This window comes from Ferrimonas gelatinilytica (assembly GCF_039544205.1).
Classification (GTDB): domain Bacteria; phylum Pseudomonadota; class Gammaproteobacteria; order Enterobacterales; family Shewanellaceae; genus Ferrimonas; species Ferrimonas gelatinilytica.
In genome coordinates, this window is record NZ_BAABLF010000008.1 from 228603 (window position 1) to 269574 (window position 40972).

Sequence of the window (40972 nt, forward strand, 5' to 3'; positions counted from 1 at the left end):
CCTCACGGGCGGAGCCCACATGGTAGGTAACATCGACGTGCACCAGGGGGTCTGAGCTGTCCGGGTGCAGGATCACCGTCAGGCCGTTGGCCAGCTGGTATTTCTGATAGGGGATCACCAGTTCCCCTCGTTTCGCCTCGACCGTTTCGATCAGGCGTACGCCCTCAGGCAGTGCCGTTTCCTGACTGGCACAGCCCAACAGGCTGCCCGCCAGCAGGGCCCCGGCCAGAATCCCTTTCCATTGCATGATTGCCTCTCCCCAGTGCATCAGGCGCCCCCCAGCACCCCCATAGTTATCAGGGCCACTAACAGGTAGCGCAAAAACTTACCAATAAAGATCAACAGAGTACTAGATAGCAACGGGAAGCGAAACCAACCCGCCAGCAGGGGTATCGCATCGCCGACCACCGGGAGCCACGCCAGCAGCAGCGACCAGATCCCGTAGCGCTGCAGCCAGTCGATCACCCGGCGCTCCCGCCCGGAGACCATCTCCTGGGGAGTTTTACGACGGTGGAGGTAGCGACCGATAAGATAGCTGGTTAATGAACCGAGGGTATTTCCCACGGTCGCCACCAGCAACAGGGTAAGAAGGGGGATCTCCCCCTGCCCAACCAGGTAGGCCAATATGGCTTCCGAGCCGCCGGGGGCCAGGGTGGCGGCAATGAACGCGGAGCTGAACAGACCCCAGAGGGCAAGGGTCACGGAGTGATCTCGATCGGTTCTGCCGTAGCAGTGCTTTTAAACAGCTTCTGAAGGGCGGCGTTATCGCTCAGCATGTCGGCCAGAACGTAGTGATCCAGGGTCGCCAAAAACGCTTCGGTGGCCTCCTGCAGCACCGGCTTCAGACGGCAGGCGGGCAGGATGCTGCACATCGGGCTGCGACAATCCACCAACTGCATGGGTTCCAGGGCACGCACCACCGCCCCCAGGCGGATCGTCTCCGGCGACCGTGCCAGACGGATGCCGCCATTTTTGCCCCGAACCGTGGTGACGAAACCGGCGTGGCCCAATTTATTGATCACCTTAACCATGTGGTTACGTGAGACGCCGTAGAGTTCCGTTACCTTGGAGATGCTGGTCAACTCGCCCTCGGGCAGGGTGCCGAGGTAGATCAGAGCCCGGAAGGCGAAATCGCTAAAGCTGGTCAGTTGCACTCTGTGATCCTCCAGGCGCTCCGCTGCCGTTAACCGGACAGGGGATACGATCGCAAACTGAGTTTGCCCAGCTTAAAGGGAGCAAACTCAAAAACGGTAATAAAGAGAAGTGCGGCGCTCAAGGCTCAGTCGCCGCTTCCGCAGACACCTCTCAAGACGATAGGGTAATCGAATCGGACATGACACACTGTGATCTCACGACGGCTTCCGCACAGTGGCGCCTGAAAATTCATCAGGCTAATCTTAAAATAATGAGAATTAAGGATATTAAGTTATGATCGCGAGGCTGTTTTTGCTGCCCCTGATACTGTGCTTGCTCTGGTATCTCTACCTGCGGTCGAACGGCTATAGCCTCAAGCAGGGACAGCAGGGATTTATCTATATCCTGAGCCTCTCCGGTTTGGTTCTTGGCGTCATGCTGTTGATGAGTTGGCTGACCCGGCTTTAACGTTCTCCAGCCCCTCCAATGGAAAGCCAGAGTCCGGAGATTGCCCCCTGCACTGAGCTGATGGACAGGGGGTATCCGTCGGGGTGGCGCAGACTCTTTCTCTAACCGACCATGGCCAGCAGCACTCCCGCGGCCACCGCGCTGCCCAACACCCCAGCCACATTGGGTCCCATAGCGTGCATCAGCAAGAAGTTTTGCTGGTTGGCTTCCAGCCCCACCTTATTGACCACTCGAGCCGCCATCGGCACCGCCGACACCCCAGCCGCTCCGATCAGGGGGTTCACCGGCTCGGCACTGATGCGGTTGAGTAGCTTAGCCATTAGGACGCCAGCAGCGGTTCCGATACTGAACGCCACAGCTCCTAGCAACAGGATCCCGAGGGTCTCCACCTGCAGAAACTGATCCGCCGACAGCTTAGAACCTACTGCCAAGCCCAGGAATATGGTGACAATGTTGATCAACTCGTTTTGGGCAGTGTTGGAGAGTCGGTCGACCACCCCGGCTTCACGCATCAGGTTGCCCAAACAGAACATCCCCACCAGCGGGGTTGCCGCAGGAAGAAACAGGATGGTGGCCCCGAGGACCAGCAGCGGAAACAGCACCTTCTCCCGACGGCTGACCTCCCTGAGCTGGGCCATCTCGATCTGGCGCTCTTCCGGCCGGGTGAGCGCCTTCATGATCGGCGGCTGGATCAGCGGCACCAGCGCCATGTAGGAGTACGCTGCCACAGCGATCGCCCCTAGCAGATCCGGTGCCAGTCGCGATGCCAGGAAGATGGCCGTTGGCCCATCTGCCCCGCCGATAATGGCGATGGCCGCCGCATCCTCCAAGGTGAAGGAGAAACCGGGAACGGCGTTCAGCGCGATGGCGCCAAGCAGCGTCGCGAAGATCCCAAACTGCGCTGCAGCCCCTAGAAACAGTGTCTTGGGATTGGCGATCAGGGCACTGAAATCGGTCATCGCCCCCACCCCCATGAAGATCAGCAGGGGAAATACGCCACTTTCAATGCCGATGTAGTAGACGTAGTAGAGCAGCCCGCCAGGCTCGGTAAAGCCCGCTTCCGGAATGTTCGCCAGGATGGCACCAAAGCCAATAGGCAACAGCAGCAGCGGTTCAAACTTCTTGCTGATGGCGAGGAACAGCAACAGTCCCCCGACGGCCATCATCACCAGTTGTCCCAGCTCGAAATTGGCGATCCCCGTAGAGTGCCAAAAATCGGTAAACCCTTGCATCCGGCCCCCTAGGACAAGCTCATCAAATCGGCGCCGACGGTGACGCTGTCGCCCTCTTTGACGTGCAGATCCGCCACGGTACCGGCCTGGCTGGCGCGGATCTCCGTTTCCATCTTCATCGCCTCGAGGACCAGCACCACCTCCCCTTCTGAGACCCGTTGGCCCGCCTGGACCGGGATCTTGAAGATGTTGCCCGCCAAGGGCGCCGTCACTTTATGGGCCAGCGTCGCAGGGCCGGGAGCAGCGGGGGTCGAAGGGCTTGGTTTAAGAACCGGCTCCACCTTCTCCAGGCTGCCGGCGGCGCCGACCTCCACGTTGAAGAGCTCCCCATCCACCCGCACCTGGTAGCTCGCGGGCTCGGAGGCCCCTTTTGCCTGCGCCACTTCACGGGTCGCCGGCACACCGGTGGGCATAGGCTCGAACGCGGAAGCGTCACCGCGGTGGGTCAGGAACTTCTTTCCGACCTGCGGAAACAGGGCGTAGATCAGCACATCCTCCTCCGGCTCCTCGGAGAGAGGGATCCCGGCCTGCTCGGCCAGGGCAAACCACTCCTTGGTCAACTGCGCCATCTCCGGTGCCAGTCGATCGGCGGGCCGTTCGGTGATCACCTTGGCACCCTCGAGCACCCGCTGCTGCAGCGCCTCATCAACCGGGGCCGGCGTCGCCCCGTACTCCCCCTTGAGCACCCCCGCCGTCTCTTTCGTAATGCTCTTGTAACGCTCGCCGGTCAGGACATTGAGCACCGCCTGGGTACCGACAATCTGTGAGGTCGGGGTCACCAGCGGGATAAAGCCAAGATCTTGCCGAACCCGGGGGATCTCCTGGAGCACCTCGTCCAAGCGATCCGCGGCGTTCTGCTCCTTGAGCTGGTTTTCCATGTTGGTAAGCATGCCGCCGGGCACCTGTGCCGTCAGGATGCGCGCATCCACACCCTTGAGGGCGCCTTCGAACTGGGCATACTTCTGCCTTACCTGACGGAAGTGTGCCGCGATGGGAGCAAGACGGGCGGGATCCAACCCGGTATCCCGCGTTGTCCCCGCCACCATCGCCATCACCGTTTCCGTGGCGGTATGACCATAGGTCATGCTCATGGAGGAGACGGCAGTATCGAGTACGTCGATCCCTGCATCGATCGCCTTCTGATAGGTCGCGGTGGACAGCCCGGTGGTGGCATGGCAATGCAGGGCGATGGGCAACGAGGTTTGCGCCTTGAGTGCCCCAATCAGCTCTTCGGCCTGATAGGGGCCCAGCAAGCCGGCCATGTCCTTAATACAGAGGGACTGGCAGCCCAGCAGTTCAAGTTGCTTGGCCATAACCAGCCAGGTGTCCAGGTTATGCACCTCGGAGGTGGTGTAGGAGAGCGTCCCCTGGGCATGGCCACCGTGTTGATTCACCGCCCGGATGGCCGTCTTAAGGTTACGCACGTCATTCATGGCATCGAAGATCCGAAACACTTCAACACCACTTTGGGCCGCGCGCTTTACGAAGGCCTCGACCACATCGTCGGCGTAGTGACGATAGCCAAGCAGGTTCTGACCACGCAGCAGCATCTGCTGGGGCGTCTTTGGCATCGCTTCCTTGAGGGCGCGGATCCGGTACCAGGGGTCTTCGCCCAAGTAGCGGATGCAGGCGTCGAAGGTGGCGCCGCCCCAACTTTCCAGAGACCAGTAGCCGACCTGATCCAGCTGCTCCGCCACCGGTAACATATCTTCCAATCGCATGCGTGTGGCAAACAGCGACTGATGGGCATCCCGTAATACAACGTCAGTCAGGGCAAGTGCTTTTGTCATTTTGAGTTCCCTTCGTTAGCACGGTGTTGGTGAATTGCCGCCGTAATGGCGGCCAGATGTCGGCGGGATAGATGGCCAGGGGGCGGAGCAGGAAGCGAGCCGGTTCGGGCCTCTTTCGGTGGAGCGCAAAAGTGAGCCAGCAGCTTAAGGCCCAGCACCAGGAGCGACAGAAAGAGAAAAACCAGAACCATTCCGGTCAGCATCACCGAAGCGGCAGTGAGCAGTTGGGGCAGCAGGGTATCCATACTCGAGCACGACGACTGTTATCACAATGGCCGTCGATATTCACACAACGAGAATAAAAATGTCAAAGCTGCAACACAGCAAAAATGGACTGACCAATATAATCCCAACGGATAGGCAAAGCTCCGCATGCACTGGTGAATTTAAAATTGGACAGACCAATAATATGCAGAATCTTCTCTCTATCACACCGGGCTAGGAGATCACGCTAAATCTCCACAAGTAGGCAGGACAGAACCCTGATACCACGCTGCAGAGCAAGGCGTAGCTGGGACGTAGTGAATCCGGGGAAAGCAGGGATGGGGATACAAAAAAACCGGCCAAGGCCGGTTTTTTGTATATGGCGCGTCCGGGAGGGCGAAAGCGGATCCAGCAAGCCAAAAGTTTGGCTTGTGCCGCTTGAGCGCCGAAGCGTTCCGCGCGAAGGCCGGAAATCCGACCTTTCATAATATGGCGCGTCCGGGAGGATTCGAACCTCCGACCGCCTGGTTCGTAGCCAGGTACTCTATCCAGCTGAGCTACGGACGCGCAGGCTTAACAGTTTAGCTCTGTTAACCGAGCCGCTGATTCACAGCGATACCTCTTTTCAGAGAGAAGATGGCGCGTCCGGGAGGGCGAAAGCGGATCCTGCAAGCCAAAAGTTTGGCTTGTACCGCTTGAGCGCCGAAGCGTTCCGCGCGAAGGCCGGAAATCCAACCTTTCATAATATGGCGCGTCCGGGAGGATTCGAACCTCCGACCGCCTGGTTCGTAGCCAGGTACTCTATCCAGCTGAGCTACGGACGCGCAGGCTTAACAGTTTAGCTCCGTTAACCGAGCCGCTGATGCACAGCGATACCTCTTTTCAGAGAGAAGATGGCGCGTCCGGGAGGGCGAAAGCGGATCCAGCAAACCAAAAGTTTGGTTTGTGCCGCTTGAGCGCCGAAGCGCTCCGCGCGAAGGCCGGAAATCCGACCTTTCATAATATGGCGCGTCCGGGAGGATTCGAACCTCCGACCGCCTGGTTCGTAGCCAGGTACTCTATCCAGCTGAGCTACGGACGCGCAGGCTTAACAGTTTAGCTCTGTTAACCGAGCCGCTGATGCACAGCGATACCTCTTTTCAGAGAGAAGATGGCGCGTCCGGGAGGATTCGAACCTCCGACCGCCTGGTTCGTAGCCAGGTACTCTATCCAGCTGAGCTACGGACGCGCAGGCTTAACAGTTTAGCTCCGTTAACCGAGCCGCTGATGCACAGCGATCACTCTTTTCAGAGAAAAGATGGCGCGTCCGGTAGGGCGAAAGCGGATCCAGCAAGCCAAAAGTTTGGCTTGTACCGCTTGAGCGCCGAAGCGCTCCGCGCGAAGGCCGGAAATCCGACCTTTCATAATATGGCGCGTCCGGGAGGATTCGAACCTCCGACCGCCTGGTTCGTAGCCAGGTACTCTATCCAGCTGAGCTACGGACGCGCAAAACGGGTTTTACTTCACCGAAGTGAAAACCAAGAGGCCGCGCTAGGCGCGGCCTCTTGAGAATATGGCGCGTCCGGGAGGATTCGAACCTCCGACCGCCTGGTTCGTAGCCAGGTACTCTATCCAGCTGAGCTACGGACGCGCAATGGCGGTGAGGGAGGGATTCGAACCCTCGATAGGGATTAACCTATACGCCCTTAGCAGGGGCGCGCCTTCAGCCACTCGGCCACCTCACCGTTGTTTCGGGGCGTATATTACGTTCTAAGGCAGATAAGTCAAACCCTTTTTCCAGGCTGTCCGGCCCGTTCGCTGAGTTTTTCGTCAGGTTGATTTTAATGTCGACAGAATGGGGAGTTCTTGGTGCCACTGGGAGGATGAGAGAGGGGAAACAGGCCCGGTGGACACAAAAAAGCCGGCTCACATGGCCGGCTCAACGCAGATCAGAAATTGCCGCTCGGGGCACTGCCCCCATCTTTCTCGGCCTGAATGCGCATGTAGATCTCTTCACGGTGCACAGACACCTCTTTCGGTGCATTAACACCGATGCGTACCTGGTTGCCTTTCACACCCAAAACGGTCACGGTGACTTCGTCACCGATCATCAAAGTTTCGCCCACACGGCGAGTCAAAATCAGCATTCGTTTGCTCCTCTCTCTCTAACTCATTCCGCTGCGGCGGTAGAATCTTTTAGCGGTATTATAAAGTTAGACCAGATTAAATCTATAGCCACCTAGACGTATTTACTCATCTGCGGCTAAATCGAAGGTTTTATGGAGGCTGCGCACCGCAAGCTCCAGATATTTCTGTTCCATGGCAACCGAGATCTTGATCTCCGATGTGGCGATCAACTGTACGCTGATCCCCTCGCGCCCCAAAGTTTGGAACATACGACTGGCTACCCCAGTATGGTTCTTCATTCCGACACCGACAACCGACACCTTGCAAAGATCTTGATTGATCTTGAGGTTGTCGATCCCGAACTGGGCCAGCACCGGCTGAAGCAGGCGACATGCCTGGTTACAGTCGGTTCGACTGACGGTAAAGGTAAAGTCGGCTTTGCCGTCCCCGGTGTTGGTATGGACGATCATATCAACATCGATACCACCCTCCTCGATCGGGGTCAGGATCTGCGCCGCCACATTCGCCTCATCCGGAACGCCCACCAGCGTCAGACTGGCTTCATCACGAGTAAAGGCGATGCCGGAAACCTGGGGCGCGTCCATAAGAGAGTCCTCATAAGTGATTAAAGTTCCGCTGCCTTCCTGAAAGCTCGACAGGACTCGCAAAGGCACATTGTAACGTCCGGCATACTCCACCGACCGGATCTGTAACACTTTGGCACCCAGACTGGAAAGCTCCAGCATCTCCTCGAAGCTGATGGTGTCCATTTTACGCGCCCGAGGCTCGATACGTGGATCCGTTGTGTATACCCCGTCAACGTCGGTAAAGATCTGACACTCGTCGGCCTTGAGGGCCGCAGCGATGGCCACCGCCGTGGTATCCGACCCACCCCGGCCAAGGGTGGTCACGCCGTTGGCCGGGCAGCGCCCCTGGAACCCAGCCACCACGGGGACCACCCCCTGGGCCAATAAGGTTCGAAGGGGTTCCGGCTCAACGCTCGTGATCCTGGCCCGGCCATGACGAGAGTCGGTGAGTACACCCGCCTGATCACCCAGCAGTGCCCGGGCGGGGATCCCCCGCTTTTGCAGCGCCATCGCCATCAGGCTGATCGCGACCTGCTCCCCGGTGCTGACCAAAAGATCCAGCTCGCGGGGATCAGGATCCGCAGCGACGGACTTTGCCAGCCCCAGCAGGCGGTTGGTCTCACCGGCCATGGCAGAGAGCACCACCACAAGCTGCTCGCCCGCGCGGTAGGCGCGGGCGAGCTTGTCTGCGACTACCTCGATGCGTTCGAACGAACCCACCGAGGTGCCACCAAATTTTTGAACCAATAGTGCCACAAAGGCTCCGATTACAGCTGTTCAGTCAACCAGGTCTTGGCCCCTTCCAGAGCGGCAGGCAGGGCTGCGGCATCACTGCCACCGGCCATCGCCATATCCGGACGACCGCCTCCCTTACCTCCAACCTGCTGAGCAACCACGTTCACCAGCTCACCGGCTTTTACCTTGGCAGTCAGATCTTTGGTTACCCCGGCAACCAGGCCGACCTTGCCATCCGCCACGTTACCCAACAGCACGATCCCGCTGCCCAGCTGGTTTTTCAGGTCATCCACCATACCGCGCAACGCCTTGCTGTCGGCGTTTTCCAGCTGGCTGATCAGCACCTTGGCACCGCCGATCTCCACTGCCTGATCCACCAGGTTGGCCGAGGCGGCGGAAGCGAGCTTCTGCTTAAGCTGTTCCAGCTCTTTCTCCAGCGAACGGTTACGATCCAGCAGCCCTTTCACCTTACTGGCCACGGAAGCACTGTCTGCTTTGACCAGGCTCGCCGCCTGGCTTAGCTGGGCTTCCTGGTCGCGGATATGGGCCAGGGCGCCGGCGCCGGTCACCGCTTCGATGCGGCGCACGCCGGCGGCAATTCCGCTCTCGGAGACGATCTTAAGGAAGCCGATGTCGCCGGTACGCTTGGCGTGGGTACCACCACACAGCTCGATGGAGTAGTCCCCCATGGCGAGCACCCGTACCTGATCATCGTACTTCTCACCAAACAGCGCCATGGCACCGCGCTCTTTGGCCGCTTCAATATCCATCAGTTCGGTATCGATACTGTGGTTCGCCCGGATCTGTTCATTCACCTGGGCCTCCACCTCGGCGATCTCATCGCGGCTCATCGCTTCGAGGTGCGCAAAGTCGAAACGCAGGCGATCCGCCATCACCAGTGACCCCTTCTGGGCCACGTGATCGCCAAGCACGTTGCGCAAGGCGGAATGCAGCAGGTGAGTGGCGGAGTGATTGAGGCGGATCGCGGCACGACGAACACGGTCCACCTTGGCCTCCACCGCGTCACCACAAGCCAGGGCACCGCTGACCAGGCGACCCTTATGGGTGATGGCATTGCCCACCTTCTGGGTATCGGTCACGCGGAAAAGACCGCTGTCGGTCAGGATCTCACCGCAGTCTCCCACTTGGCCACCAGACTCGGCGTAGAAGGGGGTACGATCCAGTACCAGCAGGGCTTCGCAATCTTCCGCCAGCTGTTCGGTGGCTTCGCCATCAACGTAGATCCTCTGGATCACGGCGCTGTCCTGATCCCGGTCATAACCGGTGAAGATGGTGCTGCCCTCGATGGTCAACACCTTGGAGTAATCCGCACTAAACTGGCCAGCTTCACGGGCGCGCTGACGCTGGGCTTCCATCGCGGCTTCGAAACCCGCTTCGTCAATGGTAAAGCCACGCTCACGGGCGACATCATTGGTCAGGTCGGCCGGAAAACCGAAGGTGTCATAGAGTTTGAAGACGGTTTCGCCATCGAGCTCCTTGCCCGCCAGGCTATCCAGTGCGTCTGTAAGCAGGGCGATGCCGCGGTCCAGCGTGCGGGCAAAGTTCTCCTCCTCGATCTTGAGCACCTTCTCAACCATCGCCTGCTGCTGTTTCAGCTCAACGGCGGCACTGCCCATTACGTCGGCCAGTTCACCCACCAGCTTGTAGAAGAAGGTGTCGGTGGCGCCCAGCTTGCGGCCATGGCGGATAGCCCGACGGATGATGCGACGCAGAACATAGCCGCGCCCTTCGTTGGAGGGCATCACCCCATCGACGATCAGATAAGCACAGGAGCGGATGTGATCCGCCACCACCCGCAGGGACTTGTTATCCAGATCGGTGGCACCGGTCACCTCGGCGGCGGCCTTGATCAGGCGCTGGAAGACATCGATGTCATAGTTGGAGTGGCCACCCTGCATGATCGCCGCCACCCGCTCGATCCCCATGCCGGTGTCCACGGAGGGCTTGGGCAGCGGCTCCATGGTGCCATCGGCATGACGGTTAAACTGCATGAAGACGATGTTCCAGATCTCGATGAAACGATCGCCATCCTCCTCCGGCGTGCCGGGGCGGCCGCCCCAGATCCCTTCGCCGTGATCGTAGAAGATCTCGGTGCAGGGGCCGCAGGGACCGGTATCGCCCATCTGCCAGAAGTTGTCGGAGGTGTACGCCGGTTTACCCGGCTTATCGCCGATACGGATGATGTTCTCCGGTGCTACGCCGATCTCCTTGGCCCAGATATCGTAGGCTTCATCATCGCTCTGGTAGACGGTCACGCAGAGCTTTTCCTTCGGCAGCTGCAGTACCTCGGTGAGGAAGGTCCAGGCGTAGCGGATGGCGTCGTGCTTGAAGTAGTCACCGAAGCTGAAGTTACCCAGCATCTCGAAGAAGGTATGGTGCCGCGCGGTAAAGCCGACGTTTTCCAGGTCGTTATGCTTGCCGCCGGCCCGTACACAACGCTGAGCACTGGTCGCTCTGACGTAGCTGCGCTGCTCGGCGCCGAGGAAACAATCCTTAAACTGGTTCATCCCCGCATTGGTGAACAGCAGGGTGGGATCGTTGTGGGGTACCAGGGAGCTGGAGGGAACCACTTCATGGCCCTCTTTACGGAAGTACTCCAGAAACGCTTCCCGGATCTCGGCGGTTGTCATGTGCATACGGTCATCCTGAAAAAACTGGCTCAAGCCGGACGCAATGCTGCGCGGCGATATAAACGGCCAATTATATCCAGAACCTCTCGCGGCAAACCAGAGCCCTGGCGCATTTGCCACCATTTGGACCCGGCGGTCGGCCACTTTTCAGTCGTTGTCAGAGAGGGCGTAGCGGATCTGCTCCATCTCAAAGCCCCGGTAAGCCAGATAGCGTTGCACTTTCTGGCGCAGCTTGAACTCCTTGGGCGGGGCTTCGCCAAACTTACGCAGCCGGGTTTCCCGGCACAGCTCAAACCAGTCGATCTCCTCCTGGGAGAGCGCAGCCTTGATCAGGGCATCGTCAACCTGGCGCTCTTTAAGCTCCGCCCTCAATCGCCGCGGCCCCTTACCGGACTGGCTTCGGTAACGTACAAAAGCCAGGGCAAAGCGGCCGTCGTCCTGGTATCTGAGCTCAATCACCCGCTCGATAGCGGCGGTGATCTCCTCAACAGAAAAGCCGCGAAGCTGAAGCTTACGCTTCAATTCTCCGCGGCTGTGATCGCGGCGGGACAGCAGTCCCACCGCAGCGGCCAGCGCACTCTGGCCGCCCGACTCCTTGCTCGCCATGGAACCTTAAGAGAGTTCCTGCGCCTCAGTCAGCGCCTCTTCCTCTTCGGCTGCCGGCTTAGCGGCAACCAGCAGTTGATCCCGCAGCAGCCCCTCGATCTCATTGGCGATGCCCACGTTCTCTTTCAGGAAGCGGATGGAGTTGGCCTTACCCTGACCAATCTTCTCCCCTTTGTAGCTGTACCAGGCACCGGACTTCTCGACCAGCTTCTGCTTCACACCCCAGTCGATCAGTTCCCCATGCTTGGAGGTACCTTCGCCGTAAAGGATCTGGAACTCGGCCTGCTTGAACGGCGGTGCCACCTTGTTCTTCACCACCTTGACGCGGGTTTCGTTACCCACCACTTCGTCACCATCCTTGATGGCACCAATGCGGCGGATATCCAGACGCACAGAGGCGTAGAACTTGAGTGCGTTACCACCGGTGGTGGTTTCCGGGCTGCCGAACATCACGCCGATCTTCATCCGGATCTGGTTAATGAAGATGCACAGGGTGTTGGAGCGCTTGATGTTGGCGGTAAGCTTACGCAGCGCCTGGGACATCAGGCGGGCCTGGAGGCCGACGTGGGAGTCCCCCATCTCGCCCTCGATCTCCGCCTTGGGGGTCAAGGCTGCCACGGAGTCGACGATCACCACATCCACGGCACCGGAGCGTACCAGCATGTCGCAGATCTCCAGCGCCTGCTCCCCGGTATCCGGCTGGGACACCAGCAACTCGTCCACGTTAACGCCCAGCTTCTCGGCGTAAACCGGATCCAGGGCATGCTCGGCATCCACAAAGGCACAGGTCTTACCCTGCTTCTGTGCTTCCGCCACCACCTGCAGAGTCAGCGTGGTCTTACCGGAGGACTCTGGCCCGTAGATCTCGACAATACGGCCGTAAGGTAAGCCGCCAATACCCAGGGCGATGTCCAGGCCCAGGGAGCCGGTGGAGACGGACTCGATATCCAGGGTGGTCGCATCGCCCAGGCGCATGATGGAACCTTTACCAAACTGCTTCTCAATCTGACCGAGCGCAGCACTGAGCGCGCGTTTTTTGTTCTCGTCCATTCCTTCAGCTCCAAAGTGGCGATACGAAATTAGGTTGATGCAGGCTAGTATACTGTACAGTCATACAGTATCAACCCTGTCAGGAAAATTCCTTCCCCACGGTGCAGTTCGGTGCCTTTGCGGTATGATAGTCGGCCGCAAAAAATCAACTTATGGGAGTCCCCGTGGCCAAGCAAGCGAGCGCAGAACCCGCCCAGCATACGCCGATGATGCGTCAGTACCTCTCCATCAAAGCCGAGCACCCGGACGTGCTGCTGTTCTACCGGATGGGCGACTTCTACGAACTCTTTTTCGACGACGCTAAGCGTGCCGCCGAACTGCTGGACATCTCCCTGACCGCGCGGGGCCACGCCGCGGGCGATCCCATCCCCATGGCGGGGGTTCCCTACCATGCCGTGGAGGGCTACCTGGCCCGCCTGGTGCACAGGGGCGTCTCCGTAGCGATCTGCGAGCAGATTGGCGACCCCGCCACCTCCAAGGGGCCGGTGGAGCGCAAAGTGGTGCGGATCGTCACCCCCGGTACCGTTACCGACGAGGCGCTGCTGGAGGAGCGGCGGGACAACCTGCTTGCCGCGGTGTATGAGCGCCGGGGCCAATACGGTTACGCAACCCTGGATATCGCCTCCGGCCGATTTACCGTCAATGAGCTGGAGGATGACGATGCCCTGGCTGCGGAGCTTCAACGCACCCGTCCGGCGGAGCTGCTCTACCCCGAACTCTTTCCCCGCCAGGAGCTGCTGGAAAGCCTCAAGGGGCTGCGACGCCGGCCCGAGTGGGAGTTTGAACTGGGCACCGCACGGCAACTGCTCAACAGCCAGTTTGGCACCCGAGACCTGACCGGCTTCGGTGTGGAGCAGGCGGAGCGTGCCCTCTGTGCCGCAGGCTGCCTGATGCAGTACGTCAAGGATACCCAGCGCACCGCCCTGCCCCATATTCGCACCCTGCTCAAGGAGCAGGATGGCCACCACATCGTGCTGGATGCCGCCACCCGTCGTAACCTGGAGCTGACCCACAACCTGGGCGGGGGGAGCGACAACACCCTGGCCGCAGTGCTGGATAACTGCACTACGGCCATGGGGTCAAGGCTGCTCAAGCGCTGGCTGCACCAGCCGCTGACCCAGCGAACCGTGTTGGAAGCCCGCCTGAATACGGTGGCCGCCATCAAGGAGAGTGGCCTCTACCTGGAGCTTGCCGATGCGCTCAAGCCCATCGGCGATCTGGAGCGGGTGGTCGCCCGTCTCGCGCTGCGCAGCGCCCGACCCCGGGATCTGAGCCGGCTGCGACAGGCGCTGGGGCAGTTGCCGGCGCTGCAGCTTTGCCTCGGCGATCTGGAGGGGCGCAAAGCAGAGCAGCTGCGCCAGAAGATCGGCACCTTCCCCGAGGCCCTGGCACTGCTGGAGCGCGCCATCTGCGATAATCCGCCGGTGGTTATCCGCGACGGTGGCGTGTTGGCCGAGGGCTACAACGCCGAACTGGATGAGCTGCGCGCCCTCTCCAAGGGGGCAACGGACTACCTCCAGGAGCTGGAGCTGAGAGAGAAGAGCCGCAGCGGGATCGCCACCCTCAAGGTGGGGTATAACAAGGTACACGGCTACTTCATCGAGGTTAGCCGGGCACAGGCGGCCCTGGTGCCCAGCGATTACATCCGGCGCCAGACCCTGAAAAACACCGAGCGCTTCATCATCCCCGAGCTCAAAGCCCACGAGGACAAGGTGCTCAATAGCCAGAGCCAGGCCCTGGCACTGGAGAAGCGGCTGTACGAAGAGCTGTTCGATCTGCTGCTGCCCTCCCTGGCGGCATTCCAGGAGTGCGCCTTCGCCTGCGCCGAGCTGGATGTGCTCCAGACCCTCGCCGAACGGGCCGAGACTCTGGACTACCACCGCCCGCAACTGACGGAGCAACCGGGGATCACCATCGATGGTGGCCGCCATCCAGTGGTAGAGCAGGTACTCAAGGAACCCTTTATCGCCAACCCGGTGCACCTGGATCCCCAGCGCCGCATGCTGATCGTCACCGGCCCCAACATGGGGGGCAAATCCACTTACATGCGTCAGACTGCGCTGATCACCCTGATGGCCCACATCGGTAGCTTCGTTCCTGCCCAACAGGCGGTGCTGGGCCCGGTGGATCGGATCTTCACCCGCATCGGTGCCTCGGATGACCTGGCCTCCGGCCGCTCCACCTTCATGGTCGAGATGACGGAGACCGCCAACATCCTCCATAACGCCACCGAGCACTCCCTGGTGCTGATGGATGAGATCGGCCGCGGTACCTCCACCTACGACGGCCTCTCTCTCGCCTGGGCTGCGGCGGAGCAGCTCGCCAGCCAGATCCGCGCCCTCACCCTGTTCGCCACCCACTATTTCGAGCTGACCCAGCTGCCGGAGCAGCTGGAAGGGGTGGTCAATGTCCACCTGGATGCAGTGGAGCACGGCGACAGCATCGCCTTTATGCACGCGGTGCAGGAGGGGCCGGCCAGCCGCAGCTACGGGCTGCAGGTCGCCGCACTGGCAGGGGTGCCAAAATCCGTAGTGCAGGCCGCGAAGCGCCGCCTCAGCCACCTGGAGCAGCAGCCAAACAACCAGCCCGGCAACGGCGCGGCACTGCAGCCGGCCGATGCCCAGCTCTCCCTGCTGGCGGAGCCGCACCCGGTGTTGGACACGCTGGCGTCGCTCCAGCCGGACAACCTGACGCCGCGCCAGGCCCTGGATCTGCTCTACCAGCTCAAGGCCCAGCTGGACTGATCCGGACTCACCTCTCCCAACGAAAAGGCGCCCTCCGAAGAGGGCGCCTTTTTGATGCGGGGCTTGCGGCCGGGACAGCGCGCTTAGCGCAGCTCCGCGGGGACGTGGAACACCACGTTCTCCTCGCGACCTTCGGCTTCCACCACCTCTACGGCCCCCTGGCCCTTGAGGGCCTCGATAACGCCGCGGACCAGCACATCCGGCGCCGAGGCTCCGGCGGTCACTCCCAGGGTCTTCACCCCCTCGAGCCATTCGCGGCGGATATCTTCGGCACCATCGATCAGGTAGGCGCGACTGCCGGACTTTTCCGCCAGTTCACGCAGGCGGTTGGAGTTGGAGGAGTTCTTCGACCCCACCACCAGCACCAGGTCGCTCTCGGCCGCCAGTTCCCGCACCGCATCCTGGCGATTCTGGGTGGCGTAACAGATGTCGTCCTTACGGGGCCCCTCCACCGACGGGAAGCGTTGCTTCAGCGCTTCGATCACCTCGGCGGTGTCATCCATCGACAGGGTGGTCTGGGTCACGAAGGTGAGGTTGGCCTCATCCTTCACCACCAGCCGGGCCACGTCGTCCGGCGACTCCACCAGGTAGATCCCCCCTTCCGGGTTGCTGTACTGCCCCATGGTGCCCTCCACCTCCGGGTGGCCGGCGTGGCCGATCAGGACACACTCGGTACCGCGACGGCTGGCCCGGGTAACCTGCATATGCACTTTGGTCACCAGGGGACAGGTGGCGTCAAACACCTTGAGGCCGCGGGACTTGGCTTCATCTCGCACCGACTGGGGCACCCCGTGGGCGGAGAAGATAACGATGCTGTCATCCGGCACCTGCTCCAGCTGCTCGACGAACACCGCGCCGCGCTGACGCAGCCCCTCCACCACGTAGCGGTTGTGTACCACTTCGTGACGCACATAGATCGGCTTTTCAAACAGCTCCAGAGCCCGCTCGACGATGCTGATCGCACGGTCAACGCCGGCACAGAACCCTCTCGGGTTGGCCATCAAGACTTTCATTACGCCTCCCTGAGGATCACATCCAGCACTTCGATGTCGAACAGCACCGTCTGGCCCGCCAACGGATGGTTGAAATCCACGGTGACAGAGTCGCCCTCGATGGCGCGGATCACCCCGGGGAACTGGTTCCCGTCCATGGCGGTAAACGCCATGATGGTGCCCTCGGTCAGCTCCGCATCAGCGGCAAACTGGGTACGATCCATATGCTGGATGTTATCCGGGTTGGGTTGACCGAACGCCTCCTCGGGCGGCAGGCTGAAGCGCTTCTTGTCGCCTTTGCTCAGCCCCAGAAGGGCCTTCTCCATACCGGCACTCAGGCTGCCATCCCCCAGGGTCAGGCGGGCAGGCTTGCCGTGGGCGCGGGTGCTGTCCGCCACGCTGCCATCGGTCAATTCAACGTTGAAGTGCAAAAACACCTGGGCGCCGGGGCCCACTACTGCATCACTCATTGGGACCTCCATTGGCGGGTTGCGCCGACTTGGATTGCAAAAAGGCATCCAGGATCATCAATCCGGCGCCGACGCAGATGGCGCTGTCGGCGATGTTAAACGCCGGCCAGTGCCAGTTACCCACGTAAAAATCGATAAAGTCGATGACGTAGCCGTAAGCCACGCGATCGATCAGGTTGCCTATCGCGCCACCGAGGATCAGGGCATAAGCGCAGCCCAGCAGGCGGTTCCCCGCCCTTTCAGCCCGAAGCATCGCCACCAGGCCGGCAGACACCAGCAGGGCAAAAAGGGCGAACCCCCAACGCTGCCAGCCACCGGCATCGGCGAGGAAGCTGAATGCTGCGCCCTCGTTGTGGACGTAGCGCAGGTTGAGGTTGGGGATCAGCGGGATCACCTGGGCGTACTCCATGTACGCCACGGTCAGCCACTTTGTGATCTGGTCGGCCACCAGTGCCACGACACTGATCCACAGCCACACCCAGCCACTGTCGCGCCAGTTACGGGGGCGTTCTGCCCAGGCCTGCTTAAGCATATTGACGCACCTCGCCATCACCATCGACGTTGGTGACACAGCGGCCACACAGGGTCGGGTGGTCGGCGAACTGACCCACATCTTCACGGTGGTGCCAGCAGCGCTCACACTTAACGGCGGCGGTCTTACTCAGGGAGACCAGCAGGCCATCGATCTCGGTGCTGACAGCGCCCTTGGCCTCGGTAAGGGGTTTCACCCTGGCGTTAGAGGTGATCAACGCGAAGCGCAGCTCATCACCGAGACGCTCCAGCAGGGCCTTGAGTTCGCCGTCAGCATAGAGCACCACGTCCGCCTCCAGACGGTTCTTGATCCCCTCCGCCTTGGCCTGCTCCAGCGCCTTGTTCAGCTCGCCGAGCACCGCCACCATCTGCTGCCACTCGTCGTTACTGAGGGCCGCGTCCTCCGCCATCGGCGCCAGGCCGTCATACCAGTACTGGGTAAAGACGAACTCGCCACGCTCACCCGGCATCTGCTGCCAAACCTCGTCGGCGGTAAAGCTCATGATCGGGGCCATCCAGCGCACCAGGGCCTCGGTGATCAGGAACAGGGCGCTCTGGCAGGAGCGGCGGGCCAGGCCATCGCCCTTGGCGGTGTACTGGCGATCCTTGATGATATCCAGGTAGAAGCTGCCCAGCTCCACGGAGCAGAACTGCATCAGTTTCTGGGTCACCTGGTGGAACTGGTAGCTCTCGTAGGCGGCGACGATCTCTGCCTGCATGGCGTGGGCACGGGCCACGATCCAGCGATCCAGCGCCACCATCTCCTCCAGCGCCACCATATCGGTGGCGGGGTTGAAGCCGTTCATGTTGGCCAGCAGGAAGCGTGCGGTGTTACGGATCCGGCGGTAGGCGTCGGCGCTGCGCTTGAGGATCTCATCGGAGACCGTCATCTCACCGGTGTAATCGGTAGAGGCCACCCAGAGACGCAGAATGTCGGCGCCGAGCTTGTTCACCACCTGCTGCGGGCTCATCACATTGCCCAGCGACTTGGACATCTTGCGACCCTTGCCGTCCACGGTGAAGCCGTGAGTCAGCACCTGCTTGTAAGGGGCCTGGTCCTTCATCGCCACGGAGGAGATGAGGGAGGACATGAACCAGCCGCGGTGCTGGTCTGACCCTTCCAGGTAGAGGTCGGCACCATGGCCGTGGAACTCCTCACGGGCATCCACCACCGAGGCGTGGGTAACACCGGAATCAAACCAGACGTCCAGGGTGTCACTCACCTTGCTGTAGTGCTCGGCGTCATCGCCCAGCAGCTCGGCGGCGTCCAGATCCCACCAGGCCTGGATCCCGGCCTTCTCGACCCGCTGGGCCACCTGCTCCATCAGCTCAACGCTGCGCGGGTGCAGGGCCTGGGTCTCGTTATGAACAAACAGGGCAATGGGCACACCCCAGGTACGCTGACGGGAGATGCACCAGTCCGGGCGGTTGGCCACCATGGTATCGATGCGGGCCTGGCCCCAGTCCGGGATCCACTGCACCTTTTCGATCTCCTCGCGGGAGCGAGCGCGCAGGCCAGCCTGATCCATGGAGATGAACCACTGCGGGGTGGCACGGAAGATGATAGGGGTCTTGTGGCGCCAGCAGTGCGGGTAGCTGTGGCGGAACGCTTCATGGTGCAGCAGCGCCCCCTTCTCCTTCAGCACCTCGACGATGGGGCCGTTGGCTTTGAAGACGTGCTGGCCCGCGAACAGCGGAGTATCCGGCAGGTAGACACCGTTGTTGCCCACCGGGTTGGCGACCTCCAGGTTGTAGCGGTTGCCCACCACAAAGTCATCCTGACCGTGGCCAGGCGCGGTGTGTACACAGCCGGTACCGGAGTCGGTGGTCACGTGATCACCCAGGATCGCCGGAACCCGCATATCGTAGAAGGGGTGCTTGAACTGCAGCAACTCCAGGCTGCTGCCGGTGCAGAAGCCCAGGTTGTGGTAGTGCTCGATGCCGGCACGATCCATCACCTCCTTGACCAGATCCGCAGCCAGGATCAAGCGCTCCTTCTGCTCCCCCTCGACCTGCACCAGGGCGTACTGCACGTCGGCGTGCAGCGCAATGGCGCGGTTGGCGGGCAGGGTCCAGGGGGTGGTGGTCCAGATCACAGCGGAGATCGGCCCTTCACCCTGATGGCCTTCGGCGCAGTCAAACTTGTCCGCCACCAGCTTGGCATCGTCCGCCTTGAAGCGCACATCGATGGCCGGCGAGGTTTTATCTTCGTACTCCACCTCGGCCTCAGCCAGGGCGGAACCACAATCAGTACACCAGTGCACCGGCTTGGCCCCTTTGTGCAGGTGGCCGTTGTCGATGATCTTGCTCAGGGCACGGATGATGTTGGCTTCGGTATCGAAGTCCATGGTCAGGTAGGGCTTATCCCACTCACCCAGGACACCCAGGCGGATGAAGTCGGCCTTCTGGCCCTCTACCTGGGTCTTGGCGTACTCCCGGCACTTCTGACGGAACTCGGCGGCGGATACCTTCTGGCCCGGCTTACCGACCTTCTGCTCCACCTTCAGCTCGATGGGCAGACCGTGACAGTCCCAACCCGGGATGTAGGGCGCATCGAAGCCAGACAGGGTCTTGGCCTTGACGATGATGTCTTTGAGGATCTTGTTGACGGAGTGACCGATGTGGATATCACCATTGGCGTACGGAGGGCCATCGTGCAGCACAAACGGCTTGGCGCCCTGACGGCTGGCGCGGATCGCTTTGTACAGCGCCTTCTCGTCCCAGTTCTGGAGCATTTCAGGTTCGCGCTTGGCCAGGTTCCCACGCATCGGGAACTCAGTCTCAGGCAGATTCAGAGTCGTCTTGTAATCAACCATTTAGGGTCACACCATCCGGTAAATCAAACAGGGAGTTGGGCGTCTGCAAGCCGGGCTCGGGCTTGTTGCGCATCCGCCTGGATCTGGGCTTTGAGCGCCTCTAAGGACGCAAAGCGTTGTTCATCCCGCAGCCAGCTAACCAGCGTAACCTGCAGGTGCTGACCATAAAGGTCAGCGTTAAAATCAAAAATGTGCACTTCCAATCGACACTGTAGACCCGCCACCGTCGGGCGGCGTCCCACGTTGGCGACCCCCAGGTGACATCTGCCATCCTGGGTTTTCACGCGTACCGCAAAGACCCCCCGAACCGGCACCACGGTGCGCTTGAGCAGCACGTTGGCCGTAGGGAAATCCAGGGTCCGCCCCAGTTTATCGCCGTGGGCTACCCGTCCGCTGATGTAGTAAGGGTGCCCCAGCATCCGCTCGGCGGCGGCCAGGTCTCCCTTCGCCAGGGCTTGGCGGATCAGGGTGCTGGAGATCCTGTCCCGGCCCAGTAGGCAGCTGGCGGTATCCTGCACGGCAAAGCCGTGGTGTTCCCCCGCCTGCTGAAGCAGGGCAAAATCGCCCCGGCGATTCTTCCCGAAACAGAAGTCATCGCCCACCACCAGGTAACGAACCCCCAGCTTGCGCACCAGCAACTGCTCCACAAAGGCATCCGGGTCCTGCTGTGACAGCGCGTAATTGAAACGCACGCACAGCACCCGGTCGACGCCCAGCTCTGCCAGTCGGGTCAACTTATCCCGCAGTCGACTGAGACGGGCAGCGGCCCGTTGACCGAGGAAGAACTCCTGGGGTTGGGGTTCAAACAGCATCACCGTGGCCGGTACGCCATGCTCACGCGCCACCGCCACCAGGCGATCGATCACTGCCGCATGACCACGGTGCACCCCATCGAAGTTACCGATGGTGAGCACGCAGCCCCGATGGCGCTCGGCCAGATTGTGAATACCTCGGATCAGCTCCATGGATCTACAGCACGTCTTTGCGTTGAAAATCGCCGGATTATACCTCAGAGGCCGGTGAACCTCACGCGCTCTTTAGCTGCGCTGGCCGCAATCCCAGCAACAGCAACGAGAGCAGGTAAACGATGGCCCCGATGCCGATATAGGCAAACAGCCACTGGATCCGCTCCATCAGGCTCCAGGCCAGCCACTGACTCTCCGGCGGCACCAGGTAGAGCAAGGTGCCAGCCATGGCGATGCCTGCCAGCAGCATGCGGCCGATCGTCCCCAGGCTCTTCGCGTTCAACTCATACACCCCCTGACGTTTCAGCCCTCTATATAGCAGGGCCGCATTAAGGGTGGCGGACGCGGAGGTGGCCAGCGCCAGCCCCACGTAACTGAAGGGGATCGCGAGCGCCAGGTTAAAGCCCATGTTCGCCACCATGGCGATGATGCCGTAACGTACCGGCGTCCGGGTATCCTGGCGAGCGTAGTAGCCCGGCGCCAGCACCTTAACCAGCATAAAACTGAGCAATCCGGAGGAATAGGCCAACAGGCTCACCGCCGCCATCTGGGTGTCGGCCGTGGTAAAGGCACCGCGCATGAAGAGCACCATCAGCATCGGCTGGGCCAAAACCATCAACCCTAGCATCGCCGGTATCCCTACCAGGAGCACCGAGCGGACGCCCCAGTCGAGGGTGCGGGCAAAGGCTTCCGGTTCCGTACCGGCGTGTTTGCGCGAGAGAGCGGGCAGGATCACCGTGGCGATGGCGATACCGAACAGGCCCAGGGGAAACTCTAGCAAGCGATCGGAGTAGTAGAGCCAGCTGATGGAGCCGGTCATCAGGAAGCTGGCGATCAGGGTATCGAACAGCAGGTTGATCTGGCTCACCGAGACCCCGAACATCGCGGGGATCATCAACTGGCGGATCTTAACCACCCCCGGGTGGTGCCAGCCCCAACGAGGGCGGACCAGGTTTCCGGTGCGCCAAAGGAAGGGCAGTTGGAAGCAAAACTGCACCAGGCCGCCGAAAAACACCCCCCAGGCCAGCGCCAGCTCAGGCCGGGTCAGCTGGGGAGCCAGCCAAAGGGCACAGGCAATAATGGTGACGTTCAGGAATACCGGGGTAAAAGCGGCAACCGCGAAACGCCCGAGCGTATTGAGGATCGCCCCGGAGAGGGCCGTCAGGGTGATAAACCAGAGATAAGGAAAGGTGATCTTCAGCATCAACGCGGTCAGCAGGAACTTCTCCCCCTCGGGCTCCCCCCCGAGCCAGGCCACGAACCAACCGGTTCCAAACAGCGCAGCCAGGATCGGCGAACCGATCACCCCCAGCAGGGTCACCAAAGTGACGATCCCGCCCAGGGTGCCACTGACCCGGGCGATCAACTCCCGCACCGCGTCAGGCCCCTCCTTATGCTGGTACTGGGCCAACACCGGCACGAAAGCCTGGGCGAAGGCTCCCTCTGCGAAGAGGCGACGGAGGAAGTTGGGGATCTTGTTGGCCAGGAAGAACACATCGGCAGCGGCACCGGCTCCCATCAGGTTGGCCACTACCACATCGCGGGCGAGGCCGAGAACCCTCGAGATCAAGGTCATGGCGCTCACGATCAAACCGGAGCGGACGAGTACTTTGCTCAAAAAAAAATATCCTGAAGGCGTGGGATTGCGAGCCGGATCCGGCCCCCTGTTTCCCGGTAAACAAAAAAAAACCGCACCCTCTGTCACCGGGGCGGGAATGCTGCTAGAATTTCGCCCCATCTTAAACCAGAAGGGTTGCGAAAGGCCAAATATGGCCGCTGGCTCGCAGAGCTGGCGCTTATTTGCTCATTGTCGTTGACAAAGCGGGCATAACTAAGTAAATTCGCGACCCTTGTAAGAATCCAGACTGCACCGTTTTTAGGAGTTTGCACTTGGCTAACATCAAGTCTGCTAAGAAGCGTGCCATCACCAGCGAAAAGCGTCGTCAGCACAACGCTTCCCGTCGCTCCATGATGCGCACCTACGTTAAGAAAGTTATCGCTGCTATCGCCGCTGGCGACAAAGCCGCTGCTACCGAAGCATTCAACGCTGCCCAGCCGATCCTGGATCGCATGGCCACCAAAGGCCTGATCCACAAGAACAAAGCTGCTCGTCATAAGAGCCGCTTGGCTGCGAAAATCAAAGCGCTGTAAGTTACGCTTTGTAAGCTATCTTAAAAACCGGCCTGATGGCCGGTTTTTTTATTGCCGTTTCGCCGCCGCTACACCCTTGCTCCCCGCTGATCTCCGTCCGGTTCCTTCCCGCCATCTCTTCCTGATAAAGTAACGCCCTACATCAAAGTATCATGATACAGGGACCGTCATGTTTCATCGTTTTCTCCCAGCCGTTATGGGAATGACCAGCCTTCTGCTGTCCACTGCGGCCTCCGCTACCCCCTACTCCCAAGCCACCCTGACCCACGCCGAGCGCCTGCATCAACATGCGCTGACCAGTGACAGCGCCCTGCAGACGGTGGAGAGCCTGACCACCGAGGTGGGCCCGCGCCTCGCCGGCAGCGAGGGGGACGCCCGGGCAGTCGCCTGGGCCCAGGCAAAACTGCAGCAGATGGGCTTCGACCGAGTCTACCTGGAGCCGGTGGAGATCCCCCACTGGGAGCGGGGCTACGCCGATGCCCGCGTTACCCTGCCCTTCCCCCAGCCTTTGGTGATCACCGCCCTGGGCAACTCCGTCGCCACCCCCGAGGGAGGGATAGAGGCATCGATCATCCGCTTCCCCACCCTGGCGGATCTCCAGGCGGCCGCACCGGAGCAGGTTTCAGGTAAGTTGGTGTTTATCGATCACAAGATGGAGCGGGATAAAGAGGGTCGCGGCTACGGTCCCGTAGTCAAAGCTCGTGGTGTCGGCGCTGTGGAGGCGGCCAAGAAGGGAGCGGTCGGTTTGCTGCTTCGCAGCGTCAGCACCAGCAGCCACCGCTTCGCCCATACCGGCGTGATGCGTTATATCGACGGTGTTGCCCGGATCCCGGCTGTGGCCATCTCGCCGCCGGATGCGGATCAACTGACCCGCATGCTGGCCCGGGACAGCGATATCCGGGTCAAACTCGACCTGGAGGCGATGGATCACGGCACCACCACCAGCTACAACGTCATCGGCGAGATCACCGGTGATCGCAAGGCGGAGGAGATCGTGTTGATCGGCGCCCACCTGGATACCTGGGATGAGGGCACCGGTGCCCTGGATGATGGCGCCGGCGTGGGGATTGTTACCGCCGCCGCTGGCCACATCCTGGCCCTGGAGCAGCGACCACAACGCACCCTGCGGGTGGTGCTCTACGCCGCCGAGGAGATTGGCCTGCTGGGTGCCAGGGCGTACCGTGATGCCCACAAAGGCGAGCTGGATAAACACTTTATCGCCGCCGAAGCAGACTTCGGTGCGGGCCCCATCTTCCGCCTCGACTCCCGTGTGAACGAACGCGCCCTACCCGCCTTCGATCAGATGCACGCCCTGCTTGCCCCCCTGGGCGTCGAGCGTGGCCACAACCACAGCTGGGGAGGGCCGGATGTGTCGGTGTTGCCGCCGCTTGGGGTCCCGGTTGCCGGGTTGTCGATGGACGGCACCGACTACTTCGACTACCACCATACCCCGGATGACACCTTCGATAAGATCGATCCCGACGCCATCCGGCAGAGCGCCGCGGTGTATACCCTGTTCGCCTGGCTAATGGCCAATGCCGAGGTGGATCTTCGCCCCATTCCACTGCCGGAAGAGAGATAAACAAAAAAGGCCCGGATTACTCCGGGCCTTTTTGTGCTAGGTGCTAGGTGCTAGGTGCTAGGTGCTAGGTGCTAGGTGCTAGGTGCTAGGTGCTAGGTGCTAGGTGCTAGGTGCTAGGTGCTAGGTGCTAGGTGCTAGGTGCTAGGTGCTAGGTGCTAGGTGCTAGGTGCTAGGTGCTAGGTGCTAGGCAGGAGTCTACACCTTATGCCCCGGGTACCCGGCTTTTTGCTTTTAGAACCTAGGCTATTCCCTAGTACCCAGGCTCTTTCCTAGTACCTGGGCTCTACCTAGAACCCAGGCGCCTCCCTAACACCTGAATGCCGCCCAGAACCCGCACTGCCCAAGTTCCTAGCCCTGCTCCTCGCGCAGGAATACCAGCGTATCTTCGCTGGAATCGGACTCGCTGAAGCGGTAGCCGCCCAGGTCGAACCCTTGCAAGTCCTTCGGACTCTTGGGCTGCTGCTCCAGCATGTAGCGCGCCATCATCCCCCGCGCCTTCTTGGCGTAGAAGCTGATGATCTTGTATTGGCCATTCTTGGCGTCCTTAAACACCGGGGTGATCACCCGTCCATCCAGACCACGCTTCTGCACCGCCTTGAAATACTCGTTGGACGCCAGGTTGATCAGGACATTGTCCCCCTGCTCAGCCAGCCGATCATTGAGGGCCTCGGTAATGAGGCTACCCCAGAAGGCATAGAGATCCTTGCCCCGGGAGTTCGCCAGCTTCGTCCCCATCTCCAGTCGGTAGGGCTGGATCAGATCCAGCGGTCGCAGCAGTCCATAGAGGCCGGAGAGGATCGCCAGGTGGGACTGGGCATACTCCAGCTGGGAGGCCGAAAGGGAGGACGCATCCAGGCCGGTGTAGACATCGCCGTTGAACGCCAGCACCGCCTGCTTGGCGCTTTCGGGCGTGAAGGGGGTGTGCCAATCGGCAAAGCGCGCCGCATTGAGTCCCGCCAGCTTATCCGACAACTTCATCAGGGTGGCAAGATCCGCCGGGGTCAACTGACGGCAGGTCTTCATCAGAAGCTCTGCCTCTTCCAGGAGTTCCGGTTGGGTGTACGCCTCAACGTGAGGGGGAGTGTCAAAGTCCAGATTTTTGGCCGGAGAGATCACCGCCAGCATAGGTCGCTCCTTGGAAACGGTTACAGAACAGGTGTGGTATGGCAGTCATGGTAGCAATCGACGTACAACAAAAAAACCACGCCCTCCTGTGAAGGAGGGCGTGGTGGACGATTGCCTTGTTCGGAAAAACGCGGAGGGGCTAGCCCTGCGCGCAGCGGTTAGCGGCCGGCGTTGCGGCTCTCCTCGCTCTCTTTCCAGGTATCGCAGTGCAGCTGAGCTTCCAGTACCGCCACGGTGCCGGCATTGAACTCCGGCGTTTGGCCGGCTTTCAACTGGGCTTCGTAATCCTTGATCACCGCCAGGGCAACCTTGGAGAGCAGCACCAGCGCAATCATGTTCACCAGCGCCATCAGGCCCATGGAAACATCGGCAAAGTTCCAAACCAGGGTCAGGGAGGCCACGGAGCCTGCCATCACCATCGCCAGAACCGCCAGGCGGAAGCCGTACAGGACCTTCTTGCTCTTGGTCAGGAAGAGGATGTTGGTCTCGGCATAGCTGTAGTTGGCGATGATGGAGCTGAAGCAGAACAGCAGGATAGCGAAGGCCACAAAGTAGGAGGCCCAGCTGCCCAGCTCATTGGTCAGCGCCAGTTGCAGCAGGCCGATACCACCCTCGCCCTGAGGGTTGTCCAGTACCCCGGAGAGCAGGATGATCGCCGCAGAAGCGGTACAGATCACCAGGGTATCGACGAATACGCCAATCATCTGAACGAAGCCCTGGGAAGCGGGGTGGTTCGGGTTCGGCGTCGCGGAGGCTGCGACGTTAGCCGCGGAGCCCATACCGGCTTCGTTGGAGAAGAGGCCACGGGCCACACCTGCCATGATGGCACCCATGGCACCGCCGGCCGCTTCCTGCAGACCAAAGGCACTCTTGAAGATCAGCGCCAGTGCCGCCGGTACTTCACTGATGTTCATCACCAGCACGATCAGCGCCAGCACCAGGTAGAGGACCGCCATCACCGGAACAATCAGCTCGGAGACCTTGGCCACCTTCTTGAGGCCGCCGCTGATGATGTAAGCCGTAGCCAGCACCACCACCACGCCCATCAGCGCTTCATCGATCCCGAATGCGGTGTTGACCGCATCCACGATGGTGTTGGACTGGGCCGCGTTGAAAGCAAAGCCGAAGGCGATGATCAGCAGCACGGAGAATAGGGAACCCATCCAGCGCTTACCCAGCCCCTGCTCCATGTAGTAAGCCGGGCCACCGCGGTAGAGGCCATCTTGGCCCTTTACCTTGTAGACCTGAGCCAGGGTGGATTCGATGAAGGCGGTGGCCATCCCCAGCAGGGCGATCAGCCACATCCAGAAGATGGCGCCGGCGCCACCCACGGTGATCGCGACGGCGACCCCCGCCATGTTGCCAGTGCCCACGCGCGCCGCCATGGAGGTACAAAACACCTGGAAGGAGGAGATACCGTCGGTGCTGTTACGTCCCTCTTTAACCAGCTTGACCCCGTGGCCAAAGCGGCGGAACTGAATGAATCCGGTCATGACGGTAAACAGCACCCCGGCGGCGACCAGTACGTAGATCAACACACTGCCCCAAAGCAGGCCGTTGGTCGCATCAATCATGGCCTCAATGGGCGCAAAAAAAGCATCAAGCATAATGTCCGTTCTCTCTGTGGCGGAACCGGCGCGCAGCAGCACACCGGCTCAGGCCAGTTCATGTCGTTTCCCAGTTCTGAAGCTTCATGCTCCAATACCAACCGAAATTTGCCGATTTGTTCTGGTTTTAGCGGTGTTCACCGCTACGGCCGATTGGTGATGGGCGGCACATTAGCATACCCATTTCCAGAGTGCGCGTGATCCGGATCACGCCGCATCATTCCAGCCACCTGACCGCAAAGCTCCAGCAACCTAAATGGCACAACGAACTACGACGCTCGACACCAGTGCCACACAACCGCTTCAAAACAGATAACGGACAACCCCACCTGGCCAACCTCAGTGTCACGTTTTGTCTAACAATGGTGTGCGATCGTAACCTTGGCCGCATCCCCGGAAGTCATCTCCAGAAGGGTGAAAAAGCCATGAGAACTCCGGAGAGCATAAGAAACAACCGTTTGGTAAACTTTCTAACAAAATCACAATTTTATGGGCAAATAATGCGCCTTTGCCCCGCGGATTGAGAGTTCTGTAATTTATTTACCGAAGCGGTTGGCTTTCCAGAACAAATCTCCTTTAATGGTATGACGACATATGCCTCCGCCAGACAGTAACGGAACTCTCTTATGGCCAATGCACTTGAACAACTGAAATCCCTCACAACCATAGTGGCGGATACCGGCGATATTGATGCCATCCGACGCTACCATCCCCAGGACGCCACCACCAACCCGTCACTCATCCTTAAGGCGGCACAACTGCCTCAGTACGCCAGTCTTATCGAGGACGCCGTCGACTACGCCCGTCAGAACAGCGACGACCCGGCTGAGCAGTTGGAAGACGCTGCCGACAAACTGGCCGTGAATATCGGAGTGGAGATCCTCAAGCTGGTGCCCGGCCGCATCTCCACAGAAGTGGATGCCCGCCTCTCTTTTGACACCCAGGCCTCCATCGCCAAGGCCCGCAAGCTGATCCGGCTCTACCAGGAGGCGGGGATCGGTCCGGATCGCATCTTGATCAAACTGGCCTCCACCTGGGAGGGGATCCAGGCGGCGCAGCAGCTGGAGGATGAGGGGATCAACTGCAACCTGACCCTGCTGTTCAACTTTGCCCAGGCCCGTGCCTGCGCCGAGGCGGGGGTCTACCTGATCTCCCCCTTTGTTGGACGTATCCTCGATTGGTACAAGGCGAAAACCGGCGAAGAGTACCAGGGCAAGGACGATCCCGGCGTGCGCTCGGTGAGCGAGATCTACCACTACTATAAGAAGCACGCTTACGAAACCGTGGTGATGGGCGCCAGCTTCCGCAATACCGGTGAGATCCTGGCCCTGGCCGGCTGTGATCGCCTGACCATCAGTCCCGCCCTGCTAGAGGAGCTCAGCAACAGTGAGACGGAAGTCAGCGCCCAGCTGAGCTACAGCGGCGAAGCACAGCCGCGCCCGGCACCACTGTCCGAAGCCCAGTTCCGCTGGGAACTGAACCAGGATCCCATGGCGGTCGAAAAGTTGGCGGAAGGGATCCGCAACTTCGCCATTGATCAGGATAAACTGGAGACCATGCTGCGCCAGCAACTGGCCGCATAGTCAACGACCCTATCAAGGAATGAACCGCGCCCGGGAGATGTTGCCCGGGCGAGCTTTTGGGGAACCATCATGACCTCACTCACGCAACTACCCATCTGGCAGGCCCTCAAGCAGCAGCGCCAGACTATCGAACAGCAATCCCTTCGTGACGCCTTTGCCCGAGACCCGGGCCGTGCCGAACGCTATAGCGTCAAGGCCGCCGGCCTGATGCTGGATTACTCGAAAAACCGTATCGATGACACCACCCTGGCGGCTCTGCTGGAGCTGGCCCGGGACTGCGAGCTGGAAAGCCAGCGGGACGCCATGTTTACCGGCGCCGCGATCAACCGCACCGAGAATCGCGCCGTGCTTCACACCGCCCTGCGCGCCTCAGGAAACACCCCCGTGATGGTGGATGGCGAGGATGTGATGCCCGAGGTGCGCGCCACCCTGGCCAAGATGAAGGGGTTCGTGGAGCAGATCCACGAGGGACAGCGCACCGGCTACACAGGGAAAGCTTTTACCGATGTCATCGCCATCGGGATCGGCGGCTCCTTCCTCGGCCCCAAGGTGGCCACTGAGGCACTGCGCCCCTACGCCAAGTCCCTGCGGCTGCACTACGTGGCCAACGTTGACGGCACCGCCCTGAGCGAGAAGCTCAAGAAGGTGAACGCCGAGACCACCCTGGTGGTGATGTCCTCCAAGTCCTTCACCACCCAGGAGACCCTGGCTAATACCCAGAGTGCCCGGGAGTGGTTCCTGGCCAGCGGCGCAAGCCAGGCCGATGTGGCGGCCCATTTCGTCGCCATCAGCTCCAATGTGCCCGCCGCCGTCGAATTCGGCATCGATGCCGATAATGTTTTCCCGATGTGGGACTGGGTGGGGGGGCGCTATTCGCTCTGGTCCGCCATCGGTCTGCCCATCGCCCTGGCGGTGGGTTTCGATCACTTCGAGCAGCTGCTGTCCGGTGCCGAAGCGATGGATCGCCACTTCCGGGAGGCACCGCTGGAGCAAAACATGCCGGTTCTGATGGGCCTGCTCTCCCTCTGGTACAGCAACTTCTTTGACAGCCAAAGCCAGGTGATCCTCAGCTACGACCACTACCTGCGCGGTCTGCCCGCCTACATCCAGCAACTGGATATGGAGAGCAACGGCAAGGGGGTAGCCCTGGACGGCACGCCGGTGGATTACCGCACCGGCCCGGTGATCTGGGGCGGCGAGGGCACCAACGGCCAGCATGCTTACCATCAGCTGCTGCATCAGGGCACCGCGCTCATTCCCGCCGACTTTATTCTGCCGTTACAGAGTCACAATCCCCTGGGTCGCCACCACCAGATGCTGGCCGCCAACTGTCTGGCACAGACCCAGGCCCTGATGCAGGGCAAGACACTGGAGGAGGCCAAGGCGGAGCTGGCGGATCGCAACCTGGCTCCGCAGGCACTGGAACAGCTGGCCCGCCACAAGGTGATGCCGGGCAACCGCCCCAGCAACACCCTGTTGATGGACAAGTTGACCCCGGCCACCCTGGGGGCCCTCATCGCCCTTTATGAACATCGCACCTTTGTCCAGGGCGCGATATGGCAGATCAACTCCTTCGATCAGTGGGGAGTGGAACTGGGCAAAGTGCTGGGCAACGCAGTTCTGGATGAGCTGGAAGCGGAACAGGCCCCACTGGCCCAGGACGCTTCCACCAACCAGCTGATCACCCTGCTGCGCCAGGGCAAGCTCTAAGCTCGCCAAGCGACGACGCCCCTCCAGCGCGAGGGGCGTTTACCATTCCAAGACCGCACTCGTCGCCAAGCCGGTACTCGCCTGGCCGCGTTCACAACAGGCGGCGGTGCACGTCCGGAGGTTGGTTACACGGCTATCTACTCGGCAATGACGTCGAGGGGCCCAGGCCTGGCTCCAATCTCCCGTTACGAGTAAATCCCCCGCTCTCACCCCATCGCTCTGACGGCAAAGATGGCCTGAAACGCCGAGTGTCCCCTGCTGCAGACCGAATCTCCCCCAGCAGATTTCTGCTCCGCCTTCGGAGTTGGAGCCAGTCCACACCGGAAGAAAAAGGGGGCAAAAGAGGCTACCAACCCAAGTAAAGGCAGGGGCTAAAGAGCGCCCAAATACTGAACCTGACTCAAAAGTTACATTTCCATAACAAACTTAACAAAGTTGTTGCAGAGTCTTTTGCGGCTGTGGTACTTAAACAATGGACACAGGGAAAACCGTTGGGGGTAATAAGATATGGAACGTTTGGATTACGGTTCGCCAGAAGGTAGTGCCACTGAAAAGCCCAGCCGTCGCGGCAGCAAGAAGCGCAAATGGCGGGAAATTGAAGCAATTAAAGAGCGGGCCAGACTGCGTAAGGAGCTGGAAGATCTCGACCCCTGCTTCGGTCTGGAAGAGGAACTGCTCGACTTCTAAGCCTCCAACGACAACGCCCCGCAATGCGGGGCGTTTTTCATTAGGCTGCATCCCGAGAAAGCTAAATCTCCCCCAGATCCGCCAGGTAAGCCCTCAGCTCATCGTAGTCACTGTCTTTCTCATTATTAAACAGCGGGTCCTTAATCAAGGTCTCGGACACTCTCTGCTCCACTTTCTGCCAGTCCTCATCCGTCAGCTCCTTTTCCAGTTTGGGCAGTACATGCTCCTCCTCCTGGGCCAGGTGGCGGCGCTGCATCGCGGCAAAGTCCTTGATATTGGCAATCAGGCGATCTCGGGGCACCACGGCATCATTGAGGATCATGTTGAGCGTGTCCATCAGCTGATCCGTCGCCTCACGCAGTATGGCGTGCTCCTCCTCCAGCCGGTGTATGGCTCCTTGGCTGCCACCATTCTTATCCAGATAGTAGTGGTAAAGAATATCCTCCATCGGGTGGTGGCTGTGGTCGGCGTAACGCTGCAGATAGTCGATCACATCCCGAAGGAAGTTGAGGTTAATCGCTTCCCCATCCTCCAGCCGGATCGCTTTTTTATCAAGCAAGTTCAATAGTTTACTTATGTGCTTATGATCGGTATGGATTCTTTCCAACAACATAAACTGTTCCGCCCTATTGCCTTTCCATCTTTAAGAGTAGTCCTTCGATAGCATGGCAAACGCAAGCCCGTGGGGCCATGATCCCCATCAAACACACCCAGTTTTCAACTCATTCTGCCAAGGGGGGCTGCCAGTCGATGGGGGTATCCCCCTGCTTGTCCAGGATGGCATTGACCCGAGAGAAATGGCGACAACCAAAAAATCCCCGGTAGGCGGAGAGCGGTGAGGGGTGAGCAGCACAGAGCACCGAGTGGCGGCTGCGATCGATCCCCTTCCCCTTCTTCTGCGCATGACTGCCCCAAAGCAGGAACACCAGCCCCTCCCGCCGGGCGTTGAGCTGGGCGATCACTTCATCAGTAAACCGCTCCCAGCCAAGCTTAGCGTGGGAGTGCGCAAGTCCGGCCGCCACCGTCAGCACCGTATTAAGCAGCAGCACCCCCTGGTCGGCCCAGCACCCCAGGTTGCCGTGATCCGGCACCTGGAAACCCGGGATATCCTCCGACAGCTCCTTGTAGATGTTTCTCAGGGAGGGGGGCACCTTGACGCCGGGTTGAACCGAGAAGCTGAGGCCATGGGCCTGGTCTGGTCCGTGGTAGGGGTCCTGCCCGAGGATCACCACCTTGACCCGATCAAACTCGGTGCGCCGGAACGCCTCGAACACCTGCTCCGAGGGTGGATAGATGGTCTCACCCTGCCGACGCCACCGCTGGATCTGTTCCATCATCTCAACAAAATAGGGGGCCTGCTTCTCCGCCCCCAGTACCGACTGCCACTGCATCGCTAGCGCCATACCGCCTCCCCATAAAGATAGGGCGCCAGCATAGCGAACCCCGGTTGCCGGGAAAAGCCTCTCCCCTTGCCGGAAGCGCGGCCAGTCCGTACCATCGCCTCAGTAGTCCAAGGAGACCCTATGCCCGCCTCAAGCTCAGCCCCAACGACCCGACCAGTGCGCTATGTCGGCGCCCATGTCAGCGCCAGCGGTGGTGTGGAAAACGCCCCCTTGAATGCCGCCAAGATCGGCGCCAACGCCTTCGCCCTCTTCACCAAGAACCAGCGCCGCTGGCAGGCCAAACCCCTGACCGGCGCCAACATCGAGAAGTTTCGGGTCAACTGCGAACAGCATGGCTTTACCCCGGCGCAGATCCTGCCCCACGACAGCTACCTGATTAACCTGGGCCACCCGGACGCCGAGGCGCTGCAGCGCTCCCGCGACGCCTTTCTCGACGAGATGCAGCGTTGCGAGCAGCTGGGGCTGACCCTGCTCAACTTCCACCCCGGTAGCCACCTGCGCCAGATCAGCGAAACCCAGTGCCTGGCCACCATCGCCGAGTCGATAAACCTCGCACTGGACCGGACTCAGGGTGTCACCGCGGTGATCGAAAACACCGCCGGCCAGGGCAGCAACCTGGGTCACCGCTTCGAGCAGTTGGCCGAGATCATCGACCGGGTGGAGGACAAGAGTCGGGTGGGCGTCTGCCTGGACACCTGCCACACCTTCGCCGCCGGCTACGATCTGCGAACCCACGACGCCTGCCAGCAGACCTTCAACAAGTTCGATCAGACAGTTGGCCTTGAGTACCTCAAGGGGATGCACCTCAACGGCTCCAAATCCCCCCTCGGAAGTCGGGTGGATCGCCACCACAGCTTGAACCAGGGGGAACTGGGCACCGAGGTGTTCGAGTTCCTGATGACCCACCCGGCTACGGTGGGCATTCCGCTGGTGCTGGAGACCATCGACGAGACCCTCTGGGCGGACGAGATCCAGTGGCTAAGGATGCTGCAAAGAAACCAGGCGGCCTGATTCAGCCTCTGCGAGGGCCAAAGCGGGTGGGCCGAGACTCGGCGGGTTCAGCGGCCAATGAATGCCTAAAGATCCTCGTCCCCGGGCTCCGGCTCGATGGGCAGCACCCCCTCCGGCAGCGGGCTCTCGGAGAGATCAACGATCTGAGAACGGTTCAGGGTGATCTTGTAACGGGCAAAGCGGGGGGGCTGCTGCGGCTCCCTCAGCATCAGGATCAGGTTGACCTGGTAGCGGCGCTCCACCGAATCGCTGCTGACCTTGCCCTCCGCCTCCTTATAGATCTTCGCCTTGCCCCGCTCCAGGTAACGGGCAAAGGGCGCCAAGCTGAAGTTCACCTGCTCCTGCAGACTGGAGTAGCCGGTGAGAAACGCCTTCTGGGCGATCCGCGCGCTCAGGCCATAGTGCAGGATCTCGGTGTCGATCCGGTTCTGACTGTTCCGTCGGCTTAAGATCTCGCTCACCCCTTTGGGCAGATCCGCGCTTTTAATAAAGTCGATCCAGATCAGCTGACGGCCTATCACCGCCTGACTGCTGGTATCCCTGAGGATACGGCTCCAGCGTGGACGCCCCTTCTGCAGCCGCCGCCACATCGCGTTGCGCATGTCATCCTTGAAGATCTCGCGAAAGGCGTAGATCACCGCCAGGGTCAGCACCAGCGCCAGGGTGAGCCCGCTCAACACCCCCTGCGCCTTGATCACCAGGGTAGACACGATCAGCATGATGATCCCCGTGGACACCCCCGTTGTGGCCTTTTTGAGCCCCACCCCCAGGGTTTTCAACTCCTCTTTGAGCACCACCCCCTGCTGGATCAATCGGCGCATCAGCAGCATCTTGTTGGAGATCCGATTGGGATCCGCCAGGGTCTGCTCCGAGTTGTAGTTTTTCTCTTCGCGATAGCGCCGTTCGGCGCGACACAGGCCCAGGAGCTGCTCAATGGCGTCACTGTGCTCGCTGCTGCGCGGGGCGTGAGAGAGCAATTTGAGCAACCGCTGCTCACAGAACCAGGACAGGTAGTTGTCCGCATTCTCGAAGTAATGTTTCCAGTTCGGATCGCTGGGCTCATTGCGACGGAACCTTTTCAGCAGCTGGGTGACGATCTCACACAGCTCGGAAAGTGCCTCGTAGAAGGGCTCAGGCTCTTTGATCTGCGCCACCTCGTTGCTGTCCGTCTCAATGGCGATGGCAAACTGGTAAGCAAACAGATTCAAGTAGAGTCGGAACTCCTCGACGGTGCGCTTGTTGAGGCTGACAAAACGCCCCTGCACCAGGGGAAGGTGCAGTCGGGTGGAGAAGTAGGAGCGACGTCCGGCGATGGCGCTGTGGGCATACTCCTGGGGATCCAGGCTCTGAGGGTTAACGCCCATCTCTTTGGGCAAGATGAAAAACAGATCCAGCCGGCGCTGATCCCCGCTTTTCATCTGGTGAACCAACTTAAAGGAGAGTGCCTCTTCCTGCTTAACAATGATCTTTGACACGTCACCTCTGCCCTGCTGTCTCTCGCCGATGATTGTAGCAGCTTGTGTTGTTTGACTATTCCACGTCCAGTCCGTGAAATAAAGCGGCAGGCTCAAGCCCCCGCTTCGAGTCCTGGAGGCCACCGGCGAAACGAACTGGGCGGACGAGATGCCGTGCAGGGGGTGGCTGCAAAGCGATCAGACGACATGGTTCAGTCTCCACTCGGCCAAAGCCGGTGGGCCGAAAGCCTCCAGTAAATCTCACTGCGCTGGCGACAGGTTTCGGCTCTTCACGAGCAGGGGGGAAGACGGGCCATCACCGCTCCAGCCGAACCGCGCATGGGAAAGGCCCCCACAGGCGTGGGGAAGACTTTTCCTCTTAAGCATACATATGAAGGTCCGGCTCCTACTTCACGTTTCAAAGAGCCGCCTGTCTAAAGCGTCCGCTTCAGATACCCCGCCAGCGCTTCGAAGCTCGCTTCCAGCTTTTCGCTCAGTACCGGCTTGTCGACCACCGCCGCCAGGGCCGGTGGCAGGGGCAGTTCAATCCCCAGGGCCGACTCGACGGCGTCCTGGAACTTGGCGGGGTGGGCGGTACCGAGGAATACGCCCACCTCCTCCCCGGAAAGCTGGCGGGTAAGCGCCTCGCTGGCCACCGCCGCGTGGGGCTCCGAGAGGTAGCCGCCCTGGTAAAGGGCCTTGAGGCGCACCACCGTCTCCGGCTCCGACACCCGCTCCGCCGCCAGCTCGGCCAACGCCCAGCCCTGGCGGGCGCAAAGCGCCTCGACTCGGGGCCAGTTGTTGGGGCTGGTCACATCCATGGCGTTGGAGAGGGTGGCGTGCACCGGCTCCGGCGCCCATACGCCGCTCTTCAGGTAGCGGGGCACGGTATCGTTGCTGTTGGTGGCGGCGACAAAGCGCTTGATAGGGGCCCCCATCGCCTTGGCCAGCAGCCCCGCGGTCAGGTTACCGAAGTTGCCGGAGGGCACCGCGAACACCGCCTGGTCCCGCTGCTCGGCGGGCAGTTGGGCCAGCGCCTCGAAGAAGTAACAGATCTGCGCCAGCAAGCGGGCGATGTTGATGGAGTTGGCGGAGGTGAGGCCGAACTGCGCCTTGAGCTTGGCATCGCTGAACGCGGTTTTAACCAGCGCCTGGCAGTCATCGAAGCTGCCCTTGACCGCCAGGGTGTGGATATTCCCCCCCAGGGTGCAGAACATCTTCTCCTGCAGCGGACTGATCCCCCCGTCCGGGTAGAGCACCACCACCTGGATATTGTCCAGCCCGGCAAAGGCGTCAGCCACCGCCGCACCGGTATCGCCGGAGGTGGCGGTGAGTATGGTCAGGGGACGGTCCTTGGCCAGGGTACTGAGACAGCGAGCCAGGAAGCGGGCGCCGAAATCCTTGAACGCCAAGGTGGGGCCGTGAAACAGCTCCAGGGCATACTGCCCCGGGGCGGCAGGTACCAGGGGCAGCGGAAAACCGAAGGCGTCCCGCACCAATGTCCGTACCCTGTCGTGCCCCAGCTCCTGGTCGAGCCAGGCCCCCAGCACGGTCTCCGCCCGGGTCAGGAAATCCGACTGCCAAAACGCCGCATCCAGGTTGAGGGTGGGGATCGCATCGGGAAAGAAAAGACCCTGTCCTTCCCCCAGTCCACGCTGCACCGCCTCGGTAAAATCCACCCGCTCCTGCGGCTGGCTCAGATTAAACAGCTCCATGGTCACAGCTCCCCTTGTGATAGTTGTGCGCCCTGCTCAGCCAGGCGGCAGATCCGCACCAGGCCCCTTTCATTCAGTAAGTAGTGTTGCCTGAGGTGCTCGGCGGCGGCCTCGGCCACCGACCGTTCGGTGGCCACCGCAAAGAGGGTGGGCCCGGAGCCGGAGATCCCCACCGCCGGGCAACCCAACGCCTGCAGCCGGGTTCGGGCCGCCTGGTAGCCGGGGATATGGGCGGCACGATAGGGCTCCGCCACCACATCCTTGAGCACCGCCAGCGCCTGCGCCTCATCCTGGCGGTGGCAGGCATCGACGAAGGTGGCCAGCTGCTGGCCAAAGCTCAATAGCGTCGCCCGCGGGTGCTCCGACGGCAGCAGCGCCCGCATCTTGGCGGTGGAGAGGGTGATCCCCGGATTGGCCACCACCCAGTACCAGTGGTCAAAGGTCGGCAGTGCCTGGGCCCGGTGCGGCAGCATCAGCTGCAGCCCACCCAGGTAGCTGGGGGCGACGTTATCGAAATGGACGGAGCCGGAGATCTCCCCCTCCAGCTCCCCCATCAGCTGCAGCAGCGGCTGCGACGACAGCGGCGCGCCGAAGTACTCGTTCACCGCCACCAGGGCGGCCACCACGGAGCTGGCACTGCTGCCGAGGCCAGAACCCACCGGCAGGTTCTTCTCCAGGGTGATCGCCAGATCCGGCTGGCCCAGTTCGAGTCGTGAAAGAAAGGTGTCGACGCAGCGCCAGACAATGTTCTCCTCGGCCACCGGCGGCAGCACGTCCGCAAAGGGCCCGCTGCACTGCAGGGTCAGCCCCGCACCGACGACCGGACCCGGCGCGATGGAGACTCGATCCCCCAGCTGGCTGCCATCGATGGGTGCCAGGGCAGCACCCAAAAGATCAAACCCCACGCTGACGTTGCCCATGGAAGCAGGGGCGTAGGCAGTTACCGCCCGGTTCTGTGCTTGTTGCGCCATCTCACGCCTCCTTGTGCCAAGATGCGGTGCGCAGGATGTCGCCGAACACCCCGGCGGCGGTCACGGCAGCACCGGCGCCGTAGCCGCGCAGGACGAAGGGCAGCGGCTGGTAGTAGCGGCTGTAGAAGGCCAGGGCGTTCTCCCCCCCTTTCACGTCGTACAGCGGATGTTCCCGCCCCACCGCTTCCACCCGCACCCGGCAGCGCCCCTTCGTATCGATGGCGCCCACGTAGCGCAGTACCTTGTCCTCGGCCCGGGCAACGGCGATCCGATCGGCGATCGCGGCATCCGCCCGGGGCAGCCGCTCGAGGAAGCTGGTGACGTCCCCGCTGGCATCGAAATCCGGCGGCAGCACGCTCTCCACCTCCACATCCGCCAGCTCCAGCTCCAGCCCCGCCTCCCGGGCCAGGATCAGCACCTTACGGGCCACATCCATGCCGGAGAGGTCGTCCCGGGGATCCGGCTCAGTAAAGCCCATCTCCCGGGCCTTGAGGGTGACCGCCGAGAGGCTGTGGCCCGCCTCCAGCTCGCCGAAGATGTAGGAGAGAGAGCCGGAGAGGATCCCGCTGAAGTGGTGCAGTTCATCCCCGGCCCGCAGCAACCCCTTGAGGTTGTCGATCACCGGCAGGCCAGCGCCCACGTTGGCCTCGTAGAGAAACTGGCGTCGATGCTGCTGCGCCGCACTGCGCAGCGCCCGGTACTGGGACAGGGGACCGGTGTTGGCTTTCTTGTTGGGGGTGGCGATGTGCCAGCCGGCCTTCAGGGCATCGAGGTAGCGATCCGACACGCTCTGCTCCGCGGTGCAGTCCACCAGCACCGGGTTCACCAGATGCTGATCCTGGGCGAGGGCCAGCAGGGTATCCATATCCAGATCCTGCCCCTGCTCGGTCAGATCATCCCGCCAACCATCCAGGGCCAGGCCGTGGGGGTCCAGCCGCATCTGCCGGGAGTTGGCCACGCCGCACAGGCGTACCGCGATGTTCTGCCGCGACAGGCTGGCCTGCTGACTCTGGATCTGCCGCACCAGCTCGGTACCCACATTGCCCACTCCCACCAGCACCACGTCGATGTAGTGGCGGGTATCGAAGAAGTTCTGGTGGCACAGGCGCAGCGCCCCCGGTGCCGAGTCCTGGCCAATCACCGCGGAGATCGCCCGCTCGCTGCTGCCCTGGGCGATGGCCGCCACCGAAGCGCCAGCCTGGGCGAGGGAGCGGAAGAAGCGGGCCGCCACCCCTTTCTTGCTGCGCATGCCGTCGCCAATCAGGGTGATGATGGTTTGCTCCGGGAGGATCCCGATCGGTTCCAGCAGCCCCTGTTGCAGCTCCAGTTCGAAGGCGTTCTCCAGCGCCAGTTTCGCGGCGGGCCCATCCTGGGCCGGCAAGCAGAAGGAGAGGGAGTACTCCGAGGAACTTTGGGTGATCAGCGCGATAGAGAGGCCCCTGACCGCCAGGGCATTGAACACCCGGCTGGCCATCCCCACCATCCCCTTCATTCCCGGGCCGCAGACGTTGATCAGCCATTGGTCATCCAGGTTGGAGACCGCCTTCACCAGGGACTTGGAGGGGGTGGTTCGGGCGTGAATCAGGGTGCCGGGTGCTTCGGGATTGAGGGTGTTGCGGATCCGGCAGGGGATCTGGTGTTGGGCGATGGGCGCGATGGTTTTCGGGTGCAGCACCTTAGCGCCGAAGTAGGAGAGCTCCATCGCCTCCTCGTAACTCAGGGTCGGCAGCAGTTCGGCATCGGGGATCAGGCGGGGATCCACGTTGTAGACCCCATCCACGTCGGTCCAGATCTCGCAGCAATCGGCGTGCAGGCAGGCGGCCAGGACCGCCGCGGAGTAGTCGGAGCCGTTGCGCCCCAGGGTCACCACTTCACCGGCGGCATTGCTGGCGGTGAACCCCGGCATCAGCCAGATCCTGTGGGTGCTAAGATCCAGCTCCGCCAGGCGGCTGCGGCTGGCCTCCACCGCCACCTCCGACTCCAGCACCGGCCCCTGGGCCAGCAGATACTGACGCGGGTCCAGCACCCCCGCCTCCAGAGAACGCTGGGCCAGCAGCGCCTCCAGCGCCGCCACCGAGAGGCGCTCGCCGGTGACCAGGATTTGCGCCATCACCTCATCGGGGCAGCGTCCCAGCAGGCCCACTCCCTCCACCAGGCGATGCAGCAGGGCACGCTCCTGCTCGAAGCGCTCCGCAAGCCGGGTTCGCCACTTGAGATCCAGCTGCGAGGCCAGCGCCGATTCCAGCTCCGCCAGGCGCTGCAGCAGGGACTCCAGCGGCGGGGTGTGACCGGACTTGGCCGCCAGCGCCACCGCCTCCAGGGCATTGGTGACACCTCCCGGCGCCGATACCACCAGCATCACCGGGAAGCGGGTTGCCTCCGCCTCCACCAGCGAGACCACATGCGCCAACTTGCCCGCGTCCGCCAGTGAGGACCCGCCAAACTTCATCACCTTCATCGCCCTTCCCTCCCATGTCCCATACGGTGTAACCGGTTTAAAACGCAACAAGCCCGCTCTTTGGGGAGCGGGCTTGTTGTTTTGGATATTCTTTCCCAGGGTGTCGTCAGCCCGCCCCCAACCTGCCCATGGCAGTGGTGGTAATGGTGATCATCCGGGTGAACTGTCGGGCAAGGCCCAAAAAACACAATGGCATGACGGCTTCCTGCCTGTTTCCTTAAGTTCAAAACTCGCCGCTGGTAAAGGGAATGTCAACGCATAAATCGGTTATGCGTTGATATGCAGTGGCTTTAACAGCACGGCGAGTTCCTAGCTCCTAGCTCCTAGCTCCTAGCTGTAATCTTTCAGGAGGTTGTTCACTCCCGTGCGAGTCGGAATACTGTTGGTCGACCAAAACTAACAGCCGACCCACAAAGGAGTGAACATGGCGCAGT

At 61.2% G+C, this 40972-nt stretch carries 33 protein-coding genes and 7 tRNA genes (1 of these 40 running past the window's edge); 8 read left to right on the forward strand and 32 right to left on the reverse strand.

The annotated features are described in order from the left end of the window. The 3 genes in view from ABD997_RS08320 to nsrR are tightly spaced (each overlapping or abutting the next) and all read right to left on the reverse strand, a layout consistent with a single transcriptional unit that may run on beyond the window. Positions 1 to 268, reverse strand: the 5' portion of a protein-coding gene (locus ABD997_RS08320; protein WP_345316553.1) for a M16 family metallopeptidase. 2591 nt of this gene lie to the left of the window's left edge; 268 of the gene's 2859 nt are visible here — the first part of the coding sequence; its start codon is at positions 266 to 268; the stop codon falls past the left edge of the window. Then, on the reverse strand, positions 268 to 702 hold the full coding sequence (locus tag ABD997_RS08325; RefSeq protein ID WP_345316554.1) for a YqaA family protein: 435 nt from the start codon (positions 700 to 702) through the stop codon (positions 268 to 270). The genes ABD997_RS08320 and ABD997_RS08325 overlap by 1 nt, the downstream gene beginning before the upstream one ends. Continuing rightward, positions 699 to 1154: a nitric oxide-sensing transcriptional repressor NsrR gene (gene nsrR, locus ABD997_RS08330; RefSeq protein ID WP_345316555.1), complete on the reverse strand. Its 456-nt coding sequence runs from the start codon at positions 1152 to 1154 to the stop codon at positions 699 to 701. The genes ABD997_RS08325 and nsrR overlap by 4 nt, the downstream gene beginning before the upstream one ends. A gap of 274 nt (positions 1155 to 1428) precedes the next feature. Here nsrR and ABD997_RS08335 point away from each other — a divergent pair, with 274 nt between their 5' ends. Then, entirely contained in the window at positions 1429 to 1602 is a 174-nt protein-coding gene (locus ABD997_RS08335; protein WP_345316556.1) for a hypothetical protein, read from the forward strand. A gap of 101 nt (positions 1603 to 1703) precedes the next feature. Here ABD997_RS08335 and ABD997_RS08340 read toward each other — a convergent pair whose 3' ends face one another. From ABD997_RS08340 to recA, 15 genes are all read right to left on the reverse strand, one after another. After that, positions 1704 to 2834: a sodium ion-translocating decarboxylase subunit beta gene (locus tag ABD997_RS08340; RefSeq protein WP_345316557.1), complete on the reverse strand. Its 1131-nt coding sequence runs from the start codon at positions 2832 to 2834 to the stop codon at positions 1704 to 1706. Positions 2835 to 2842: 8 nt separating this feature from the next. Further along, on the reverse strand, positions 2843 to 4624 hold the full coding sequence (gene oadA, locus ABD997_RS08345) for a sodium-extruding oxaloacetate decarboxylase subunit alpha (RefSeq protein WP_345316558.1): 1782 nt from the start codon (positions 4622 to 4624) through the stop codon (positions 2843 to 2845). Then, entirely contained in the window at positions 4621 to 4869 is a 249-nt protein-coding gene (locus tag ABD997_RS08350) for an OadG family transporter subunit (protein ID WP_345316559.1), read from the reverse strand. The genes oadA and ABD997_RS08350 overlap by 4 nt, the downstream gene beginning before the upstream one ends. Positions 4870 to 5318: 449 nt before the next feature. After that, a tRNA-Arg gene (locus ABD997_RS08355) sits at positions 5319 to 5395 on the reverse strand. 180 nt (positions 5396 to 5575) lie between these two features. Beyond that, positions 5576 to 5652 (reverse strand) — tRNA-Arg (locus ABD997_RS08360). Between the two features lie 180 nt (positions 5653 to 5832). After that, positions 5833 to 5909, reverse strand: a tRNA-Arg gene (locus tag ABD997_RS08365). 70 nt (positions 5910 to 5979) lie between these two features. Further along, positions 5980 to 6056, reverse strand: a tRNA-Arg gene (locus ABD997_RS08370). Between the two features lie 180 nt (positions 6057 to 6236). Continuing rightward, positions 6237 to 6313, reverse strand: a tRNA-Arg gene (locus tag ABD997_RS08375). Between the two features lie 68 nt (positions 6314 to 6381). Further along, positions 6382 to 6458: transfer RNA gene (locus tag ABD997_RS08380), tRNA-Arg, on the reverse strand. A gap of 4 nt (positions 6459 to 6462) precedes the next feature. After that, a tRNA-Ser gene (locus tag ABD997_RS08385) sits at positions 6463 to 6552 on the reverse strand. Between the two features lie 204 nt (positions 6553 to 6756). Beyond that, positions 6757 to 6954 carry a carbon storage regulator CsrA gene (csrA, locus tag ABD997_RS08390; protein WP_345316560.1) on the reverse strand — a complete coding sequence of 66 codons (198 nt, stop codon included), beginning with the start codon at positions 6952 to 6954 and terminating at the stop codon, positions 6757 to 6759. A 102-nt stretch (positions 6955 to 7056) separates the two neighbouring features. Next, complete coding sequence (locus ABD997_RS08395) at positions 7057 to 8277, reverse strand: aspartate kinase (protein ID WP_345316561.1); 1221 nt, start codon at positions 8275 to 8277, stop codon at positions 7057 to 7059. A gap of 11 nt (positions 8278 to 8288) precedes the next feature. Next, a complete protein-coding gene (alaS, locus tag ABD997_RS08400) occupies positions 8289 to 10913 on the reverse strand; it encodes an alanine--tRNA ligase (protein WP_345316562.1) in 2625 nt (874 codons plus the stop codon). 141 nt (positions 10914 to 11054) lie between these two features. Beyond that, a complete protein-coding gene (gene recX / locus ABD997_RS08405) occupies positions 11055 to 11513 on the reverse strand; it encodes a recombination regulator RecX (protein WP_345316563.1) in 459 nt (152 codons plus the stop codon). A 6-nt stretch (positions 11514 to 11519) separates the two neighbouring features. Further along, positions 11520 to 12563 carry a recombinase RecA gene (recA, locus tag ABD997_RS08410; RefSeq protein ID WP_345316564.1) on the reverse strand — a complete coding sequence of 348 codons (1044 nt, stop codon included), beginning with the start codon at positions 12561 to 12563 and terminating at the stop codon, positions 11520 to 11522. A gap of 206 nt (positions 12564 to 12769) precedes the next feature. Here recA and mutS point away from each other — a divergent pair, with 206 nt between their 5' ends. Continuing rightward, positions 12770 to 15307: a DNA mismatch repair protein MutS gene (mutS, locus tag ABD997_RS08415; protein WP_345316587.1), complete on the forward strand. Its 2538-nt coding sequence runs from the start codon at positions 12770 to 12772 to the stop codon at positions 15305 to 15307. Between the two features lie 83 nt (positions 15308 to 15390). Here the strand turns inward: mutS and ispH are convergent, their stop codons facing one another. From ispH to murJ, 6 genes are all read right to left on the reverse strand, one after another. After that, positions 15391 to 16320: a 4-hydroxy-3-methylbut-2-enyl diphosphate reductase gene (gene ispH / locus ABD997_RS08420; protein WP_345316565.1), complete on the reverse strand. Its 930-nt coding sequence runs from the start codon at positions 16318 to 16320 to the stop codon at positions 15391 to 15393. Further along, positions 16320 to 16769 (reverse strand): FKBP-type peptidyl-prolyl cis-trans isomerase, encoded by a 450-nt coding sequence (gene fkpB, locus ABD997_RS08425; protein ID WP_345316566.1) that lies wholly within the window; start codon positions 16767 to 16769, stop codon positions 16320 to 16322. The genes ispH and fkpB overlap by 1 nt, the downstream gene beginning before the upstream one ends. Then, positions 16762 to 17301: a signal peptidase II gene (lspA, locus tag ABD997_RS08430; protein WP_345316567.1), complete on the reverse strand. Its 540-nt coding sequence runs from the start codon at positions 17299 to 17301 to the stop codon at positions 16762 to 16764. Before lspA ends, fkpB begins: the two co-directional genes overlap by 8 nt. Continuing rightward, entirely contained in the window at positions 17294 to 20116 is a 2823-nt protein-coding gene (ileS, locus tag ABD997_RS08435) for an isoleucine--tRNA ligase (protein ID WP_345316568.1), read from the reverse strand. Before ileS ends, lspA begins: the two co-directional genes overlap by 8 nt. Before the next feature lie 23 nt (positions 20117 to 20139). Continuing rightward, positions 20140 to 21081, reverse strand: coding sequence for a bifunctional riboflavin kinase/FAD synthetase (gene ribF / locus ABD997_RS08440; protein WP_345316569.1), 942 nt, complete (start codon positions 21079 to 21081; stop codon positions 20140 to 20142). 61 nt (positions 21082 to 21142) lie between these two features. Next, positions 21143 to 22699: a murein biosynthesis integral membrane protein MurJ gene (murJ, locus tag ABD997_RS08445; RefSeq protein ID WP_345316570.1), complete on the reverse strand. Its 1557-nt coding sequence runs from the start codon at positions 22697 to 22699 to the stop codon at positions 21143 to 21145. Positions 22700 to 22971: 272 nt separating this feature from the next. Here murJ and rpsT point away from each other — a divergent pair, with 272 nt between their 5' ends. Both rpsT and ABD997_RS08455 read left to right on the forward strand, forming a co-directional pair. Next, complete coding sequence (gene rpsT / locus ABD997_RS08450; RefSeq protein ID WP_345316571.1) at positions 22972 to 23232, forward strand: 30S ribosomal protein S20; 261 nt, start codon at positions 22972 to 22974, stop codon at positions 23230 to 23232. Positions 23233 to 23434: 202 nt separating this feature from the next. Next, positions 23435 to 24814: a M28 family peptidase gene (locus ABD997_RS08455; protein WP_345316572.1), complete on the forward strand. Its 1380-nt coding sequence runs from the start codon at positions 23435 to 23437 to the stop codon at positions 24812 to 24814. Between the two features lie 348 nt (positions 24815 to 25162). Here ABD997_RS08455 and yaaA read toward each other — a convergent pair whose 3' ends face one another. Together yaaA and ABD997_RS08465 are read right to left on the reverse strand one after the other, a co-directional pair. Continuing rightward, positions 25163 to 25939, reverse strand: coding sequence for a peroxide stress protein YaaA (gene yaaA, locus ABD997_RS08460; RefSeq protein WP_345316573.1), 777 nt, complete (start codon positions 25937 to 25939; stop codon positions 25163 to 25165). 158 nt (positions 25940 to 26097) lie between these two features. Then, positions 26098 to 27546 (reverse strand): alanine/glycine:cation symporter family protein, encoded by a 1449-nt coding sequence (locus ABD997_RS08465; RefSeq protein WP_345316574.1) that lies wholly within the window; start codon positions 27544 to 27546, stop codon positions 26098 to 26100. A 626-nt stretch (positions 27547 to 28172) separates the two neighbouring features. On the opposite strand from ABD997_RS08465, the gene tal reads away from it, so the two are divergent. The 3 genes from tal (at position 28173) to ABD997_RS08480 (ending at position 31526) form a co-directional block, all read left to right on the forward strand. Further along, a complete protein-coding gene (tal, locus tag ABD997_RS08470) occupies positions 28173 to 29129 on the forward strand; it encodes a transaldolase (protein ID WP_345316575.1) in 957 nt (318 codons plus the stop codon). 69 nt (positions 29130 to 29198) lie between these two features. Further along, entirely contained in the window at positions 29199 to 30839 is a 1641-nt protein-coding gene (pgi, locus tag ABD997_RS08475) for a glucose-6-phosphate isomerase (protein WP_345316576.1), read from the forward strand. A gap of 507 nt (positions 30840 to 31346) precedes the next feature. After that, a complete protein-coding gene (locus tag ABD997_RS08480) occupies positions 31347 to 31526 on the forward strand; it encodes a DUF3545 family protein (protein WP_345316577.1) in 180 nt (59 codons plus the stop codon). 61 nt (positions 31527 to 31587) lie between these two features. Here ABD997_RS08480 and ABD997_RS08485 read toward each other — a convergent pair whose 3' ends face one another. Both ABD997_RS08485 and ung read right to left on the reverse strand, forming a co-directional pair. Next, entirely contained in the window at positions 31588 to 32139 is a 552-nt protein-coding gene (locus ABD997_RS08485) for a hemerythrin domain-containing protein (protein ID WP_345316578.1), read from the reverse strand. A gap of 109 nt (positions 32140 to 32248) precedes the next feature. Further along, positions 32249 to 32929 (reverse strand): uracil-DNA glycosylase, encoded by a 681-nt coding sequence (gene ung / locus ABD997_RS08490; RefSeq protein ID WP_345316579.1) that lies wholly within the window; start codon positions 32927 to 32929, stop codon positions 32249 to 32251. A gap of 120 nt (positions 32930 to 33049) precedes the next feature. Between ung and nfo the strand changes: the two genes are divergently transcribed. Continuing rightward, on the forward strand, positions 33050 to 33940 hold the full coding sequence (gene nfo, locus ABD997_RS08495) for a deoxyribonuclease IV (RefSeq protein ID WP_345316580.1): 891 nt from the start codon (positions 33050 to 33052) through the stop codon (positions 33938 to 33940). Between the two features lie 65 nt (positions 33941 to 34005). Here the strand turns inward: nfo and ABD997_RS08500 are convergent, their stop codons facing one another. From ABD997_RS08500 to thrA, 4 genes are all read right to left on the reverse strand, one after another. After that, entirely contained in the window at positions 34006 to 35415 is a 1410-nt protein-coding gene (locus tag ABD997_RS08500) for a hypothetical protein (protein WP_345316581.1), read from the reverse strand. Between the two features lie 413 nt (positions 35416 to 35828). Next, positions 35829 to 37109, reverse strand: a complete 1281-nt coding sequence (thrC, locus tag ABD997_RS08505) for a threonine synthase (RefSeq protein WP_345316582.1) — start codon at positions 37107 to 37109, stop codon at positions 35829 to 35831. Between the two features lie 2 nt (positions 37110 to 37111). Continuing rightward, positions 37112 to 38080 carry a homoserine kinase gene (gene thrB / locus ABD997_RS08510; RefSeq protein WP_345316583.1) on the reverse strand — a complete coding sequence of 323 codons (969 nt, stop codon included), beginning with the start codon at positions 38078 to 38080 and terminating at the stop codon, positions 37112 to 37114. Position 38081: 1 nt separating this feature from the next. Beyond that, entirely contained in the window at positions 38082 to 40538 is a 2457-nt protein-coding gene (gene thrA, locus ABD997_RS08515) for a bifunctional aspartate kinase/homoserine dehydrogenase I (protein WP_345316584.1), read from the reverse strand. Between the last annotated feature and the right edge of the window lie 434 nt (positions 40539 to 40972).

Bases quoted from the DNA above. Each gene is read 5' to 3' on its own strand.
- ABD997_RS08335 (WP_345316556.1), top strand. From the start codon at position 1,429: ATGATCGCGAGGCTGTTTTTGCTGCCCCTGATACTGTGCTTGCTCTGG.
- ABD997_RS08340 (WP_345316557.1), bottom strand. From the start codon at position 2,834: ATGCAAGGGTTTACCGATTTTTGGCACTCTACGGGGATCGCCAATTTC.
- oadA (WP_345316558.1), bottom strand. From the start codon at position 4,624: ATGACAAAAGCACTTGCCCTGACTGACGTTGTATTACGGGATGCCCAT.
- ABD997_RS08350 (WP_345316559.1), bottom strand. From the start codon at position 4,869: ATGGATACCCTGCTGCCCCAACTGCTCACTGCCGCTTCGGTGATGCTG.
- csrA (WP_345316560.1), bottom strand. From the start codon at position 6,954: ATGCTGATTTTGACTCGCCGTGTGGGCGAAACTTTGATGATCGGTGAC.
- alaS (WP_345316562.1), bottom strand. From the start codon at position 10,913: ATGCACATGACAACCGCCGAGATCCGGGAAGCGTTTCTGGAGTACTTC.
- recX (WP_345316563.1), bottom strand. From the start codon at position 11,513: ATGGCGAGCAAGGAGTCGGGCGGCCAGAGTGCGCTGGCCGCTGCGGTG.
- recA (WP_345316564.1), bottom strand. From the start codon at position 12,563: ATGGACGAGAACAAAAAACGCGCGCTCAGTGCTGCGCTCGGTCAGATT.
- mutS (WP_345316587.1), top strand. From the start codon at position 12,770: ATGATGCGTCAGTACCTCTCCATCAAAGCCGAGCACCCGGACGTGCTG.
- ispH (WP_345316565.1), bottom strand. From the start codon at position 16,320: ATGAAAGTCTTGATGGCCAACCCGAGAGGGTTCTGTGCCGGCGTTGAC.
- fkpB (WP_345316566.1), bottom strand. From the start codon at position 16,769: ATGAGTGATGCAGTAGTGGGCCCCGGCGCCCAGGTGTTTTTGCACTTC.
- lspA (WP_345316567.1), bottom strand. From the start codon at position 17,301: ATGCTTAAGCAGGCCTGGGCAGAACGCCCCCGTAACTGGCGCGACAGT.
- ileS (WP_345316568.1), bottom strand. From the start codon at position 20,116: ATGGTTGATTACAAGACGACTCTGAATCTGCCTGAGACTGAGTTCCCG.
- ribF (WP_345316569.1), bottom strand. From the start codon at position 21,081: ATGGAGCTGATCCGAGGTATTCACAATCTGGCCGAGCGCCATCGGGGC.
- ABD997_RS08455 (WP_345316572.1), top strand. From the start codon at position 23,435: ATGACCAGCCTTCTGCTGTCCACTGCGGCCTCCGCTACCCCCTACTCC.
- yaaA (WP_345316573.1), bottom strand. From the start codon at position 25,939: ATGCTGGCGGTGATCTCTCCGGCCAAAAATCTGGACTTTGACACTCCC.
- ABD997_RS08465 (WP_345316574.1), bottom strand. From the start codon at position 27,546: ATGCTTGATGCTTTTTTTGCGCCCATTGAGGCCATGATTGATGCGACC.
- tal (WP_345316575.1), top strand. From the start codon at position 28,173: ATGGCCAATGCACTTGAACAACTGAAATCCCTCACAACCATAGTGGCG.
- pgi (WP_345316576.1), top strand. From the start codon at position 29,199: ATGACCTCACTCACGCAACTACCCATCTGGCAGGCCCTCAAGCAGCAG.
- ABD997_RS08480 (WP_345316577.1), top strand. From the start codon at position 31,347: ATGGAACGTTTGGATTACGGTTCGCCAGAAGGTAGTGCCACTGAAAAG.
- ABD997_RS08485 (WP_345316578.1), bottom strand. From the start codon at position 32,139: ATGTTGTTGGAAAGAATCCATACCGATCATAAGCACATAAGTAAACTA.
- ung (WP_345316579.1), bottom strand. From the start codon at position 32,929: ATGGCGCTAGCGATGCAGTGGCAGTCGGTACTGGGGGCGGAGAAGCAG.
- nfo (WP_345316580.1), top strand. From the start codon at position 33,050: ATGCCCGCCTCAAGCTCAGCCCCAACGACCCGACCAGTGCGCTATGTC.
- thrC (WP_345316582.1), bottom strand. From the start codon at position 37,109: ATGGAGCTGTTTAATCTGAGCCAGCCGCAGGAGCGGGTGGATTTTACC.
- thrB (WP_345316583.1), bottom strand. From the start codon at position 38,080: ATGGCGCAACAAGCACAGAACCGGGCGGTAACTGCCTACGCCCCTGCT.
- thrA (WP_345316584.1), bottom strand. From the start codon at position 40,538: ATGAAGGTGATGAAGTTTGGCGGGTCCTCACTGGCGGACGCGGGCAAG.